Source organism: Xanthomonas hortorum, from assembly GCF_040279205.1.
GTDB classification, from domain to species: domain Bacteria; phylum Pseudomonadota; class Gammaproteobacteria; order Xanthomonadales; family Xanthomonadaceae; genus Xanthomonas; species Xanthomonas hortorum_F.
In genome coordinates, this window is record NZ_JBEOLS010000013.1 from 1 (window position 1) to 57,671 (window position 57,671).

The 57,671-nt window shown below is 64.4% G+C and carries 42 protein-coding genes, 1 other RNA gene and 1 pseudogene (1 of these 44 running past the window's edge); 24 read left to right on the forward strand and 20 right to left on the reverse strand.

Translation table 11 applies throughout. The features are described 5' to 3' along the window. Positions 1-118, forward strand: a pseudogene (locus ABS769_RS07675) (IS5-like element ISCARN85 family transposase); the annotation flags it as partial. Positions 119-124: 6 nt separating this feature from the next. Here ABS769_RS07675 and ABS769_RS07680 read toward each other — a convergent pair. From ABS769_RS07680 to ABS769_RS07690, 3 genes are read right to left on the reverse strand one after another with little or no spacing between them, the layout of a single operon-like run. Then, positions 125-1,120, reverse strand: a complete 996-nt coding sequence (locus ABS769_RS07680; protein ID WP_350498129.1) for a lysylphosphatidylglycerol synthase transmembrane domain-containing protein — start codon at positions 1,118-1,120, stop codon at positions 125-127. A gap of 15 nt (positions 1,121-1,135) precedes the next feature. Continuing rightward, positions 1,136-2,080, reverse strand: a complete 945-nt coding sequence (locus ABS769_RS07685) for an electron transfer flavoprotein subunit alpha/FixB family protein (protein WP_350498130.1) — start codon at positions 2,078-2,080, stop codon at positions 1,136-1,138. Beyond that, positions 2,080-2,826, reverse strand: a complete 747-nt coding sequence (locus ABS769_RS07690) for an electron transfer flavoprotein subunit beta/FixA family protein (RefSeq protein ID WP_350498131.1) — start codon at positions 2,824-2,826, stop codon at positions 2,080-2,082. The genes ABS769_RS07685 and ABS769_RS07690 overlap by 1 nt, the downstream gene beginning before the upstream one ends. Before the next feature lie 229 nt (positions 2,827-3,055). On the opposite strand from ABS769_RS07690, the gene rfbB reads away from it, so the two are divergent. The 4 genes from rfbB to rfbD are packed head-to-tail and all read left to right on the forward strand — an operon-like array spanning position 3,056 to position 6,513. After that, positions 3,056-4,111, forward strand: a complete 1,056-nt coding sequence (rfbB, locus tag ABS769_RS07695) for a dTDP-glucose 4,6-dehydratase (protein WP_350498132.1) — start codon at positions 3,056-3,058, stop codon at positions 4,109-4,111. A gap of 55 nt (positions 4,112-4,166) precedes the next feature. Continuing rightward, the gene (rfbA, locus tag ABS769_RS07700; protein ID WP_350498133.1) at positions 4,167-5,054 is read left to right on the forward strand and encodes a glucose-1-phosphate thymidylyltransferase RfbA; all 888 of its coding nucleotides are present in this window, start codon (positions 4,167-4,169) and stop codon (positions 5,052-5,054) included. Next, the gene (rfbC, locus tag ABS769_RS07705; RefSeq protein ID WP_205392493.1) at positions 5,051-5,608 is read left to right on the forward strand and encodes a dTDP-4-dehydrorhamnose 3,5-epimerase; all 558 of its coding nucleotides are present in this window, start codon (positions 5,051-5,053) and stop codon (positions 5,606-5,608) included. Before rfbA ends, rfbC begins: the two co-directional genes overlap by 4 nt. Beyond that, a complete protein-coding gene (rfbD, locus tag ABS769_RS07710; protein ID WP_350498134.1) occupies positions 5,605-6,513 on the forward strand; it encodes a dTDP-4-dehydrorhamnose reductase in 909 nt (302 codons plus the stop codon). The genes rfbC and rfbD overlap by 4 nt, the downstream gene beginning before the upstream one ends. A 116-nt stretch (positions 6,514-6,629) precedes the next feature. Here rfbD and ABS769_RS07715 read toward each other — a convergent pair whose 3' ends face one another. Beyond that, the gene (locus ABS769_RS07715; RefSeq protein ID WP_350498135.1) at positions 6,630-8,033 is read right to left on the reverse strand and encodes a mannose-1-phosphate guanylyltransferase/mannose-6-phosphate isomerase; all 1,404 of its coding nucleotides are present in this window, start codon (positions 8,031-8,033) and stop codon (positions 6,630-6,632) included. Positions 8,034-8,075: 42 nt separating this feature from the next. After that, complete coding sequence (locus ABS769_RS07720) at positions 8,076-9,422, reverse strand: phosphomannomutase (protein WP_350498136.1); 1,347 nt, start codon at positions 9,420-9,422, stop codon at positions 8,076-8,078. A 134-nt stretch (positions 9,423-9,556) separates the two neighbouring features. Between ABS769_RS07720 and ABS769_RS07725 the strand changes: the two genes are divergently transcribed. Both ABS769_RS07725 and ABS769_RS07730 read left to right on the forward strand, forming a co-directional pair. Further along, positions 9,557-10,288: a CoA transferase subunit A gene (locus ABS769_RS07725; RefSeq protein WP_317060015.1), complete on the forward strand. Its 732-nt coding sequence runs from the start codon at positions 9,557-9,559 to the stop codon at positions 10,286-10,288. After that, complete coding sequence (locus ABS769_RS07730) at positions 10,288-10,929, forward strand: CoA transferase subunit B (RefSeq protein ID WP_317060014.1); 642 nt, start codon at positions 10,288-10,290, stop codon at positions 10,927-10,929. Before ABS769_RS07725 ends, ABS769_RS07730 begins: the two co-directional genes overlap by 1 nt. A 25-nt stretch (positions 10,930-10,954) precedes the next feature. Here the strand turns inward: ABS769_RS07730 and ABS769_RS07735 are convergent, their stop codons facing one another. Together ABS769_RS07735 and ABS769_RS07740 are read right to left on the reverse strand one after the other, a co-directional pair. After that, entirely contained in the window at positions 10,955-13,042 is a 2,088-nt protein-coding gene (locus ABS769_RS07735) for a glycoside hydrolase family 99-like domain-containing protein (protein WP_317060012.1), read from the reverse strand. Beyond that, complete coding sequence (locus tag ABS769_RS07740) at positions 13,039-14,688, reverse strand: electron transfer flavoprotein-ubiquinone oxidoreductase (RefSeq protein WP_317060011.1); 1,650 nt, start codon at positions 14,686-14,688, stop codon at positions 13,039-13,041. The genes ABS769_RS07735 and ABS769_RS07740 overlap by 4 nt, the downstream gene beginning before the upstream one ends. A 126-nt stretch (positions 14,689-14,814) precedes the next feature. Here ABS769_RS07740 and ABS769_RS07745 point away from each other — a divergent pair, with 126 nt between their 5' ends. Further along, positions 14,815-15,414 (forward strand): alpha-ketoglutarate-dependent dioxygenase AlkB family protein, encoded by a 600-nt coding sequence (locus ABS769_RS07745; RefSeq protein WP_317060010.1) that lies wholly within the window; start codon positions 14,815-14,817, stop codon positions 15,412-15,414. A 752-nt stretch (positions 15,415-16,166) separates the two neighbouring features. On the opposite strand, the gene ABS769_RS07750 is transcribed toward ABS769_RS07745, so the two are convergent. The 4 genes from ABS769_RS07750 to ABS769_RS07765 form a co-directional block, all read right to left on the reverse strand. Beyond that, complete coding sequence (locus ABS769_RS07750) at positions 16,167-16,811, reverse strand: ABC-type transport auxiliary lipoprotein family protein (RefSeq protein WP_317060009.1); 645 nt, start codon at positions 16,809-16,811, stop codon at positions 16,167-16,169. Then, entirely contained in the window at positions 16,808-17,734 is a 927-nt protein-coding gene (locus ABS769_RS07755) for an MlaD family protein (protein WP_023902524.1), read from the reverse strand. Before ABS769_RS07755 ends, ABS769_RS07750 begins: the two co-directional genes overlap by 4 nt. A 2-nt stretch (positions 17,735-17,736) precedes the next feature. After that, positions 17,737-18,579: an ABC transporter ATP-binding protein gene (locus tag ABS769_RS07760; protein WP_317060006.1), complete on the reverse strand. Its 843-nt coding sequence runs from the start codon at positions 18,577-18,579 to the stop codon at positions 17,737-17,739. A gap of 85 nt (positions 18,580-18,664) precedes the next feature. Next, on the reverse strand, positions 18,665-19,777 hold the full coding sequence (locus ABS769_RS07765) for an MlaE family ABC transporter permease (protein ID WP_006452291.1): 1,113 nt from the start codon (positions 19,775-19,777) through the stop codon (positions 18,665-18,667). A 167-nt stretch (positions 19,778-19,944) separates the two neighbouring features. Between ABS769_RS07765 and ABS769_RS07770 the strand changes: the two genes are divergently transcribed. Next, positions 19,945-21,204: a threonine/serine ThrE exporter family protein gene (locus ABS769_RS07770; protein WP_043888908.1), complete on the forward strand. Its 1,260-nt coding sequence runs from the start codon at positions 19,945-19,947 to the stop codon at positions 21,202-21,204. A 59-nt stretch (positions 21,205-21,263) separates the two neighbouring features. On the opposite strand, the gene ABS769_RS07775 is transcribed toward ABS769_RS07770, so the two are convergent. From ABS769_RS07775 to ABS769_RS07785, 3 genes are all read right to left on the reverse strand, one after another. Continuing rightward, positions 21,264-21,728: an H-NS histone family protein gene (locus tag ABS769_RS07775; RefSeq protein ID WP_317060004.1), complete on the reverse strand. Its 465-nt coding sequence runs from the start codon at positions 21,726-21,728 to the stop codon at positions 21,264-21,266. 144 nt (positions 21,729-21,872) lie between these two features. Continuing rightward, entirely contained in the window at positions 21,873-23,567 is a 1,695-nt protein-coding gene (locus ABS769_RS07780) for a proline--tRNA ligase (RefSeq protein ID WP_317060003.1), read from the reverse strand. A 247-nt stretch (positions 23,568-23,814) separates the two neighbouring features. Next, positions 23,815-24,219 (reverse strand): DUF4124 domain-containing protein, encoded by a 405-nt coding sequence (locus ABS769_RS07785; protein WP_317060002.1) that lies wholly within the window; start codon positions 24,217-24,219, stop codon positions 23,815-23,817. A 133-nt stretch (positions 24,220-24,352) separates the two neighbouring features. Between ABS769_RS07785 and pssA the strand changes: the two genes are divergently transcribed. From pssA to ABS769_RS07810, 5 genes are all read left to right on the forward strand, one after another. Then, on the forward strand, positions 24,353-25,126 hold the full coding sequence (gene pssA / locus ABS769_RS07790) for a CDP-diacylglycerol--serine O-phosphatidyltransferase (protein ID WP_023902531.1): 774 nt from the start codon (positions 24,353-24,355) through the stop codon (positions 25,124-25,126). A 39-nt stretch (positions 25,127-25,165) separates the two neighbouring features. Further along, a complete protein-coding gene (locus tag ABS769_RS07795) occupies positions 25,166-25,642 on the forward strand; it encodes an alanine acetyltransferase (RefSeq protein ID WP_317060001.1) in 477 nt (158 codons plus the stop codon). Further along, a complete protein-coding gene (gene rimI / locus ABS769_RS07800; protein ID WP_023902533.1) occupies positions 25,639-26,121 on the forward strand; it encodes a ribosomal protein S18-alanine N-acetyltransferase in 483 nt (160 codons plus the stop codon). The genes ABS769_RS07795 and rimI overlap by 4 nt, the downstream gene beginning before the upstream one ends. Before the next feature lie 784 nt (positions 26,122-26,905). Next, complete coding sequence (locus tag ABS769_RS07805; protein WP_317059999.1) at positions 26,906-28,039, forward strand: pectate lyase family protein; 1,134 nt, start codon at positions 26,906-26,908, stop codon at positions 28,037-28,039. A 417-nt stretch (positions 28,040-28,456) separates the two neighbouring features. Continuing rightward, positions 28,457-29,569, forward strand: a complete 1,113-nt coding sequence (locus ABS769_RS07810) for a pectate lyase family protein (RefSeq protein ID WP_317060110.1) — start codon at positions 28,457-28,459, stop codon at positions 29,567-29,569. 500 nt (positions 29,570-30,069) lie between these two features. Here ABS769_RS07810 and ABS769_RS07815 read toward each other — a convergent pair whose 3' ends face one another. The 4 genes from ABS769_RS07815 to ABS769_RS07830 form a co-directional block, all read right to left on the reverse strand. Next, on the reverse strand, positions 30,070-32,955 hold the full coding sequence (locus tag ABS769_RS07815; protein WP_317059998.1) for a valine--tRNA ligase: 2,886 nt from the start codon (positions 32,953-32,955) through the stop codon (positions 30,070-30,072). Between the two features lie 208 nt (positions 32,956-33,163). Beyond that, positions 33,164-33,589: a DNA polymerase III subunit chi gene (locus ABS769_RS07820; protein ID WP_317059997.1), complete on the reverse strand. Its 426-nt coding sequence runs from the start codon at positions 33,587-33,589 to the stop codon at positions 33,164-33,166. A 7-nt stretch (positions 33,590-33,596) separates the two neighbouring features. Beyond that, complete coding sequence (locus ABS769_RS07825; RefSeq protein ID WP_316693610.1) at positions 33,597-33,962, reverse strand: hypothetical protein; 366 nt, start codon at positions 33,960-33,962, stop codon at positions 33,597-33,599. Continuing rightward, entirely contained in the window at positions 33,962-35,434 is a 1,473-nt protein-coding gene (locus ABS769_RS07830) for a leucyl aminopeptidase (protein ID WP_176341589.1), read from the reverse strand. Before ABS769_RS07830 ends, ABS769_RS07825 begins: the two co-directional genes overlap by 1 nt. A gap of 107 nt (positions 35,435-35,541) precedes the next feature. Between ABS769_RS07830 and lptF the strand changes: the two genes are divergently transcribed. The 3 genes from lptF (at position 35,542) to ABS769_RS07845 (ending at position 37,860) form a co-directional block, all read left to right on the forward strand. Next, the gene (gene lptF, locus ABS769_RS07835; protein WP_006448521.1) at positions 35,542-36,624 is read left to right on the forward strand and encodes an LPS export ABC transporter permease LptF; all 1,083 of its coding nucleotides are present in this window, start codon (positions 35,542-35,544) and stop codon (positions 36,622-36,624) included. Beyond that, positions 36,621-37,727 carry an LPS export ABC transporter permease LptG gene (gene lptG, locus ABS769_RS07840; RefSeq protein WP_168957132.1) on the forward strand — a complete coding sequence of 369 codons (1,107 nt, stop codon included), beginning with the start codon at positions 36,621-36,623 and terminating at the stop codon, positions 37,725-37,727. Before lptF ends, lptG begins: the two co-directional genes overlap by 4 nt. A gap of 57 nt (positions 37,728-37,784) precedes the next feature. Continuing rightward, a non-coding RNA gene (locus tag ABS769_RS07845) (sX9 sRNA) lies at positions 37,785-37,860 on the forward strand. 66 nt (positions 37,861-37,926) lie between these two features. Here the strand turns inward: ABS769_RS07845 and ABS769_RS07850 are convergent. Further along, the gene (locus tag ABS769_RS07850) at positions 37,927-38,394 is read right to left on the reverse strand and encodes an RDD family protein (protein WP_317059996.1); all 468 of its coding nucleotides are present in this window, start codon (positions 38,392-38,394) and stop codon (positions 37,927-37,929) included. A 98-nt stretch (positions 38,395-38,492) separates the two neighbouring features. Here ABS769_RS07850 and xerD point away from each other — a divergent pair, with 98 nt between their 5' ends. From xerD to ABS769_RS07880, 6 genes are all read left to right on the forward strand, one after another. Beyond that, complete coding sequence (gene xerD, locus ABS769_RS07855; protein ID WP_317059995.1) at positions 38,493-39,464, forward strand: site-specific tyrosine recombinase XerD; 972 nt, start codon at positions 38,493-38,495, stop codon at positions 39,462-39,464. A gap of 204 nt (positions 39,465-39,668) precedes the next feature. Next, on the forward strand, positions 39,669-40,466 hold the full coding sequence (locus ABS769_RS07860) for a DsbC family protein (RefSeq protein ID WP_317059993.1): 798 nt from the start codon (positions 39,669-39,671) through the stop codon (positions 40,464-40,466). 218 nt (positions 40,467-40,684) lie between these two features. Further along, positions 40,685-44,737, forward strand: a complete 4,053-nt coding sequence (purL, locus tag ABS769_RS07865) for a phosphoribosylformylglycinamidine synthase (RefSeq protein ID WP_317059991.1) — start codon at positions 40,685-40,687, stop codon at positions 44,735-44,737. An 862-nt stretch (positions 44,738-45,599) separates the two neighbouring features. Continuing rightward, entirely contained in the window at positions 45,600-49,067 is a 3,468-nt protein-coding gene (locus ABS769_RS07870) for a hypothetical protein (protein ID WP_434801682.1), read from the forward strand. Further along, the gene (locus ABS769_RS07875) at positions 49,042-49,476 is read left to right on the forward strand and encodes a YadA-like family protein (RefSeq protein ID WP_317059989.1); all 435 of its coding nucleotides are present in this window, start codon (positions 49,042-49,044) and stop codon (positions 49,474-49,476) included. The genes ABS769_RS07870 and ABS769_RS07875 overlap by 26 nt, the downstream gene beginning before the upstream one ends. Before the next feature lie 192 nt (positions 49,477-49,668). Next, positions 49,669-51,453, forward strand: coding sequence for a S8 family peptidase (locus tag ABS769_RS07880; protein WP_430544115.1), 1,785 nt, complete (start codon positions 49,669-49,671; stop codon positions 51,451-51,453). Between the two features lie 33 nt (positions 51,454-51,486). Here the strand turns inward: ABS769_RS07880 and ABS769_RS07885 are convergent, their stop codons facing one another. Next, a complete protein-coding gene (locus ABS769_RS07885) occupies positions 51,487-51,816 on the reverse strand; it encodes a hypothetical protein (RefSeq protein WP_317059985.1) in 330 nt (109 codons plus the stop codon). A 178-nt stretch (positions 51,817-51,994) separates the two neighbouring features. Here ABS769_RS07885 and ABS769_RS07890 point away from each other — a divergent pair, with 178 nt between their 5' ends. Then, positions 51,995-57,671, forward strand: the 5' portion of a protein-coding gene (locus ABS769_RS07890) for an ESPR-type extended signal peptide-containing protein (protein WP_317059982.1). Its footprint extends 884 nt past the window's final position; only the first 5,677 of its 6,561 coding nucleotides appear in the window; it begins with the start codon at positions 51,995-51,997; the stop codon falls past the right edge of the window.

Below are 57,671 nucleotides of genomic sequence, written 5' to 3' on the forward strand. Positions count from 1 at the left end.
ACTGTTCCGTCGCTTGAAAGGCTACCGCCGGATTTTCTCGCGCTTCGACAAGCTGGATGTCATGTTCCTTGGATTCCTCAGCTTCGTCCTAGTCGTTGATGGGCTTCGGATGTGTTAACAGGCCCTAGTAGATCACCTTAGCTTTCTTGTAAAACGCTGATTCCGCAGCCAGCATAGCTAGTGCGCCGACGATAATGGCGTACCAGAGTGTGACCAGGCGCGCTGCCACCGCTACCGCGATTGCCTCGGCGGTGGAGATCCCGAGCCGATTGAGCATCAACACGATGGCCAGTTCGGTCGTGCCAACACCACCGGGGACGAACGACAGTGCGCCAATCAGCATCGCGAGCGGGTAAATACCGAGCGCGACAACAGAGTTCAGCTGCAAGCCCATTCCAATGCAAAGGCTTACGAAGACCGCAGATGTCAGTCCCCAGGCGATGGATCCGGCAAGCATGCTTTGTCCGAACGCGCGCAGATCCAGGCAGCTACGTAGCTCCAACGCTGCCGCAAGGCCAAAGTGTGTCAGGCCGCGCAGCCAGCGGCCGGGAAGGCGCTCGGCCAAACGAGCAAACTGATTGAGTAGCGCAGGCCATGCCGCCGCTCCGAACAGCACACAGACAAATCCCAGCACCACTGCCACCAAGGCGCCCAAGGTCGGGAACACCGATGCAGCCAGCAATGACAAAGACAGGATGACCAGCAGGTCGGACGCGCGCTCGAAGACAAAGACACCAAGCGTGCGCTCGGGCGGAATGCCCATACGCGCAAAATAGCGGATTCTCATCAGTTCCCCGGCCTTGCCGGGCGTTGCGGTCAGCGCGAAGCCTGCCAGATAACCGGCCAAGCCGAGCAATACTGGTACTCGATGCCCTTTGCGGCGGAGTAGCCACTGCCAGCGCCAGTATCGAAACAGGTACGTAATGGAGACGGGCACGATTGCGAGCGACATCAACGGCCAGACCTCGCTCAGCCGCGAAAAGGTCCCGTTTCCGTGATCGACCCAGACCAATGCGGCGACGTACCCGGCGCATAGCACGAGAACGAAGGCTGCCAGATAATCCAGGCGGTGCCACAATCTTGCGGCACCGTTGATGCTGGGAGGCGAAGGTGAATCCATTGCAGCAGAAGGGCCTCAGCCCAGTGCGGCCTCCAGCTCAGGGAGCAATGCGAACAGATCCCCAACCAAGCCAATATCCGCAATCTCGAAGATCGGCGACTCCGGGTCCTTGTTGATCGCCACGATCGTCCCTGCGTCCTTGATCCCGGTCAGATGCTGGATCGCGCCGCTGATGCCGATCGCCACGTACAGCTCGGGGGCGATGATCTTGCCGGTCTGGCCGACCTGTAGCTCGTTGGGCACGTAGCCGGCGTCCACGGCAGCGCGCGAGGCACCCACGGCGGCGCCGAGTTTGTCGGCCAAACTGTAGATGTGCTGGAAATTCTCGGCCGAGCCGACGCCGCGGCCGCCGGAGACCACGCGCTTGGCGCTCTGCAGGTCGGGGCGGTCGGAGCTGCCTGCGGCCAGGCCGACGAAGCGGGTGTGGGTCGGCAGCGCGGCATCAACGGTGACTGCTTCGACCGTCGCGCTGCCGCCGGCTGCCGCTTCCGGCCAGGAGGCGCTGCGCACGGTGGCGACCACGACCTGTTCGGCCGGCGCTTTCACCGTGATGATCGCGTTGCCGGCGTAGATCGGGCGCTTGAAGGTATAGGCATCCTCGACCGACATCAGGTCGGAGATCTGGTTCACGCCCAGCAGCGCGGCCACGACCGGCATCAGATCCTTACCGAAGGTCGTGGAGGAGCCGAACACATGGCTGTAGCCCTGGCCGGCGAGCTCTGCGATCTGCGGCCCAAGCACCTGGGCGACGGCGTGTTCGTTGGCGGCGTTTGTCACAGTTAGTACGCGTGCGACGCCTGCCAACTGCGCGGCCTGGATGGCAACCGCAGCCGGGTCGGCCGCCAGCACAACAATGTCGATGGACTCGGCCGACACCGCCAGCGCGGCGCTGAGGGTCTTGGCGGTGGCCGCATTGAGCTGACCGTTGAGATGTTCTGCGACGACGAGGATCTTGGCCATTACAACAACCCCTTTTGCTTGAGTGCGGCCACCAGTTCGGCGGCGTCCTTGACCATCACGCCACGGTTGCGCTTGGACGGCGCGGCGTAGTGGGTGGTGCTGAGGCTATCGTGCACATCGACGCCGAGATCGGCAAAGGCCAGCGTTTCCAGCGGCTTGCTCTTGGCCTTCATGATGTCCGGCAGCTTGATGAAGCGCGGCTCGTTCAGGCGCAGGTCGGTGGTGATCACCGCCGGCAGATCCACTTCCAGCGTTTCCAGGCCGGCATCTACCTCACGGGTCACGGTGGCCTTGCCATCGGCGACCACCAGCTTGCCGGCGAAGGTCGCCTGCGGACGTCCCCACAGCGTGGCGAGCATCTGACCGGTCTGGTTGGCATCGTCGTCGATCGCCTGCTTGCCCAGGATGACCAGGTCCGGCTGTTCCTTCTCGACCAGCTTGAACAAGGTGCGCGCTGCGGTCAGCGGCTGGATCGCCGCGTCGGTGACCACGTGGATGGCCCGGTTGGCGCCCATGGCCAGACCGTTGCGCAGATGCGCGGCCGCATCGGCCGGCGCCAGGGTGGCGACTACCACCTCGGTGGCGATGCCGGCATCGCGCAGGCGCAACGCCTCTTCCAGGGCGATTTCGTCGAACGGATTCGGCGAGAGCTTGACGCCGTCGGTGACCACGCCGGAACCATCCGGCTTGACCTGAATGCGGACGTTGTAGTCCACCACGCGCTTGTAGGCGACGAGGATTTTCATCGTGTACGAGATCCTTCAGCTGTTGCGGGAAGGCCCGGCCGCGGCGGCAGGCTCGGGAGTGCCGCCATTCTAACCGGGGAGGGCGCACCATGCGATGGCGTATGGATGCTGCGCTGCGGCAGTCGGACGCAGCGATGTGGGCGATGCTTAAGCTCGGTCTTGCCCGGACCATATATCCTGTGTGGTTTGAAAATGCAGCGCGGGTGCGCGCGACCAGGAGGGGTAGACAGTGGCGACTTGGCTAGTAACCGGCGGGGCCGGCTTTATCGGCGGAAATTTTGTTCTGGAGGCGGTCTCTCGTGGAATCCGCGTGGTCAATCTGGACGCGCTCACTTATGCGGGCAATCTGAACACGCTGGCGTCGCTGGAAGGCAACGCCGACCATGTTTTCGTCAAGGGCGACATCGGTGACGGCGCGCTTGTGACTCGCTTGCTGCAGGAACATCAGCCGGACGCGGTGCTGAACTTCGCGGCCGAAAGCCATGTCGATCGTTCGATCGAAGGCCCTGGCGCCTTCATCCAGACCAACGTGGTCGGCACTTTGGCCCTGCTCGAGGCAGTGCGCGACTATTGGAAAGCGTTGCCGGACACGCGCCGTGATGCGTTCCGCTTCCTGCATGTGTCCACCGACGAGGTCTATGGCACGCTGGGTGAGACCGGCAAGTTCACCGAAACCACGCCCTACGCCCCGAACTCGCCGTACTCGGCCTCCAAGGCAGCGTCGGATCACTTGGTGCGCGCGTTCCACCACACCTACGGGCTGCCGGTGCTGACCACCAACTGCTCGAACAACTACGGTCCGTACCACTTCCCCGAAAAACTCATTCCATTGGTCATCGCCAAGGCGCTGGCCGGCGAGCCGCTACCGGTGTACGGAGACGGCAAGCAGGTGCGCGACTGGCTGTTCGTCAGCGATCATTGCGAAGCGATCCGCACCGTGCTGACCAAGGGCCGGGTCGGCGAGACCTACAACGTGGGCGGCAATTCCGAGCGCCAGAACATCGAAGTCGTGCAGGCGATCTGCGCACTGTTGGATCAGCATCGTCCGCGCGAAGACGGCAAGTCGCGTGCAAGCCAGATCACCTATGTCACCGACCGCCCCGGGCACGACCGGCGGTATGCAATCGATGCGTCCAAGTTGAAGGACGAGCTGGGCTGGGAGCCGGCGTACACCTTCGAGCAGGGCATCGCGCAGACGGTGGAGTGGTACCTGACCAACCAGGCGTGGGTGCAGGGCGTGCTGGATGGCAGTTATCGTCTGGAACGGATCGGCGCCGCGGCATAACGCGCGTCCCTTGCAAGAGCCTGCGCATGCGCGCGGGCCTCAACAGGAGTACCTCATGACACAACGTAAAGGCATCATTTTGGCGGGCGGGTCAGGCACGCGCCTGTATCCGATCACCAAAGGCGTCAGCAAGCAGCTGTTGCCGGTGTACGACAAGCCGATGATTTACTACCCGCTGAGCGTGCTGATGCTTGCGGGCATCCGGGACATTCTGATCATCAACACGCCGCATGAGCAGGCGCTGTTTCAGTCGCTGTTGGGCGATGGCTCGCAGTGGGGCGTCAATATCCGGTACGCCGTGCAACCCAGCCCGGACGGTTTGGCACAGGCCTATCTGATCGGACGCGACTTCGTAGACGGCAAGCCGAGTTGCCTGGTATTAGGCGACAATATTTTCCACGGTCACGGTTTGACTGATACCTTGCGCCGCGCCGACGCGCGTGAGCAAGGTGCAACGGTGTTTGGCTACTGGGTCAACGATCCGGAGCGCTACGGTGTTGCCGAATTCGATCAGCAGGGCAAGGTCATCGACATTGCCGAAAAGCCGGAAAAGCCGCGTTCCAACTATGCGGTCACCGGCTTGTATTTCTATGATGGCAAGGCCAGCGACTATGCGGCTGCTTTGAAGCCGTCGCCGCGCGGCGAGCTGGAAATCACCGATCTCAATCGTTGCTATCTCGATGCCGGCGACTTGCATCTTGAACCGTTGGGGCGCGGGTACGCATGGCTGGATACCGGCACGCACCAGTCATTGCACGAAGCGGCCAATTTCATCGAGACCATCCAGATGCGCCAGGGTCTGCAGGTGTGCTGCCCGGAAGAAATCGCATTCGGTCAGGGCTGGATCGATGCCGAGCAGTTGGAGCGCCTGGCTGCACCGCTGCTGAAAAATGACTATGGCAAGTATCTACATGAGTTGGCTGTAAGAGGAGTAGTGCCTTGAAAGTAATCGAAACGCGTCTACCGGGTTGCGTTGTCATCGAGCCGGCAGTGTTCGGCGATGAGCGCGGGTATTTCTTTGAAACATGGAATGCAGAGCGCTTTGGCCAACACGGCCTGCCGACGCAGTTCGTGCAGAGCAACGTGTCCACCTCTGCCAAGGGCGTGCTGCGTGGTCTGCACTATCAGTGGCCGCGCCCGCAAGGTAAGTTGGTCAGCGTGCTCGAAGGCGAGGTGTATGACGTCGCTGTCGATGTGCGTCATGGTTCGCCGAATTTCGGTCAATGGGCTGCGGTGGTATTGAGCGCAGAGAACAAGAAGCAGTTCTGGATTCCGGAAGGATTCGCGCATGGTTTTGCGGTGTTGTCCGAGCGCGCAGTGTTCAGTTATTTGTGCACCGATGTGTACGTCAAAGAGGCCGACGCCGGCGTGCGTTGGGATGACGCGGCGATCGGTGTCGATTGGCCGATCAGCGACCCTTTGCTATCCGCCAAGGATGCCAATGCGCCGTTCCTGAGCGACGTGCCAGTTGATCGATTGCCGGTGTATACGCCGTGATCACTCTGGTGTTTGGGGCGAACGGGCAGGTAGGCACTGAACTGCTGCGCGCACTGGCGGCCGATGGCGCGGTGCAGGCGACGACACGCAGTGGCCAGTTGCCTGATGGCAGCGCGTGTGAGACGGCGGACTTCGACGCACCGGAAGCTTTGCCAGCCTTGCTGGACCGGATTGCCCCGTCGCGGGTGGTCAACGCTGCAGCCTACACGGCAGTAGATCGCGCTGAGCAGGATCGCGATAGCGCCATGCGGGCGAATGCGCTATCGCCTGGCGTCATTGCGGCATGGTGTGCTGCCCGTAACGTGCCACTGGTGCACTACTCGACTGATTACGTCTTCGACGGTCAGGGCACCGAGCCGTATCTGGAGGATGCGCAGACCTCGCCGCTAGGCGTGTATGGCGAAACTAAGCTTGCTGGCGAGGACGCCATCCGCGCCTCCGGTGCGCAGCATCTGATTCTGCGCACGGCATGGGTTTATGCATCGCATGGTGCAAATTTCCTGCGCACGATGTTGCGTGTCGGTGCCGAGCGCGATGAGCTGCGCGTGGTGGCCGATCAGATCGGAACCCCGACGCCCGCCGCTCTGATTGCCGATGTCACCGCGCAGTTGCTGCGCCAACGCATACCCGACACCTCGGGCACCTGGCACCTCACGGCTGCAGGACAGACCAGCTGGCATGGCTTTGCCGAGGCGATCTTCGAAGAAGCCGTGAGCGCAGGTTTGCTGCCGCGTGCGCCGCGCGTGGTGCCGATTACCACCGCAGACTACCCGACGCCTGCTAAGCGGCCGGCGTATTCGCGGTTGTCGATCGAAAAACTGCAGCACGATTTCGACGTCGTATTGCCGGAATGGCAGCTTGGCTTGCAGCGCGTGATTGCCGAAATCGCCGCTGCCGAACAGTAAATCGGCGACTCTGGTCGGTGGCGATATTTCCATCGACCAGTGCAAGCCGCAAAAACAAACAGCCGGGAATCCCCCGGCTGTTTGTTTATGTGTTGCAGAGTCCTGCAAGCGACCGATCAGGTGCGCCCGTAGGTGTCTTCGAAACGCACGATGTCGTCTTCGCCCAAATAGCTGCCGGACTGCACTTCGATCAGTTCCAGCGGCAATTTGCCCGGGTTTTTCAGGCGATGGGTGACGCCCAGCGGGATGTAGGTACTCTGGTTTTCAGTCAGCAGCAGCACTTCTTCGCCACGGGTAACTTCGGCGGTTCCGCTCACCACGATCCAATGTTCGGCGCGATGGTGGTGCATCTGCAGGCTGAGCGTGGCGCCCGGCTTGACGGTGATGCGCTTGACCTGGAAGCGCTGGCCCATGTCGATCGAATCGTAGGCGCCCCACGGACGATAGACCTTGCGGTGCCAGGTCGCCTCGGAACGTCCGGCCGATTTGATCTGGCTGACCACTTCCTTGACCTCCTGGATGCGGTCGCGGTGGCCGACCAACACTGCGTCGTCGGTCTCCACCACAACCACGTCCTCCAGACCGACCATGGCAATCAGGCGCGAGCCATACGCATAGGTGTTCTTGCAATCGAGCTGGATCACATCACCATGATGCGCGTTGCCCTGACCATCCTGCTCGGAGACGTCCAGCAGCGAGGACCATGAGCCAACGTCATTCCAGCCGGCATCCAGCGGCACCACGACCGCATCGGCAGTCTTTTCCATCACCGCATAGTCGATCGAATCCGACGGGCTGGATGCGAACGCGTCCTTGTCCAGGCGGGTGAAGTCGGCGTCGCGCTTGCCGCCTTCCCAGGCCTTCTGGCAGGCATCGGCGATCGCGGGCTGGAACTTGCGCAGCTCTTCCAGGTAGCGCGATGCGCGGAACAGGAACATGCCGCTGTTCCAGTAGTACTCGCCGCTGTCCAGGTAGCCTTGCGCGGTTGCCAGATCAGGCTTCTCGACGAAGCGCTCCACAGCGCTGACACCGGTGCCTGCGCCTGCCTTGATGTAGCCGTAGCCGATTTCAGGCGCGGTGGGCTTGATGCCGAAAGTGACCAGCTTGCCTTGCTCGGCCGCAGTGGCCGCCAAGGTGACCGCTGCCTGGAAAGCAACTTCATTCTGAATCACATGATCGGACGGCAGAACCAGCAGCAGCGGATCGCCGCCGTTACGGGTGGCTTCCAGTGCAGCCACCGCAATCGCCGGAGCAGTGTTGCGGCCCTTGGGCTCGAGCAGGATGGCCGACGGCTTCACGCCAAGCTGCTGCAATTGTTCGGCCGCCATGAAGCGGTGCTCTTCATTGGCCACCACGATGGGCGCATGCGCGGCCACCGGAGCCGAACGCAGCCAGGTGGCCTGCAGCATGCTGTGCTCGCCGACCAGCGGCAGGAACTGCTTCGGGTACGATTCGCGCGACAACGGCCACAGGCGCGTGCCGGAACCGCCGGACAGGATAATCGGAAGGACGTCGCTCATGAGCGGGGGAAACTCCAGTGCGTCAAGGTGGGGGAGGGTGAATCAACCACGTAGCAGGTTGGAAATCTCTTGCGTACGCGTTTCCAGCAGGGCGGCGTCGCCGCGCGTTTCCACGTTCAGACGCAGCAGTGGTTCGGTGTTGGAACTACGCAGGTTGAAACGCCACTGGCCGAAGTCCGCGCTGATGCCATCGGTGTAATCCAGCGCGGGTGACAGCGACGCGTAATGCTCCATCACGCGCGCAACTGCGGCCTTGGCATCGTCCACCTTGAAGTTGATCTCGCCGCTGCAAGGGAACTTCTGCATGCGTGCTTCGACCAGATCTGCCAGCGAACGACCGGATTGCGACACCAACTCGGCAATCAACAGCCACGGAATCATGCCGGAGTCGGCGTAGGCGAACTCGAGGAAATAATGGTGTGCGCTCATTTCGCCGCCGTAGACGGCGTTTTCGCTGCGCATCTTTTCCTTGATGAAGGCATGCCCGCTCTTGCACAGCACCGGAATGCCGCCGCTGTCTTCGACCATCTCGACCGTGTTCCAGGTCAGGCGCGGGTCGTGCACGACCTTGCCGCCCGGCTGCTTGGCCAGGATTGCCTGCGCCAGCAGGCCGACCAGGTAATAGCCTTCGATGAAGCGGCCGCTGTGGTCGAAGAAGAAGCAACGATCGAAGTCGCCATCCCATGCAATACCGAAATCGGCGCCGTGTTCCTGCACCGCCTTGGCGGTGGCAGCGCGGTTTTCCGGCAGCAACGGGTTGGGAATGCCGTTGGGGAAGTTGCCATCGGGTTCGTGGAAGACGCGCACGAATTCGAAAGGCAGATGCGGTGCGAGCAGATCGACGATCAGACCGGCGCCACCGTTGCCGGCATTGACCACCAGCTTGAGCGGCTTGAGCGTGCTGCGGTCCACGTAGCTGAGCAGGTGCTCCAGATAGGCGGTCTTGTCGGTACGGCTCTGTTCGCTTGTGGTGGGCTCGCCGGGTGCAGCGGTATCGGCTGCAACGGTGTCGCGGATCGCGAACAGGCCGGTGTCGGAGCTGATCGGTCGCGCCTGCTCGCGCACCAGCTTCATGCCGTTGTAGTCCATCGGGTTATGGCTGGCGGTGACCATCACGCCACCGGCGGCCTTGAGGTAGTCGGTCTGAAAATAGACTTCCTCGGTGCCGCACAAGCCGATATCGATCACCTCGCGGCCGCTGGCGCGCAGGCCGGCCGAGAGCGCTTCCTGCAAGCCGGGGCTGGCCAGGCGCACGTCATGGCCCAGGACCACGGGCCCTTGATCCAGCTGCGCCGCCAGCGCCACGCCGATGCGGCGAGCCAAGTCCTCGTTGAGTTCATCCGGCACGCGGCCGCGAATATCGTAGGCCTTGAAGGCGGGTAGCGTCATGGGCAATTCCTGGGGTGGGGGACGCCCGAGTTTAGCGGCTGCGCCGTGTCTTGGGTGTGGCGGAATTGCGAACGGGGACAGGGAACAGTCAGCGGCTAGAATGGCTGCTTCACATCAGCGAGGCGAGGGCGGTGATGCGCAATAGTGGACGTGGTAAGGCAAGCGGCAAACGCTACGCCGATGCCAAGGCGGCGCTGGACGGGGTGCTGGCCGACGGCCAGACCCTGGCGGTGGGGGGCTTTGGCTTGTGTGGAATCCCGGAAGCGCTGATCGCGGCAGTGCGCGAAAGCGGAGTCGGCGGGCTGACCGTGATTTCCAACAATGCCGGGGTCGATGGATTCGGGCTTGGCCAATTATTAGCCACCCGGCAAATCCGCAAGATGATTTCGTCGTACGTGGGCGAGAACAAGGAATTCGAACGCCAGTATCTGGCCGGTGAACTGGAGCTGGAGTTCAACCCGCAAGGCACGCTGGCCGAGCGCTTGCGTGCGGGCGGTGCAGGAATTCCTGCGTTTTACACCGCAACCGGCTACGGCACCATCGTCGCCGAGGGCAAGGAAACCCGCGAATTCAACGGCAAGCACTATGTGCTGGAGACCGCGCTGCAGGCCGATGTGGCGTTGGTCAAGGCATGGCGTGCGGATACGGCCGGCAATCTGGTGTTTCGCAAGACCGCGCGCAATTTCAATCCCGCCTGCGCCATGGCCGGTCGCGTCTGCATCGCCGAGGTCGAGGAGATCGTGGAGATGGGCGCGATCGATTCGGATCACGTGCATCTGCCCGGCATCTATGTCGACCGCCTGGTACTCAACGCCACGCCGGAAAAACGCATCGAACAGCGCACCGTGCGCGAAGGACAGCAGTGATGGCCTGGACCAGAGATCAGATGGCCGCACGCGCGGCGCGCGAATTGACCGACGGCGCCTACGTCAACCTGGGGATCGGACTGCCGACACTGGTGGCCAATCACATTCCCGATGGCGTGGATGTGTGGCTGCAATCGGAAAACGGCCTGCTCGGTATCGGCCCGTTTCCCACCGAAGACGACGTGGATGCGGACCTGATCAATGCCGGCAAGCAGACCGTCACCGCGCGGGCGGGCGCCAGTTATTTCGGTAGCCACGATTCTTTCGCGATGATCCGCGGCGGCCATATCGATCTGGCGATCCTTGGCGCGATGCAGGTCACCGAGCGCGGCGATCTGGCCAACTGGATGGTGCCCGGCAAGATGGTCAAGGGTATGGGCGGCGCAATGGACCTGGTGGCCGGGGTCAAGCGCGTGGTGGTGCTGATGGAACACGTCGCCAAAGACGGCAGCCACAAGATCCTGCCCGAGTGCGACTTGCCGTTGACCGGCGTGGGCGTGGTCGATCGCATCATCACCGACCTGGCAGTGTTCGATGTCACCGATGGTGGGTTGGTGTTGGTGGAGGCTGCAGAAGGTGTGGAGTTGGATGAGCTGCGCGCCAAGACCGGTGTTGCATTCGTTGTGCAAACCGCAGAATAGTTGCGTTGCAATTCGCAGGGCGCCGTCAAGGCGCCTTGCGTGCATACCGGTAAGGCTGGGCTGATGGTGTTGTGATGATTCCCAGCGTTTGTTCGATCGTCGCGACGCGATGCCCGGACTGGGTCACGGCAACACCGAAGAAGCGTTCGACGGCATGCGCCAAGGTGCCATCGATCTGGCCTTGCTCGCTTTCGAATTCACTTGGGTGCAGATGCGCATCCAATAGCGGGCGCAGTGCTTCCAGTCTTACCCAGAACATGCTGCCCGAGGCGAACATGCTGTGCGCGTTCGGTGCATCAGTGCCTGTGCGAGCAGCAAGATAATCCAGTGCGTCAGCGTTGCCTCCGATAAAATCGATTACCGGTAATAGATGACCGTCAGGTGCCGCGAGACCGACAAGCGGATCGGTGGAGAATGCGTTCACGATCGCATCGACCCTCTGTGGCGCCAGCAATGCGTTGAGCATCTCGTCCCGCCATGCATTTCCGTCATCGCGATGGGTCGATTTCTTGGTATGCAGCTTCAAAACCAGCTGCACGTCCTCATCGAGTAGCCGGTTGGCCACGTGTAGGAAAGGCAGGATGTCGCGGCCACGATTTTCAAAGCCTTCCACCTCGGCCTGGATACCGCGCCGCTGTATGCACTTATTGACTTCGATGACCTTCATGAGGTCGGTCGTGATGATGATGCGCAGCCGAGTTCCGCACGCCACGATTGCATCGAGCATCTCGTCCAGTACATCGAGATACCAGGCGTGCAACACCACGCATGCGCTCAGCGAACGTGCCTTCGTTGCAATTTCAGGTGCGCGCGTCAGCGCCTGTCGTGTTGCATCCAGCCACGCATGTCCCAGGCGTGCATCTGGTTCGAGTACCGCGCCTTCGGCCCACTCATTCCATGCATTGATGAACACCATGCGGTGTGCAGGCGCCACATTGACGAGGCGATGCTGCACAGTGCGCGATAGCCAATCACGATATCGGCGCGGGGATGCATGCAGGTAGATGCGTCCCTTTCCGGAGCGGCGCGGTTCGTTGTCCCAGCCTGGGTTTACACCCGGATATAGCGTGTAATCGCGCATCGGTCGTTGTTCCATGTCGCGCGCAAGTTCTCGCCAATCGAGCAAGTCGCCATTGAAGTCCGGATTCACCAATCGCTGTCTGGCAGTGACCGAAGGTGGCGTACTCATATTGGGAGGGAATTCGACTGCCGCATCGAATCCAATGTCGCGCGGATCGGGACGTTCGAAGCCTTGCACATAGGCAAGATGAATTTCACCGATGCCATTGTCACGGCACCAACTGCGCCAGCGTGCTGCGGTCTGGGCAGGCTCGGGCAGCAAATGTGGCCGATAGACCAGCAACAACGGGCGGCCATCCACGCGCAGATATTTCGGGTTGCGCATGTATGCTGCGACGTGTGCGATAAAGGCCAGATCGTCGTCCGCGCTGTGTGCTTGATCGATCAGGATGTCGTCGCCACGCCCGTCCCAACGACGCGCCCATTTCTCATTTGCCCAGCAAAGGCAGAATGGCAAGGTGATCGTGGTGTCTTCGTGCCATTGGGTGATCGGCATTTCCAGCAAAGTCTTGCCGGCGAACCAGTAGAAATAGAAACAGAAAGCACCAAGGCCGTACTCCTGTGCAAGGCGAGCTTGCTCGCGCATAACGAGAGGAGTACGAAGATCATAGAAGCCAAGATCAGCGGGAAGCCGGGGCTGTTGATGGCCTTCAAATTGTGGAAGCGCGCGGCTGACGTTGCGCCATTCGGTAAAGCCATTGCCCCACCACGCGTCGTTCTCTGGAATGGGATGAAATTGCGGCAGATAGAACGCAACCAGGGTTGCCGGAAGTATTTCTGGCAATGCACCCGTGCGATAAGGCACATGACCGATCGCCGGTTCGTCACTACGTGCTGCGGGGCGTCGCGAGAGGCCATGGTTTGCACGCCCGCGTACAGGCTCGGGTACCCAGTCGGCATGTCGGTCCAGGAACCAACTGCGCCAGCGGTCGCGTGTTGCTTCACTCAGGGGAATTGCGCGAAATCCCGTGCGCAGCAGTGCGAATAACTGCGTGCGTACGCGTGACTGCATGGAGCGACCTGGTGTACTCATAGATTCTGGTAGTTCGGCCCGGAACCACCCTCCGGTGTGACCCAGGTGATGATCTCGTAGGGGTCCTTGATGTCGCAGGTCTTGCAGTGCACGCAGTTGGCGGCGTTGATCTGCAGGCGCTTGCCGGAGGGGCTATTGGTATCTGCGACCATCTCGTAGACGTTGGCCGGGCAGAAGCGCGTGCAGGGGTTGTCGTACTCGGCGACGCAGCGGGTGGCGCAGATGTCGGTGTCGAGCACTTTCAGATGCACGGGCTGGTCTTCGTCGTGTTCGGTGGCTGCAAAGTAGACCGCCTGCAGACGATCGCGTGGTGCGAGTTCGCGCATGCCGTAGTCGCGCTTGGGCTGCTCGTACTCGCCAATCTTGTGCAGTGCCGACCAGTCGGGCTTGTTCTTCAGCGTCCAGGGCGAGGCGCCCTTGAGCGCGGTTTCCCACGCCGCATTGAGCAGGCCGAACCATAGGCCTTTCTTGAAACCGGGCTTGATATTGCGCACTTCTTTCAACTCCGCCATCGCATCGGAGGCGCGCAGTTTTGCGTCGAAGCCTTGCGGGGCCAGTTGCGATTGCACCAGATGTTCGGCAGCCAGCATGCCGCTGCGGATCGCCTGATGGGTGCCCTTGATCTTGGGTACGTTGAGCAGGCCGGCGGTGTCGCCGATCAACAAGGCCCCAGGCATGTCCACTTTCGGCAGCGACTGCCAGCCGCCGGTGACGATCGCGCGTGCGCCGGCCGAAAGAATGCTGCCGCCTTCCAGCACCGACTTGATCAGCGCGTGGTTCTTCCATTGCTGGAAGGCTTCCCACGGCTGGTACTTGGGGTCGCTGTAGTCCAGACCGCTGACATAGCCGAGCGCGATCTGGTTGTTGTCCAGGTGATACAGGAAGCTGCCGCCGTAGGTGCGGTTGTCGGCCGGCCAGCCGAGCGTGTGCACGATCTTGCCGGGGCTGACGCGGCCCTCTGGCACCTGCCAAAGCTCCTTGATGCCGATCGAATAGCCCTGCGGGTCGGCGTCGGCAGTGAGGTCGAAGCGTTTGAGCAGGCGCTTGGTCAGATGGCCACGGGCGCCCTCGGCCAGCACGGTCACCTTGGCGCGGATGTCGATGCCTGCGGTGTAGCCGGGCTTGTGCGATCCATCCTTGGCCACGCCCATGTCGCCAATGCGCACGCCGATGACCTGGTCGTTGGCGTCATGCAGGGTTTCGGCGGCGGCAAAGCCTGGGTAGATTTCCACGCCCAGCGCCTCGGCCTGCGGCGCCAGCCAGGCGCACATCGCCCCTAAGCTGACGATGAAGTTGCCGTGGTTGCGCATGCCCGGCGGCACCACCGGGAACTTGCGTGCACTGTCCTTGCCGAGAAACCAGAATTCGTCGTCGGTGGCGGCCACGCAGACCGGCGGCGGGTTGTCGCGCCAGCCCGGCAGCAAGGCATCCAGCGGGCCCGGCTCGATCACCGCACCGGAGAGGATATGCGCGCCGATGGTGCTGGACTTTTCGATCACGCACACGCTGATGTTCGGATCGAGCTGCTTGAGCCGGATCGCAAATGCCAGCCCGGCCGGACCGGCGCCGACGGTGACGACGTCGTACTCCATCACGTCGCGCTCGACCGTCTCTGACGCATGTGCGCCGACTCCCGCTTCCGACATTGCTCCGCTCCCGTTGGCTCGATGGCTAACGCGCATTTTCCGGGATTCGATGTGACGGCGGCAAATCGGATCGATTCATCCGCACCGCGCAGCCCCGCTCAGCGGGCGCGTGCTAGCGTTTGCCGCATGAAGATTCGGGTGGCATTGCCGCAAGCGGAGATCGCCTGGTGTCGCGGTTGGTTGCAGCGCGCGCAGGCCGATGCGCTGCTGCAGGCGCTGCTGGCGCAGGTGCAGTGGGAAGTGCACCGCATCCGGATGTTCGGGCGGACGGTGGATTCGCCGCGCTTGTGTAGCTGGATCGGCGATGCGGAGGCGAGTTATCGCTACTCGGGCACGCAGTTCGCGCCGCAACCGTGGCTGGACGCGTTGCAGCCATTGCGCGCGCGCTTGCAGGAGGAGACCGGGCAACCGTTCAACAGCGTGCTGGTCAACCGCTATCGCAGCGGTAACGATGCGATGGGCTGGCATAGCGATGACGAACCGGAGTTGGGCGCGCAGCCGCTGATCGCGTCATTGAGCCTGGGTGCGACGCGGCGGTTTGCGTTCAAGCATCGCGACGATGCGGCCTTGAAGCAGACGCTGGAGCTGGGGCACGGCGATCTGTTGCTGATGGGCGGCGATACCCAGCGCCATTACAAACACGCCTTGCCGCGAACTGCGCGCCCGGTGGGGGAGCGGATCAACCTTACCTTTCGTCAGATCGCGATGCGCGTACCCAGTGATTAAGAGCGGCTAACAAAACGTAGCGAGCGGTCGGCTGGCGGTGAGTGCAGTGGTTTTGTCGTCCGCAACTTTGTGGATGCATTCAGAAGTGCAGGTCAAATGCTTAGTGAGTCGAGGGCGCGGTGCCCTCACCGCTCGCGGGACACGCCGTGAACCCGTCCATGGGGGCTCGGTGGCGGCATCCATGCCGCCACACGGTCCCGCAATCGGTGAGGACACCGCACCAGAAAGTGGGTCGGTAGCTTTGTGAAAGGCGGACCATCTCGCTGGTTGCATTAGCTTGCTGATGCGGGCCACAACTAAATGAGATCGAGCGCATCAGAAGCACGTTATGCATTGCTTGCACCCTTGCACACCGACCATCTCGACTGGTCCTTGCCCGCCCACCGTCGCGGGACCTTACGCGGCATGGATGCCGCGTAAGAGCTTACAAGGACGTACTTGCAGCGTGTCCTGCGATGGTGGGCGGGCAAGGGCCCTGCAGCCAGCGAGCAGATCAACCGCTTTGCAATTGATTTATCAGCACTGCCCAATCAATTCGAGACGCTGAGATTTCGCGTGTTGCGGTTGCTTAGCGATCTTCAAGCCTAGTCAATCGAGGGCGCGGTGCCCTCATCGCTCGCGGGACACGCCGTGAACCCGTCCCTGGGGGCTCGGTGGCGGCATCCATGCCGCCACACTGTCCCGCAAGCGGTGAGGACACCGCACCAGACAGTTGGTCGGTGGTCGCGTGAAAAGCTTCTGTCGCTTTGCGCTTACAACGAACGCGGCAGGTTCTGGCTGTCCTGTTGACCGGTGATCAAGGTCCAACCCACCAGCTCGGTGGTGACCTGCGTCATCGCCTGCTCGAAGGCTGCGGCGACCGTCGCGGTGTCGGTATCCGTGGACGGGCGTGCAACCAGGAAGGTACGCGAGGCCACCACGCGCTGATCGGCAGCGTGCAGCAGTTTGGCGTTGAGTTCGATGGTGGCCGAGGGCAGCGACTGGCCGGCGTAGTCGGACTCGAAGCGGCGCAGGTCGATCGCCAGCTTGTAGTCGGAGCGGATGCCGGTGCCGATGCGGGCGACCGCCGCGATCTTGCCGGAGTCCTCGAACGCGCGCACCACGCTGTCTTCCAGCATGTCGGTGGCCGGCTGTGCCCAGCCGGCGCCGTGATAGACCTGCAACTCACCCGGGGTGGGGCGCACGTTGATGCGCGGGCTGTCGATCACACGCGCGGCGCTGGGCTTGGCAACCGACAGTTGCCAGCTCACCTGCGGCCAGGACGGGTTCGGCGTGATCCGCACGGTGGGTGCGTAGATCGTGGCCGGTTTCTGGTCGCCGCCGGTCAGCAGCGAGCAGCCGCCCAGCGCCAGCAACGAGACGCACAACAAGGGACGCAACAGGCGCATGGCAGTCATTTCGGTTCGAACTCCTTGGGTGCGTCGCGGCCGAGCAGGTAGCGCGCAGGGTTGTTGTCCAGTTTGTCGCTGACCCGGCGCAGGTCGCGGATCAGACCGCGCAATTCGGTCAGCGTGGGCCCAAGTTGGCCGAGGCCATCGTTGGCGAAACTATTGATGGCCGCGCGGTTCTCGCCAAGGATGTTGTCGGCGTTGCCGGCGGCCGAATCCAGCTTGACCAGCGTGGCGTCGAGCTTGGCCAGGATGCCCGGCAGCTGCTGCACCAGGTTCTGATCCAGCCGCTTGATGGTGCCGTTGGTGGTGGTCAGGGTGGTGTCCAGATTGCGGGCGGCATCGCGCGCGCTGACGATCAGCGCCTGCATGCCTTCGTCGCGGTCGGCGATGCCGCCGCTGATCTTTTCCAGGTTCTGCAAGGTGGCGGTGATGCTGGCCACGTTCTTGTCAGAGAGCATCTGGTCCATGCGCTCGACGATGCGGTTGGCGGTGTCGGTGATGTTCTGCAGCGCCGACGGCGTGGTCTGGATGATCGGCGCATCGCTTTTGTCGATGGTGGTCAGCGACGGTGCTTCGGGCGTGCCGCCGGAGAGCTGGATGATCGACGGGCCGGTCAGGCTGGTGATGGCCAGCTTGGCGCGCGTGTCGCTCTTGATCGGCGTGGTGGAGTTCACCCGCACGTGCGCCACGACCTGGCGCGGGTCGTTCGGCGCCAGCGTCAGCTCGGTGATCGAGCCCACCGCGATGCCGTTGTATTGCACCGGGCTGCCAACCGTCAGGCCGGTGACCGCTTCGCGAAACACCACCCGGTATTGCTGCCAGGTGCGGTCAGAGGAATATTTTGCGGCCCATAGCCCGAACAGCAGCAGGGCCAGGCCCGCCACGATGGTGAAGGCGCCGATCAGGACGTAATTGGCTTTGGTTTCCATGCTCAGGCGGTCTCGGTGGAGTCGGTCTTGGCCGCGCGCGCGGCGCGGGCGCGCGGACCGTGGAAGTATTCCTGGATCCAGGGGTGGTCAAGCTGTTCGACTTCGGCCAGTGGTGCGTTGGCGATGACCTTGCGATCGGCCAGCACTGCGATGCGGTCGCAGATGGCGTACAGCGTATCCAGGTCGTGGGTGATCAGGAACACGGTCAGGCCCAGCGCCTGCTGCAAGGTCCGGATCAAACGGTCGAAGGCGGCCGCGCCGATCGGGTCCAGGCCAGCAGTGGGCTCGTCCAGAAACAGCAGCGGCGGGTCCAGCGCCAGTGCACGCGCCAGGCCGGCGCGCTTGCGCATGCCGCCGGACAATTGCGAAGGCAGCTTGTCCAACGCATCGGCCGGCAGGCCAGCCAGCTTGATCTTCAACAGTGCCAGTTCGAAATACCAGCGCTCGGGGAACTCGCCGTGATGTTCCTTCAGCGGGACCTGCACGTTTTCGCCGACGGTCATCGACGAGAACAGCGCGCCGTCCTGAAACAGCACGCCGGTGTTGCGGGTGATGTGCTGGCGGTCGGCGAAGCGACCCGAGCGCGCATCCGCCCCCAGCACCTGGATGCTGCCGGCGTCCGGCTCGCGCAGGCCCAGGATGCTGCGCATCAGCACCGACTTGCCGGTGCCCGAGCCGCCGACCACGCCCAGGATCTCGCCGCGACGCACGTCCAGGTCCAGCTCCTCGTGCACGACCTGGCTACCGAAGCGGTTGGTCAGCCCGCGCACCGAGATCGCCAGCTGGTCATCGTCGGTCTCGGGTTCGGTGCCGGGATTGGGGATTGGGGATTGGGGATTGGTCAAAGCACAGCTCTCCCTAATGTCAGGGCGTCAGCTGCGCTTCTGCCTTGCACGAATCCCAAATCCCGAATGTCGAATCCCAGCCTCATCACCACCCCATCTTCATGAACCACAGCGCAGCAATCGCGTCGAGGATGATGACCAAGGAAATCGTCTGCACCACCGAGGAGGTGGTGCGCTCGCCAACCGACTGCGCGGTGCCGCTGACCTTCAAGCCTTCCAGACAGCCGATCAGGCCGATCACCAGCGCAAACAGCGGCGCTTTGGACAGCCCGACCAGAAAATGCCGCAACTGGATGGTGTCGTGCATGCGCGCCAGATACATCTGCGGCGGAATATCCAGATCGAACGCACCCACCGTCACACCACCGGCCAGGCCGGCGATCATCGCGATGAAGGTCAGCAGCGGCAGGGTGAAGATCAGCGCCAGCAGGCGCGGAATCACCAGCAGATCGATCGGGTCCAGGCCCAGGGTGCGGATGGCATCCACTTCCTCGCGCGATTTCATCGCACCGATCTGCGCGGTGAAGGCGCTGGCGGTGCGCCCGGCCAGGACAATCGCGGTGAGAAGCACGGCGAACTCGCGCAGGAAGGCGATCGAGACCAGCTCCACTACATAAATTTCCGCGCCGAAGTCGCGCAGGATGGTCGAGCCCAGGAACGCGATCACCGCGCCCACCAGATACGACAGCAGCACCACCAGCGGCACCGCATCCAGGCCGACCTGTTCCATGTGGTGCACGGTGGAGGTGAGGCGGAAGCGGCGCGGCTCGTGGATCAGCCGCGCGATCTTGACCAGGTTCTCGCCCAGAAAGCTGTTCAGCTCCAGGATGCCCTGGCCCACGCCATGCGTGGTGCGGCCCAGACGGTCCAGCGCGGCGACAAAACCATAGTCGCGTTTGGGTTTGGGGCGCTCGTCATTGAGTTCTTCGATGGTGCACACCAGGGCCTGGTGCTCATCGCGGAAATCGATCGCGTCTTCCTTCAAGCCCATGCGGCTGGCGAAGCGCAGCAACTGCAGCACGCCGGCCGAATCCAGTTGCGCGATGCCGCGCGCGTCGATGCGACGAATGCCATCGGGCACGGCCTGCAGCAGTTCTGCCTGCGGCAATGCTGTCGCCAGGACCCAACTGCCGGCAAGGCGGACCTGTGCGTGATCCTGCGAGTCTTGTTCGATGCGTGGAGGTTGCGGTTTGATCATGGGTGGCCTGTCCGTGGCGCCAGCATACCGCGCCCGGCGTGAGCGAATGTTGGGGACGCTTCGCCCCCGCGGCTCCGGCATGGGCGATCGGGGGCGCCGGCCACGCGCACTGCGGCATACACTGGCGGCCTCGCCAGACGGCGTTTCTCCGATCCGACCCGCTACGCATGTCCGCCGCCACCCTCGTCCAACCGTCCGCCAGCGCCACCTACGCGCAGCGCGTCGCCTTCGTTTCGGAAATCGCCGGGCGCCTGCATACCTACGGCACCACCGCGCAGCGGCTGGAGGCCGCGGTGGTCGGGCTGTCGCAAAAGCTGGGGCTGGACTGCGAGCCCTGGTCCAATCCCACCGGGATTATTTTGAGCTTCAGCGACCCGACCAAGTCGATCGGCTCCAGCGACATCACCCGGGTGATCCGGCTGGCCCCGGGCGAGAACGATCTGTACAAACTCAGCGTGGCCGATTACATCGCCGACAGCGTGGCCAATGGACGCATGAGCATCGCGCAGGGGCACACGGCGCTGCGCCGGCTGGACCGCGAGGTCGACCGGCGTGGCAAGACCATGCAGGTGCTGGCCTTCGGGCTGGCTGCAGCCGGCGTGGCCGGGCTGTGGAAATTGCCCTGGCTGGATATCGCCACCGCTGGCGCGATCGGTATGTCGATCGGGCTGCTGACCCAATACACCGATAAACGCCCGGCCACCAAAGAGGCCGGAGAAGCATTGGCCGGCTTGCTGGCCGGGGTGGTGGCGACGGTGGTCGGCTCGCTGCTTGGCCCGTTGAATCTCAATACGGTGATCATCGCCTCGCTGGTGGTGCTGCTGCCCGGCATGTCGCTGACCAATGCCTTCAACGAGCTGGCCAGCCAGCACTGGGTCTCGGGAACCGCGCGCCTGGCCGGCGCGGTGACCACGGTGCTCAAGCTCACCGTCGGTGCGGTGATCGCCGTGACGCTGACGCAGCTGGTCGGCTTGCAGCCACAGCTCGCCGCGGTGCGTCCGCAGGCCAGTTGGGTGGAATGGGCTTCGCTGCTGGTGGCTGCTTATGCGTTTGCAGTGTTGTTCAAAGCCAGTCGACGCGATTATCCCTGGATCATGGCTGCAGCCATGTCCGGTTATGTCATTGCGCGTTATGCGGGGCATGCCTGGGGCGGCCCGGCCGGCGTATTCGCCTCGGCCATGGCATTGACTGCCGCCGGTAATCTATTCGGGCGGGTGGTGCAAAGACCCGGTGCATTGATTCGTTTGCCGGGCATCATCATGCTGGTTCCAGGTAGTACCAGCCTGCGCGGATTTCTCACCCTGGTGCAGCAACAGGATGTCAGTGTCGGGCAAGCGGCACTATTGGCAGTGACCAATATCGTGATGGCATTGATGGCCGGATTGCTGTTCGGCAATCTGTTGATTCCGGCCCGCAAGAATTTATGAGGTGCAGGAAACGCGCGCAATAAAAACGCCGGCAATGCCGGCGTTTTTATTGGTTTGAATCAAGCGGCCTTGGACTTCTTGGTGGCGCGCTTGGTGACAACTTTACGTGCCGAGGTCTTCTTGGCCGGGGTCTTCTTGCCGCCGACCTTGCTGATCAGGAAGTCTTCGACTTTCTTGCCGGCGGCGGTCAATTCGGCCAGCCAGCGCGGCTGCTTGCCACGGCCGGTCCAGGCTTCCTGGGGATTTGCCGGGTTGCGATACTTCGGCGGCACCTTGCCCAACTTGCGGCCGGCGCGCGGGCCCGGCTTGGCAGCGGCAGCCGGACGACCCGGACCAGCGCTGGCAGTGGCAGAAGCGCCAAACAATTCTTCAATGGAATAACCATGCGCTTTCGCGGCGCGGGTCAGCTGGGTGCGGACCTTTGCGATCGGGGTGCGCTTGGCAACCACCGTCTGCTGCTTCTTCGCATTCTTGATCAGTGCACCCAACTGCTTGGCCGACAGGCCGCTAAGATCGATCGACATCACTACTCCGGAAAATGAGAGAGAAAAGAATGCCGGTCCGTGGCAGCGCTGGCCATCATAATGTCAGAAAACCCGCGTGACAAATGCGCCGAAATAATTCGGCGCCTTGTGTTCATCTGTTTGAAGCGGGTTCGGGGTGTTTGATCAACGTTTCAGGCGGGAGAATAACCCGGACTTATCCAGGTTTTCTGCTGCCTCGGCGGTGCGCGCGCGATATTCAAATGTGCCGGCCGCCAATCCGCGTTCTGAGACCAGCACCCGATGCGGAATGCCCAATAGTTCCATATCGGCAAACATGGCGCCCGGACGCAAACCGCGATCGTCCAGTGCGGCTTCGATCCCTGCGGCAATCAATTCGTCCAACAGCGCACCGGCTGCGGCAATCACCTGTGGGTCCTGTTTCGGGTTGATCACGCACACCACCACCTGCCATGGCGCCATCGGTGCGGGCCAGATGATGCCGGCCTCGTCGTGGTTCTGTTCGATCGCTGCAGCCACGATGCGCGAAATACCGATGCCGTAGCAGCCCATCTTCATCACCGCGACCTTGCCGTTCTCGTCGATCACGGTGGCCTGCAATGCCTGTGCGTACTGGCTGCCAAGCTGGAACACATGGCCCACTTCGATGCCACGGGCCAGCCGCAGCTCGCCGCCATCGGCCGCACGTTCGCCTTCGATGACGTTGCGCACATCGGCCACGGTGTCCGGCTCGGGCAGGTCGCGGCCCCAGTTGACGCCTGCCAGATGCGCGCCGGACACATTGGCGCCGACCACGAAATCGGCCAGGGCTGCGACATCGCGGTCGGCCACCACGCGCACCGGGCGCGCGGTGTTCACCGGGCCCAGGAAGCCGGGCTCGCAGCCGAGGTGGTCGCGGATTTCGGCCTCATTGGCCATCCGGTAACCGGCCAGCCCGGCGACCTTGCCCAGCTTGATCTCGTTGACCGCGTGGTCGCCACGGACCAATACCAGCACAAAGCCGGCCTCGGTCATCACCGCCACCGACTTGACCGTGCGCTGCAGCGCGATGCCCAGCAACTGGGCGACGTCTTCGCAGGTCTTCTGGGTGGGCGTTGCGACCTGGCGCATCGCCTCGCCAGCCTCGGCGCGCGGGGCGGGCAGGGCGGCACTGGCAGTTTCCACGTTGGCGGCGTAATCGGAAGCCGTGGAGAACGCCAGCGAGTCTTCGCCGGAGGCGGCGATGACGTGGAATTCCTGCGAGGCGTCACCGCCGATGGCGCCGGAATCGGCCTGCACGGCGCGGAATTCCAGCCCCAGGCGGGTAAAGATGCGGGTGTAGGTCGCGCGCATGTTGTCGTACTCGCGCGCCATGTCCTCGTCGGTGAGATGAAACGAGTAAGCGTCCTTCATCAGGAATTCGCGCGCACGCATCACCCCGAAGCGCGGGCGGATTTCATCGCGGAACTTGGTCTGGATCTGATAGAAATTCAGCGGCAGCTGCTTGTAGCTGTTGATCTCCTGGCGCGCGAACTCGGCCGCAGCTTCCTCGGCGGTGGGGCTGTAGCAGAACTCCTGTTCCTTACGGTCCTTGATCTTGAGCAACTGCCCGCCGAACTTTTCCCAACGGCCGGTGGCGTCCCACAACTCGCGCGGCTGGATGGTGGGGAACAACACTTCCACCGCCCCGGCGCGGTTCATCTCTTCGCGCACGATGGCCTCGACCTTGCGCAACACGCGCAGGCCCAGCGGCGACCAGGTGTACAGCCCGGAGGCCAGCTTGCGGATCATGCCCGCGCGCAGCATCAGACGGTGGCTGACCAGCTCGGCGTCGGCCGGGGTTTCCTTGGTGGTGTGCAGGTGAAACTGGGAAAGACGCATCGGGCTTCGCTTGGGCGGAAAGCCCATAGTTTGCCAGTGTCGCGCCCTGGCGGTCATCGGCGAGGGCGCTGCCCCGTCTCGGCAGGGCGGGAAAGACCGGTGAGTGACCGGTCTGGCCAAGTGTTCTTGGCCCAAAGACGTGTGGCCGGCGTTCTGGCGCGGCCGGTGCTGAAATCGGCCGCGCCTTGCGTAGACGGCAGTTGGTGCGCAGCGTCCACCCAATAGAGGGCGGCTACGTGTTTTGGACTCAGGTGGCCGGGCCGCTGCTGGTCGGGGCCGGCTTGCAATAGGCCTTGGCGGCCGCTTCGGCGAGGTTGCGCTGCGCGGTGCGGGCGTCCGGGTCCAGCGGGGTGCCGGGCTTGCCGTCGGCGCCGGCGCCCATGGTCACCTCGCCCTTGCCGCTGAGCAGCTCCAGGTTGCGACGTGCGGTGAGGCAATCGGCCGATTCGGGCGTGGCGGTCTCCGGCGCGGCGATGGCGGCGGTGCCGCTGCGCGCGTCGATCCGGCGCGCTTCGTAGCGCTGGCCGGACGGCGGCGGGGTTTCGGTGTAGTGGGTCACGCCCTTGGCGTCCTTCCACTTATAGAGATCGGTCGCGCCGGCGCCGGCGCTGACCAGCATCAACAGGGCGCAAAGCCCGGACGACAGCTGCATGTGGCTTCCCCTGGATGATTCCCGCGGCGATTGCAGCATCCGCGGCCTGCGCTGGCAAGTGATGCCGCCCGGCGTACGCGTCAAGGGCAGGGCGCGCTACCGCCGAACGGACCTCAGGCCCTACACTTGCCGGATGGATGAAATGAGACCGCCCCCGCGCTCGCGCACGATTTACCTACTGCCGAACCTGTTCACCACCGCCGGGCTGTTTTCCGGTTTCTACGCCATCATCGCCGCCGCCAATGGGCAATTCGTCCAGGCGGCCATGGCGGTGTTCGTGGCTGCGGTGATGGACGGGTTGGACGGCCGGGTCGCGCGCCTGACCAATACCAGCAGCGAATTCGGCGTGCAGTACGACTCGCTGGCCGATCTGGTCAGCTTCGGCATGGCCCCGGCATTGGTGATGTACCACTGGTCGCTGTCGGCACTGAAGTACGACAGCAACGTGATGGGCCGGGTCGGCTGGTCGGCCGCCTTTCTGTATGCGGCCTGCGCGGCATTGCGGCTGGCTCGCTTCAACACGCAAGTAGGCGTGGTCGACAAACGCTGGTTCATCGGCCTGGCCAGTCCGGCGGCGGCCGGCTTGATGATGGCGTTCGTGTGGGCGTTTGCCGACGACAGCCTGGGCTTCGATGGCGAGCAGCTGCGCTATCTGGCATTGGCGATCACGGTGGTCTCTGCCTTGTTGATGGTCAGCCGGATCCGCTTCTGGAGCTTCAAGGGCGGTGCGCGTGGGCCGCGTGCCGACCGCGTGCCGTTCCTGGCGCTGGCGATCGCCACGGTGGTGATTGCGTTGCTGGTGATCGATCTGGCCCGTTCGCTGCTGGTGATCGGCGTGCTGTATGCGCTGTCCGGCCCGGTGATGTGGCTGTGGCGGCGCTGGCGGCGCGTCCCCGAGCTGCCATGAGCCCGGCTGTGATGAGCAATTTGTCATGAGCGTGCTGTCATGAGTGAGATGGCATCCGAGCCGATGTGGTCCGATCTGCAGGTCTCGTATCTGCAGGCGTTGGGGCACACCGTGTATCTGGACCGCGACACGGTGGATGCATTGCCTGCGCCTGCCGAGGTGGTCGAGAGCGCGCCGGCAGCCGCGCCGATGCGTGTCGAGCGTGCGGTGCAGGCGCCATCGGTGGCGCACTCTGCGGCGCCTGTCGCACGTCGCACCGCACCGGCTGCACCCGCTGAGGCGCCACGTGCGCCCAACACCGCGCCGTCGGCCGCGCCGCCGCGGCGCAGTCGTGTCGGCCTGCCGGATCGTTTGCAGATCGCGTTGCTGCGCGCTTCCGGCTGCAACCCCGGCGACCCGAATACCCAGGCCTTGATGGCCACCTGGCCGCTGGCCGAGTTGCGTGGCAACCCGGCAGCCAAGCGCGCGCTATGGCCGCAGTTGCGTGCGCTACGGCGGCGTCAGGACCCGGCGTGAGCGCATTGAACGCGCCCCTGCCCACAGCGCTGCGCGCGATGCGCGAGAGCGATCTGGACGTGGTGATGGAGATCGAGCATCGCGCCTATCCGTTTCCGTGGACGCGCAACATCTTTCGCGACTGCCTGCAGGCCGGCTACCCCGGCTGGGTGATGGAGCAGGGTGGCCAGGTCATCGGCTACGGCGTGATCAGCATTGCCGCCGACGAGGCGCACGTGCTCAACGTCTGCATCGCACCAGAAGCCCAATCGCAAGGCCATGGCCGCGTATTGCTGCGCGCGCTGATCAAGGGTGCCTGCGATCGCGGCGCGCGGCGTGCGTTTCTGGAAGTGCGCCCGTCCAACCCCTCGGCGATCGCGCTGTATCACTCCGAAGGCTTCAACGAAATCGGACGGCGCCCACGCTACTACCCCTCCAACACCGGGCGCGAGGATGCGTTGGTGATGGCGATCGAGTTGTTCTTCGAAGGGTTCTCCTGAGCGCCATTGGTAGTTGCTGACCGCGTTCGTCGATGGAGTGCGTTGGCGACAGTTGATGTGATGCGTGCTGATGGCCGCGTGCATCCATTGCTGTTGCGCTGCAGCTCGCGTGCGCAATGTCCATCGCAGCAACAGGCTGCGCCTGCGATCGGATGCCGTTAACCGCATGCCGCCACCGACGATGTCACCGTCCGCAATCAATCGCTCGCCGTCGTTTTGACTCAGGCTGTCGCGTGGTTGCAATCGATGGCATTGCGATGTGCGCAATTGTTGCGTCCGATTGATTGCCCGTCGCGCGTATAGTCCAACGTACAGCGTGCAGCGCCGCGCGCCGCGCTGATCGATGGTGATGTTTTCCATTTTCTGTTTTTCGGTTGCGCTGATCGCATAAGCCCGATCGCAGTGCACGCGTTGCGTTGTCGCTACGTCGCATCGCAACACGCATGGACGTTCAAGAAAACACGCAGCACGTGATCGCAGCGGCACACCGTACTGAACCTGCGTCCATCTGCATTGCGACTCGAATCATGCTGCGCTGCAGTGTCCTTGTCGCTGTCTCCGCGTGTCTTGAACGTAGCGTTTTGTCTTCTCTTGGATGTCTCGCAACCGTTTGCGTGACTGCGCATCCACATCGATACATCGGCTAGATACAAGCGATTGCGATGCTCCTAGTATCGGTTTCGCGGAACTGAACATTACATAGATAAAAAGTATGTTCCGCGCCTGTTAGACGAGGGGTGTGCCGCCGCGCGGCGCATCGAACCTATCCGAGGGAGACATCAAGATGAAGCCGAAATTTTCAACGGCGGCCGCCGCGTCGCTGTTTGTCGGGTCGTTGCTGGTCGTTGGCGTTGCCTGCGCCGATCCTGCACTGGAAGTTGCAACCACTGGTTGGGCAACACAGAACGGTGGGACCAAAGGCGGCTCCAAAGCGGCCGCTGCCAACATATACACGGTCAAGAATGCCGCCGAGCTGAAGAACGCGCTGAAGGCCAGCGTGGGCAGCAACGGACGCATCATCAAGATCAGCGGCATCATCGATGTCAGTGAAGGCAAACCCTACACCAAGACCTCGGATATGAAGGCGCGCGCGCGTCTGGACGTGCCGACCAAGACCACGCTGATCGGCATCACCAGCAACGCGGAAATTCGCGAGGGCTATTTCTACGTCAAGGCCAACGACGTCATCATTCGCAATCTCACCATCGAAAATCCGTGGGATCCGGAACCGGTCTGGGATCCGGATGACGGCAGCGCCGGCAACTGGAATGCCGAGTACGACGGCCTGACTGTGGAAGGCGCCACCAACGTGTGGGTAGACCATGTCACCTTCACCGACGGCCGCCGCACCGACGATCAGAACGGCACCGCCAATGGCCGCCCCAAGCAGCATCACGATGGCGCGATGGACGTCAAGAAAGGCGCCAACTTCGTGACGATTTCCTACTCGGCCTTCAAGTCGCACGAGAAGAACGATCTGATCGGTTCCAGCGACAGCGCCTCCAGCACCGACAGCGGCAAGCTCAAGGTGACCATCCACAACACCTTGTTCGAAAACATCTCCGCACGTGCGCCGCGGGTGCGCTTCGGCCAGGTGCATCTGTACAACAACTACCACGTCGGCAGCACCACCCATCCGGTCTACAAGTTCTCGCACGCGCATGGCGTGGGCAAGGAATCGAAGATCTTCTCCGAGCGCAATGCGTTCGATATCAGCGGTGTGAGCGGCTGCGACAAGATCGCGGCCGATTACGGCGGTAGCGTGTATCGCGATCAGGGCTCGCTGCTCAACGGCAAGGCGCTGACCTGCTCGTGGAATACCAACATCGGTTGGACGCCGCCGTACACCTACAACCTGCTGTCGGCCGACAAGGTCGCTGCAGACGTCAAGGCAAAGGCTGGTGCCGGAAAACTGTGAAGTAGTGCCTCAGTTGCTTTGCTGCAGTGAATGCAGCGATGCGAATGCATCAAGCAAGGCCCGCAGAAAGTGCGGGCGTTGTGCGTTTTGCGCAATGTCCTCATTGATGTCTCGATGGCTCGCGCGACAAGTGAAAATCACGACGTAACGAGTGTGCGGACCATCACTCGGCTTCGGTTCGCTGCGCAGCAGAACGCAAGATCCATGCAATCAATTTCTGAATAGTCGGTTGTGGTTGAGTTTGGTTTGGTAGATTGCGCCCGCCATCGCGATGACGCACAACAAGCGCGGTTATCTCGATGGTCAGCGTGTCTGCCGTAGCCGCACTGCAACGGTGCTGTCGTCAGGCATCTTTTCTGCATGATTGATGGGGACAACATGAAAATCGAATCGAGCAAGTTTCTTGCGCGAGGTGGGATGCTGCGCGCTGCGGTGTGCGTTTGCATGGGATTGGCGAGCATGGCCGCGCACGCCGACCCTGCACGTGAGGCAGCAAAGACGGGATGGGCAACGCAGAATGGTGGAACGCGTGGCGGCAGCGCTGCGGCGATGGCCGACACGTTCTTAGTCAACGATGCGCGCTCGCTCAAGGCGGCCTTGAAGGCCAACGTCGGTGCAGGCGGACGGCTGATCTACGTGCAGGGCGTGATCGATCCGAGCGAAGGCGTGGCGTACACCACCAAGGCCGATATGAAGCTGCGTGCGCGGTTGGATATTCCAGCCAAGACCAGCATCATCGGTGTGGGTGCGGATGCGTGGATCATCGAGGGCTATCTGCTGGTGAAGGGCAACGACGTCATCATTCGCAATCTCAACATCGAAAATCCGTGGGATCCGGAACCGCTGTGGGATCCGACCGATGGCAAGCTGGGTAACTGGAATTCGGAGTTCGATGGTCTGACTGTCGACGGTGCCAGCAACGTGTGGATCGACCACATGGTCTTCACCGACGGACGCCGTCTGGATGACCACAACGAGATCGCCAACGGCCGCCATGTGCAGCATCACGACGGCGCGTTGGACGTCAAGAACGGTGCGAACTACGTGACCATCTCGCATACGTTCTTCGATCACCACGAGAAAAACACCCTGATCGGTTCCACCGACAAGACTGATCGCGGCGATGTGGGCAAGTTGAAGGTCACCATCCACGATTCGTTGTTCAACGCGGTGGCCGCACGCGGGCCGCGGGTACGCTATGGGCAGGTGCATCTGTTCAACAATCTGCATCTGGGCGACAAGTTCGATACGGATTATCCGTTCAACTACGCGCACGGGGTGGCGATTCAGTCGGCGGTATTGTCGGAGAACAACGACTTCCAGATCGGTGGGGCGTCGGGTTGCAAGGACGTAGTGCAGGACATCGGTGGCGGCAAGTACCGCGACCGTGGTTCGCTGCTCAATGGCGCAGCACTGGTGTGTACGCTCGACAGCACGATCGGTTGGACACCGCCGTATAGCTACGGCTTGCTGCCGATCCAGAGTGTGGCAGCGACGGTGTTGGCCGATGTGGGCACGGGTCACCTGTAAGGCGAGTGCTGCGCATTCGACTGCCTAGTTTTGACCGTCTCTGGCATCGGCAAGCTCTAGCAGCGGCAAGACTCGATATCTCTGTCGCTGTGAGCCGATTGAGTGATTTGGGTTCGTCGACTGCAGAACGTCAGGGCTGTGACTCGCTGCAGGGTCCTTGCCCGCCCACCCTCGCGGGACACGCTGCAAGTACGTCCTTCTAAGCCCTTACGCGGCATCCATGCCGCGTAAGGCCCCGCGACGGTGGGCGGGCAAGGGCCAGTCGAGTTGATCGGTGCGCATAGCTTTCAATAAAACAGCCAGCAACCTGTCTGGTGCGGTGTCCTCGCCGATTGCGGGACCGTGTGGCGGCATGGATGCTGCCACCGAGCCTACATGGACGTACTTGCGGCGTGTCCTGCGAGCGGCGAGGGCACCGCGCGCTCGACCATCCGATCGGTCGTTTCTTCGAATACCGACTGCGGTCGCCTGGTGGCGGCGCAGTCAGGTGATCTATTGCGCTAGATCTTGGCGCGTTGCTCGCGCAGACCGGTCAACTGCGTTGTCCAGTCGTTCAAGCGCGCGCGTTCCTGTTCGACCACCACGGCCGGTGCATTTTCCACGAACGTGGCGTTGCCGAGTTTGCCGTTGCACTTGCCGATTTCGCCTTCCACACGCTTGATTTCCTTGTCCAGGCGCGTGCGTTCGGCATCCATGTCGACCAGGCCTTCCAGCGGCACCAGCAGCGTGAGCTCGCCGACGATGGCGGCGGCTGATGGCGGTGCCTCCTGGCCGGCGTCCAGCCAGTCGATCGTTTCTAGCTTGAGCAGGAACGACAGCTGCGAGGCGAAGCGGGCCACGCGGGTGCGATCGTCCTGCGTGCCGGCCTGCAACAGCAGGCGCACCTGCTTGGAGGGCGGCACGTTCAACTCGCTGCGTACGCGGCGCAGCGCCGACACCATCGACTTCAGCCACTCGACATCGGCCTCCGCGCTGGCATAGCCGTGCGTGTCGACATCGCCTGCCTGCGGGAACGTCTGCAACGAGATCGTCGCGGCAGTGATGCCCAGGCGCGGTGCGACCTGCTGCCACAGCTCTTCGGTGACGAACGGTGTGAGCGGGTGCAGCAGACGCAGCAAGGCTTCGAGCACATAGAGCAGCGTGTGGCGCGTGCTGGCAGCATCTTCTGCATGCTCAATCGCTTCCGGCGTGCTGCCTGCAGCGGCCAGCGTGCTGTCCTGCACCGCGCCGTTGAGTGCGGGCTTGGCCAGTTCCACGAACCAATCGCAGAACGCATTCCAGGCGAATTCGTACAGCGATTGGGTGAGCAGATCGAAACGGTAGTTGGCGTAGTGCGCGTGGGTTTCTGCGGTGACCTTGTCCAGACGCGCCAGGATCCACTGCTCCGCTTCGGTGCGCGGCTGCGGCACGCCGGCAAAGCGCGCGCCTTCGGTGTTCATCAGCACAAAGCGCGTGGCATTCCACAGCTTGTTGCAGAAGTTCTTGTAACCTTCGGCGCGGCCAAGATCGAACTTGATATCGCGACCATGCGTGGCGAGTGCGGCGATGGTGAAGCGCAGTGCGTCGGCACCGTGCGCGATGATGCCGTCCGGGAATTCCTTGCGCGTGGCTTTTTCGATCTTGGGCGCATCCTTGGGCTTCATCAGGCCGGTGGTGCGCTTGGCGACCAGCGCCTCGATGCTGATGCCGTCGATGATGTCGAGCGGATCGAGCACGTTGCCCTTGGACTTGGACATCTTCTGGCCTTGCGCATCGCGAATCAGGCCGGTGATATAGACATCGCGGAACGGCACCTGGCCGGTGAAGCTGTCGGTGGCCATGATCATGCGCGCCACCCAGAAGAAGATGATGTCGAAGCCGGTGACCAGCACCGACGACGGCAGATAGCGCTCGAAACCGCGCTCGGCCATCGCGTTCGCATCCGGCCAGCCCAGCGTGGAAAACGGCCACAGTTGCGAGGAGAACCAGGTTTCCAGCACGTCGCTGTCCTGATGCAGCGCGACGTCGGCACCCAGGCCGTGTTTCGCGCGCACCTCGGCTTCGTCATGCCCGACGTAGCAACGGCCCGCATCGTCGAACCACGCCGGAATGCGGTGGCCCCACCACAGCTGACGGCTGATGCACCAATCCTGGATATTCTCCATCCAGTGGCGATAGGTGTTGATCCAGTTCGGCGGCACGAATTTGATCTGGCCGCTTTCGACCAGCTCCAGGCCACGTTTGGCCAGTGCGTCCATCTTCACGAACCACTGGTCGGTGAGATAGGGCTCGATCACCTGGCCGGTACGGTCGCCGCGCGGTACCTGCAGTTTGTGCGGTTTGGTTTCGACCAATACGCCCAGGTCTTCCAGTTCGGACAGCACCAGCTTGCGTGCGTCGTAGCGATCCAGGCCGCGGTAACGCTCCGGTGCGTTGTCGTTGATCGTTGCAGTGACGGTGAACAGATTGATCAACGGCAAGTCATGCCGCACGCCCACCGCGTAATCGTTGAAATCATGCGCCGGCGTGACCTTGACAACGCCGGTGCCGAAGGCACGGTCGACGTAATCGTCTGTGATCACCGGCACTTGCCGGCCGGTCAGCGGCAGCACGATGCGGGCGTTGTGCAGCGTGGCGTAGCGTGTGTCTTCCGGGTGCACCATCACGGCGGTGTCGCCCAGCATGGTTTCCGGGCGCGTGGTGGCCACCACCAGATAATCGCGGGTTTCGCGCAGCGTCTCGTTGCCGTCGGCATCGTGCTCGACGTGCTCATAGGTCACGCCGTCCGCTAGCGGATAGCGGATCGACCACAGGAAGCCGTCTTCTTCGACGTTTTCCACTTCCAGATCGGAGATGGCGGTTTTCAGTACCGGGTCCCAGTTGACCAGGCGCTGGCCGCGATAGATCAGGCCCTGCTCGTACCAGCGCACGAACGCTTCGTTGACCGCGGCCGAGGGCTGCGGGTCCATGGTGAAGGTGCTGCGCGACCAATCGCTGGAGGTGCCCAGGCGGCGCATCTGGCGCTCGATGGTGTCGCCGGATTCGGCCTTCCACTCCCACACCTTTGCGATGAAGCCCTCGCGCCCGAGCGAGTCGCGCGTTTCGCCGTTGCCTTCCAGCGCCAGATTGCGCGACACCACCATTTCGGTCGCGATGCCGGCGTGGTCGGTGCCCACCTGCCACAGCGTGTCGAAGCCGCGCATGCGGTGATAGCGCACTAGCGCATCCATCAGCGTCTGCTGAAACGCATGGCCCATGTGTAGCGTGCCGGTCACGTTCGGCGGCGGCAGCAACACCGTATACGGCTCCCCCTTGCCGGACGGCACGAAATAACCGGCGGCCTCCCACTGCGCGTACAGGCGCGATTCGAAGGAAGAGGGGTCGTAGCTGGAGGCTAGGGTGGTCATAGAGGGGCTGGGATTCGTTGATTCGGGATTCGGGATTTGTTGATTCATGGTGCCGGCAGAGATCACTGGCAGTCCATTGCATCAACCTCAGCGGTGGCGCTGTGGAACGGAGATTGGCTGTTGGGATGCGTCGTTGGAAAGGACTTGTGGATGCGCGCAAAACCGCTCCTGCGAATCCCCAATCCCAACTCCCCAATCCCCGCCCCTCTCACATGTCGTACTTGGTCAGTTCCAGGCCCAGGGCCTTGTACTGTTTCCAGCGTTCGCGCAGCGGTTCGCGGGCGGCGGGGTCGGCGGGCACCACTTCCAGCACCCGGTCGCAGGCGCCCAGATAGGGATCGTCGCGCAGGTTGATCACCAACGGGCGCGAGGGCGCGGCAAACTCCGGGGCGGCGATCAGCACCGGGGCGAGTTCGTCCTCTTCGTCGGTGCCGGCGATCTGGTGCGGAATATAGGCCTCGTCGTCGAACGCCCACAGCAGGTCGTCCAGCGCTTCGGCCTGTTCGGCATCGCGCGCCAGGATCAGCGTGGAGAGATTGGCGTCGTAGGCCTTGCGCGCCAGCTCGCAGACCAGCCGCAGCGGTTCGTTGAGGAAGCGCGGTTTGGCGATCAGATAAAAGTCGGCACGGGGCATGGTCAGATCACGAAACGGAAGGGAAAACAGATTCGGCAACGACGCTGCCGAGCGTGAACAGCAGGCCGGACGCCAGTACCGCCAACAGAAACCCGCCTGTGGCGCGCAGGCGTCGGCCGGCAGGCCGCGAGCGATACAGATAGATGGGGATGAACACCAGCCAGGCCAGCACCATGCCGATGTTGAGCCACATCGGGCGGCGATAGCCGTGCTGGCGGCTGTCGGCCGCCAGCCAGACGAAGATCAGCACCAGCAGCAGCGCAAACCGCACCAGGTCGGCGGCATCGCCGTTCCACCAGCCGGGTAACGCGCTGGCGGCCCCGTCCACCAGCACGAAGCCAGCGATCAGGGCCAGTGCAGCGCGTGGCGACATCAGGCTGCGCGGTCGAGCAACCACTGCGTCAACAGCCCGACCGGGCGACCGGTGGCCATGCCGCGCTTGCCTTCGTCGCTGGCCACGCCGGCGATGTCCAGATGCGCCCAGCGCTGGTTCTCGGTGAAGCGCGACAGGAAGCAGCCGGCCGTGATCGCGCCGCCCCAGCGGCCGCCGATGTTGTAGACGTCGGCGAAGCTGGAATCCAGCAGGCCCTGGTATTCGTCCCACAGCGGCAGGCGCCAGGCGCGGTCGAACACGTGCTCGCCGGCGGCCAGCAGTTCGTTGGCCAGGTCGTCGTGCTTGCTCATCAGGCCGGCGGTCTGGTGGCCGAGTGCCACCATGCAGGCGCCGGTCAGCGTGGCCACGTCCACCAGTGCTTCGGGGTTGAAGCGCTCGGCGTAGGTCAGCGCATCGCACAGGATCAGGCGGCCTTCGGCGTCGGTATTGCCGACCTCGATGGTCTTGCCGGACATGCTGGTGATCACATCCGAGGGACGGTACGCATTGCCGTCGATGGCGTTTTCCACCGCCGGCACCACCACCACCAGATTGATCGGCAGCTCGGCCTTGACCGTGGCCACGAACGTGCCGATGACGTTGGCGCCGCCGCACATGTCGTACTTCATTTCCTCGATGCCGCCCTGCGTCTTGAGGTTGACGCCGCCGGTATCGAAGGTGATGCCCTTGCCGACCAAGACATAGGGGCGCGCGTCGCCGCCGCCGTTCCACTTCAGCACGATCAAGTGCGGGCGGTTGGCCGAGCCGCGCGCCACCGACAGCAGCGAGCCCATGCCGAGCGCTTCCATCTGCGTCTCGTCCAGAATCTCGGCTTCGGCGCCGGGGAACTTGCCGGCGAATGCGGCCGCGGTCTCGGCCAGGTAGGCCGGGGTGCAGTAGTTCGGCGGCAGGTTGCCCAGCTCGCGGGCGAACTCCACGCCCTCGGCGGTGGCCACGCCAACCGCCAGTGCGCGGGCGTCGTCGCCGGCAATCGCCAGGGTGGTCAAGCCGGTCTCGTCGACCTTCTTCTTGCCCAGCGTTGCGGTGTAGCGGTAAGCGGCGTGGTCGCTGACGACGATCGCCTGGCGGATGTTCCAGGCGCTATCGCGCGCCTTGATCGGCAATTCGGTCAGGGTGAGCAGGGCGGTGCCGACCGGGCCGGTCTTCAGCGCGCGGGTCGCATCGCCGATCGCCTTGAGGTAGGGCGCCACGCCGAACTTGCCGGCATCGCCCAGCCCGACCACCAGTACGCGCGGGGCGGCAACGCCGGGCAGGTCGTGCAGTAGGCTGGTGCTGCCGGTCTTGGAGGCCACATCGCCGCGTGCGACCAGTGCCGTCAAACGGCCCTGGCTGGCGCTGTCCAGCGCCTGGGCGGCGGGCGAAAGGGTCTTGTCGGCGAACACGCCAACCACGATGCAGTCGACGTGGGCGCTTGCCGGCGCGTCTTGGTTCAGGGTGAATTGCAGGGCCATTGATCAGATTCCGTAGGCAAATCCGTACAATCGCGGACTGTTTACGCCAACCTGACTAGGCTGGCGATGCCGCGAACGAATCCGAGAGTTTAAAACAAGCCCACCCCATGCCGAAGCTCGATCGATACCTGCTTAGCGATTTCACCCAGAGCTTCCTGGCCACCTTGATCGTGCTGCTGGTCGTCAGCGTGGGCGGTGTGCTGGTGGATATCCTCGGCAATATCGCCGATGGCCGCATCCCCGCTCGCTTGTTGCTGTCTCAGGTGGGCCTGCAATTTGTGGCCTACCTGCCGATCATCCTGCCGTTGGCGCTCATGCTCGGCCTGCTGCTGGCACTGGCGAGGCTGTACCGCGATTCAGAAATGGCCGTGATCACCGCCATTGGTGTCGGCCCGCGGCGCATGTTGCGCCCGATCCTGATGCTGGTGGTGCCGGTGGTGGTGCTGATCGGGCTGTGCTCGCTGTGGCTGGGCCCGTGGGCCAGCCGTACCGCCGAGACCATGCTGGAAGACGCCAACCGCAGCGTGCTGATGGCCGGCCTGGAGTCGGGCAAGTTCACCCCGCTGTCCGGCGGTGGGGTGGTCTATCTCACCACGATCTCGGCCGACGGCAAGGGCCTGGGCAAGGTGTTCATGCAGCGCCAGAAGGACGACCGCATCGATGTGGTCACCGCCGAGCGTGGCGCGATGTTCTTCGAAGGCAAGGCCAACCGCTACCTGCGCCTGGAGGACGGTTACCGCATCGAAGGCCCGGCCGCCGGCAACACCCTGGACTACCGCTTGATGAAGTTCGCCAGCAACGACGTGGCTCTGCCCGACCGCAGCCAGGTGCACGACGCCAACGACCCGGAAGTGATGTGGACCACGCAGCTGCTGTCGGACGAACGCCCGGCCGCGCGCGCGCAGCTGCATGAGCGTCTGGCGCCGCCGCTGCTGGCGCTGGCGTTTGCGCTGCTGACCCTGCCGCTATCGCGCAGTGCGCCGCGGCAGCAACGTTACGGCCGGATCATGCTGGCGTTCCTGGCGTACATGGTGGGTACCAACCTGATGATCGTCGGCACCCAGTGGATCGCCAACGGCAAGACACCGGCCGCGCTCGGTCTGTGGTGGCTGACGCTGCCGCTGCTGGCAGTGGCGATCTGGGCGTATGCACGCGATGGCCGCGTGCGTCGGCCGAGGGTGCGCGCATGAGGCTGATGCCACGGGTACACGATTGGTACGTCGGGCGCGCGGTGCTGTTCACCGTGCTGCTGACCTGGGCCGTGCTGCTGGGGCTGGATCTGGTCAACGCGTTTGCCAGCGAGGCCAAGAACATTGGCCAGGGGAGCTATACCTTTGGTCATGCGTTCGCTTATGTGGCGTACACGGTGCCGCGGCGGGCCTACACCTTGTTCCCCACTGCGGCGGTGATCGGTGCCTTGATGGGCCTGGGTCAATTGGCGGCCACCTCCGAGCTGACCGCCTTGCGTGCGCTGGGCGTGTCGCGCAAGCGGATGTCGGCCTCGGTGGTTGCGGCGATGGCGTTGCTGACCGCCGGCATGGTGATCAGCGGCGAGACCGTGGGGCCTTGGGCGCAGAACCAGGCCGATACGCTCAAGACCAGCGCCCGCTACAACAGCGATATGGCAATGGCGCGTTATTCGGGCCTATGGGCGCGCGAAGGCGATACCTTCCTCAATGCGCTGAGCGGCGAAGAGAAGTTGCTCGACGGCGGCGGTACCGCGCTGGATCTGCACGATGTGCGGCTGTATCACCTCGATGCCGGCGGCCGCCTGCAGCAGCTGACCTATGCGGCATTGGCAGAAAATCGCAATGGCGCCTGGACGCTGCGCCAGGTGCGCCGCGACACCTTCCAGGAGCGCTCGGTGCAGCGCGAAACTTTCCCGGAGCTGCCGTGGCAATCGCAGCTCAGCCCGGCGGCGCTGGCGGCGGGGCTGGCCAAGCCGCGCAACCTGTCCGCGCGCGATTTGGAACAGAGCATCGAGTACCGCCGCCGCAATGGCCTGGACGCGCGCGACTACGAAGATCAGTACTGGAGCCGCTGGTTCTATCCGCTCAATGTATTGGCGCTGTGCCTGGCGGCGATTCCGTTCTCGTTCGGTTCGCTGCGTAGCGGCGGTCTGGGCAAGCGGCTGTTCCTGGGCATCCTGTTCGCGCTGGGCTTCTGGCTGCTGCAGCTGTTCTTCGGCCGCATGGCCGGTGCGCTCAAGCTGGATTACCGCATCGCCTACGCGCTGCCGCCGATGGTGATGCTGGGGGTGTCGGCGTGGTTGTTCCGGCGGCGCAGTAGCTAGAGCGACTAACAAAATTGCGCTCACCGCCAGGTGGCGCTGCCGGTGCTCGGGATCGGCATGTACTACGCATGCACTGCGCTTGCTCTACGGCTTAAACATCCACCTGACGACCGCTCGCTATGTTGTGTCAGCGATTCTTGGTCGCGCCGCGCTGCATCAGTGGCTCGTGGCGGCAGCCATGCGCTTCGCGTGATCGAGCTTATTTCTTGGGTTTGGGAATCCTCTGCAGCCGCGTGCCACTTGCACGGTCGTGCCACGTCAAATGATCGCGATCTACCCACGCCCACCAGAATCCCAGTCCGCCCAGGGCCAGCGACAACGTGCCCACGGCATAGCGGATCCATAGCGCGCGCCACGAGGCTTGCGGGCCGATCAGCGACAACCGCCATGGGCGCATGCCCAGAGTCTGGCCGCCGCGCCGCCAGCTCACCGTGGCGTAGATGCCGGCGGCGATCCAGCAGCACAGCCACAACAGCCATTGCCAACCGCTGAAAGGGGCGATGTTTTCGCGTGCGGGATGCCCGGCAAGCGTGAAGCCCAGGGTGAAAGCGGCGGAAATCAGCATCCATAGCGCCAGCACCGGCCAGGCGTCGTAACACATGGCCAGCAGCCGCCAGCCGACCAAGGCAGGGACGCGTGCAGTGCGAGGCGAGGGAATCGAGGTCATGCCGCGAGCATAGCCGGCACGGGCGATCGAGCAACGCCGCGTTGCGGCAGTGCCGTGCTGAAGATCGGATCCTGCGCGACAGGCTCTATGCTGTTGCGATGTCTGCCAGCAGTCCTGCCGAACGTCGCCAACTCGCCCAACAGCTGCCGCCCCTGCAGGCAGCCGATGCTGCCGCCATCGAACGCTTCCTGGATCGTTTCTGGGCCGAGAACGGGGTGGCACGGCAGACCCTGGACAGCTATCGGCGCGATCTGGAAGGGCTGGCGCGTTGGCGCGACGGGGCCGGCGGTGGGCTGCTGGGCGTCGATCGGGCTGCGGTGTTCGACTATTTACGCTGGCGCTCCGAGGCGCGCTATTCGCCACGCAGCACGGCGCGGTTGTTGTCGACGCTACGGGCGTTCTACGGCCTGTGTCTGCGCGAGGGCCTGCGCAGCGACGACCCGACCGCGCTGATCGATCCGCCCCACTTGCCGCGCAGCCTGCCCAAGGCGCTGACCGAAAGTCAGATCGAAGCACTGCTGGCCGCTCCCGACATCGACAGCCCGCTGGGCCTGCGCGATCGCGCCATGCTGGAGCTGATGTATGCCGCCGGCCTGCGCGTCAGCGAGCTGGTCAACCTGCCGGCGGTGGGGGTCAATCTGCGGCAGGGCGTGCTGCGGGTGACCGGCAAGGGCAGCAAGGATCGGCTGGTGCCGTTGGGCGAGGAATCCCAGCATTGGCTGGAGCGCTATCTGCACGAGGCGCGCCCGCTGCTGGCCAGCCACAAGCCGGTGGCGCCGGTCGATGGGCAGGTGCCGCTGTTCATCGACGCCGCGCGTCATCCGCCCAGCCGCCAGCAGTTCTGGGCGCTGGTCAAACGCTATGCGGCGGTGGCCGGGATCGACCCGGACACGGTCAGCCCGCACGGGTTGCGCCACAGCTTCGCCACCCATCTGCTCAACCACGGCGCAGACCTGCGCGCGCTGCAGATGCTGCTCGGCCATAGCTCGTTGTCGACCACCCAGATCTACACGCTGGTGGCGCGCCAGCACCTGCAAAAGCTGCATGCCAAGCATCATCCACGCGGATAAACGGGTACTGCGGCAGGCCGGTGGTGATGCATCTCGCCGTTTAAGGGGCTGCCAGCGAGTCGGTCAATGCGTAATCGCCAAGACGCGCGCGCCGATCCCTGCAACGAACCGGCGCTCCGTGTCGCCAATAAACTGATCCGGGCGTTGCCTTGCTTCATCTGCGCTGTGCGAGAATCCAGGTACCCCATTCCACTGGATGCGTGAATGTATCGTCTTGCCATCGCCGCGCTGCTGGGCGCGATCAGTCTTACCGCCTGCGCACAATCGTCGCAGCCTGCGGCAAGCAATGCCGGCGCCAAGCCAGCCGCCGCGCCTGCCGCCACCGGCAATGTGGATCAGCGTGTGAGCATGGCGCTCAAGGCGCTGGACCCGGACTTCAAGCCCGACTACATCGGCGCCGCGCCGTTCCCCGGTTTCCGCGAAGTGGTGGTGGGCGGGCAGGTGCTGTACGTCAGCGACGACGGCCGCTACCTGATGCAGGCGCAGCCGTTCGACATCCAGAACAAGCAGTTTGCCGCCAGCGCCGGTCTGCTGGCCTATCGCCGCAAGCAGCTGGAAACCATCCCCAAGGCCGACCGCATTGTGTTTGCGCCGGCGAATCCGAAGTACGCGGTCACCGTGTTCACCGACGTGGAGTGCGGCTACTGCCGCAAGCTGCACAGCGAGATCGCCGAGCTGAACAAGCAGGGCATCGCGGTGGAATACGTCGCTTTCCCGCGCATGGGCCTGGGCAGCCAAGACTACAAGGACATGGTGGCGGTGTGGTGCTCGGCCGACCGCAAGCAGGCGCTGACCAACGCCAAGTCCGGTCAGTCGGTGAGTTCCAAGGACTGCAAGAACCCGGTGTCGATGGAGTACACGCTGGGCCAGCGCCTGGGCGTCAACGGCACTCCGGCGATCTTTGCGCCGGACGGCACCCAGCTCGGTGGCTACCTGCCGCCGGCGCAGCTGCGCGAGGCGCTGGAAAAGCGCGCCGTCACCACGGCGGGCGGAAGCCGCTGATGTCTCTGCAAGCGGCGTTGTGATGCCGCTTCGGCGCTGGTGGCTTCGACCGCCAGCGTGATTGCCAGAAAGGCCGGGATGCGCACGCATTCCGGCCTTTTGCGTTGCAGGGCGGGTGTTACCCAGCCGATCACCGACCGGCCCACGCTCCGCCGGGCGCTGAGCCCCTCAACCTCCGTTACAATCTGCAGCCCCGTTTCTGACACGGTTCCCCGGACATGATGGTCCTCGAGGGCGCTTCCGCCCTTTCGCCGTTCCGCCGCGCTCGGCTCGAAACCCGCCTGCAAACCCTCGTCCCCGCGCTGCGCATCACTGGCGCCTGGCACGTGTACTTCATCCGCGTCGAGGCCGGGCAAGCGCCCGACCAGGCCACCTTGCAGCGGATTCTGCAGGCCGAAGCGGCGCCCGCGCCGCGCGCCGAAGACGCCTCCTCGCGCTATGTGGTGCCGCGTCTGGGCACGCTGTCGCCGTGGTCGAGCAAGGCCACCGAACTGGTGCGCGGGGCCGGGCAACCGATCCAGCGCGTGGAGCGCGGGACCCGCATCGATCTGGCCGGCTGGCCGGACAACGACGCCGACCAGGCCGCCGTGGCCAAGCTGCTGCACGACCCGATGACCCAATCGCTGCTCGGTTCGGCCGCCGCCGCCGAGGCGCTGTTCAACGAGCCCGATCGTGGCCAGTTGCAGCACGTGGCGCTGGATGCGCTGGAGCAGGCCAACCGCGCGCTGGGCCTGGCCCTGGCGCAGGACGAGATCGACTACCTGCGCGAACGCTTCGGCGCGCTGGGCCGCGACCCGACCGACGTCGAGCTGATGATGTTCGCCCAGGCCAACTCCGAGCATTGCCGGCACAAGATCTTCAACGCCAGCTGGAGCATCGACGGCAAGCCGCAGGAACGCTCGCTGTTCCGCATGATCAAGCACACCCACCAGCAGACCCCGCAGCACACCTTGTCGGCCTATAGCGACAACGCGGCGGTGGTGGAAGGCGTGCCGGCCGCGCGCTATCGCCCGGATCCGGCCAGCGGCGAATACCGCAGCGAAGCGGTAGTGCCGTCGGCATTTGCGATCAAGGTGGAAACGCATAACCACCCGACCGCGATCGCGCCGTTTCCTGGCGCGGCGACCGGTGCGGGCGGCGAGATCCGCGACGAAGGCGCCACCGGCCGCGGCGGCAAGCCCAAGGCCGGTCTGACCGGCTTTACGGTGTCGCATCTGCGCATCCCGACCCTGCCGCAGCCGTGGGAGGCGCCGCGCGCGCTGAACCCGCGCATGGCCCCGGCGCTGGACATCATGCTCGAGGGCCCGCTCGGCGGCGCCGCGTTCAACAACGAATTCGGCCGGCCTAACCTGCTCGGCTATTTCCGCAGTTTCGAGCTCGCCGAAGGTGAGGGTCTGACCCGCGCCTACGACAAGCCGATCATGCTGGCCGGCGGCCTCGGTGCGATCGATCGCACTCAGGTCGAGAAGCTGCGCCTGCAGCCGGGCGATGCGGTGATCGTGCTGGGTGGCCCGGCGATGCTGATCGGCCTGGGCGGCGGCGCCGCCAGTTCGGTCGCTGCCGGAGATAGCGCCGAGGCGCTGGATTTCGCCAGCGTGCAGCGCGAAAACCCGGAGATGGAGCGCCGCTGCCAGGAGGTCATCGATCGCTGCGTGGCGCTGGGCACGAACAACCCGATCCGCTGGTTCCACGACGTGGGCGCGGGCGGCCTGTCCAACGCCATCCCCGAGTTGCTGCACGACTCCGGCGTGGGGGGCGTCATCGACCTGGGCCGCGTACTCACCGACGACCCCTCGCTGTCGCCGCTGGAACTGTGGTGCAACGAATCGCAGGAACGCTATGTACTGGGTGTGCCGCAGGCGCGCCTGGACGAATTCGCCGCCATCTGCGCCCGCGAACGCTGCCCGTTTGCGGCAGTGGGCGTGGCAACGGCCGAGGAGAGGCTGGTGGTGGGGTATGGCGTGTTTGGGGACGGGATTGGGGATTCGGGATTGGAGATTCGCAAAAGCGATTCGTCAGTTGCCGGGTCCGCCGTTGCTTTCAACCAATCCCCAATCCCGAATCCCCAATCCCAGCTCCCGATCGACCTGCCGATGGACGTGCTGTTCGGCAAAGCGCCGAAGATGCATCGCGATGCGGTACATCCGCCGGCGCCGCAGTGGCCGGTACTGCAGACCGCCACGCTGGACCTGCAGCAGGCCGGTTTGCGCGTCTTGGCGCATCCCACGGTGGCGTCCAAGAGCTTTCTGGTCACCATCGGCGATCGCAGCGTGGGCGGCTTGACCGCGCGCGAGCAGATGATCGGGCCGTGGCAGCTGCCGCTGGCCGATTGCGCGATCACGATGGCTGGATTCGAGACGTTTGCTGGCGAAGCGATGTCGATCGGCGAGCGCACTCCGCTGGCGTTGTTGAACGCTGCGGCGTCGGCGCGCATGGCGGTGGGCGAGGCGATCACCAACCTGTGCGCCGCACCGGTGCAGACGCTGGACAGCATCAAGCTCTCGGCCAACTGGATGGCCGCCGCCGGTCACGCCGGCGAAGACGCCTTGTTGTACGACGCGGTGCGCGCGATCGGCATGGAACTGTGCCCGGCACTCGAATTGAGCGTACCGGTGGGCAAGGACTCGCTGTCGATGCAGGCGCAGTGGCAAGGAGCCGGGATTGGTGATTCGGCATTTGGGATTGGCGAAACCCTAGAGCCTTCTGCTGTTACGAATCCCCAATCCCCAATCCCCAATCCCATCGCCCACAAGAGCGTTTCACCTGTCTCGCTGATCATCAGTGCGTTCGCACCGGTGGGCGATGTGCGCACGCAACTGACGCCGTTGTTGCGCAGCGACGAAGAGAGCGAGCTGTGGTTGATCGGGCTGGGTGGCGGCAAGCAGCGCCTGGGCGGGTCGGTGTTGGCGCAGGTGTATGCCGACGATGCGGCGCTGCCGGCCTTCGGTGGCGAAGTGCCGGATCTGGACGATGCGCAGCGGCTGCGGAGTTTCTTCGAACTGATCCGTGCGGCGCGCGAGAGCGGCTTGTTGCTGGCATATCACGACCGCAGCGATGGCGGTGCGTTTGCGGCGCTGTGCGAAATGGCGTTCGCCTCGCGGCAGGGTCTGGATATCACGCTCGATGCGTGGGGCGACGATGCGTTCCGCAGTCTGTTCAACGAAGAACTGGGTGCGGTGGTGCAGATCGCCAGCGAGGATCGCGCCGCGTTCGCCGATCTGGTCGAGCGGCATGCCTTGACCGAATGCGCGCAGCGCATTGCACGCCCCACCGGTGCGCCGCGTATCCGCGTGAGCGGGCAGGGCAGGGTGCTGGCCGAGTGGCGTTGGGAAGCATTGTTCGATGCCTGGTGGTCGGTGACGCACGCCATGCAGAAACTGCGCGACAACCCGGACAGTGCCGATGAAGAGCGCGCGCTGGCACGCGACTTCAAGGCACCGGGATTGCGTCCGAAGCTGGTGTTCGATCCCTCCGAGGACGTGGCCGCGCCATTCGTGGCGACCGGTGCGCGGCCCAAGGTGGCGATCCTGCGCGAGCAGGGCGTCAACGGGCAGATCGAGATGGCCTACAACTTCGAGCGCGCCGGTTTCCGTGCGTTCGACGTGCATATGAGCGACCTGATCGAAGGCCGTGTGGATCTGGCGCAGTTCTCCGGTTTCGCGGCCTGCGGCGGTTTCAGCTACGGCGACGTGCTGGGTGCCGGACGTGGCTGGGCCACCTCGATCCTGGAGCGGTCGGCCTTGCGCGATGCGTTTGCCGACTTCTTCGCGCGCAGCGATACCTTCGCGCTGGGCGTGTGCAATGGCTGCCAGATGCTCAGCCAGCTCAAGGACATCATTCCCGGTGCCGAGCATTGGCCGCGTTTCCTGCGCAATCGCAGCGAGCAGTTCGAAGCGCGCACGGCGTTGCTGGAAGTGGTGGAGTCGCCGTCGCTGTTCCTGCGCGGCATGGCCGGCTCGCGGATTCCGGTGGCGGTGGCGCATGGCGAAGGGCGCGCCGAGTTCGACACCGTGGTGGATCAGGCGGCCGTGCGTGTGGCCCTGCGTTTCATCGATGGCGACGGCGCGGTGGCTTCGCAGTACCCGCTCAATCCGAACGGTTCGCCGGACGGCATCACCGGCCTGACTAGCACCGACGGTCGCGCCACCATCCTGATGCCGCACCCCGAGCGCACCCCGCGCACGGCAAACCTGAGCTGGCACCCGGCCGACTGGGGCGAGGACTCGCCGTGGCTGCGGATGTTCCGCAATGCGCGCGTGTGGTGTGGTTGATGCTGTGCAGCTCTGCGGTGTGAGTTAGAGCGCCCGAAGCAACCGCTTCATTCGACGGCCGTGTGCAGCGATGCACACGGCCGTCGTCGTTTCTGCTGCTGCGTGCATGCATCTGCACGCGGTTTTCGCGGGTTGCTTGATCCTGCCCGCGATGCGCGTCGTCCGGAAGAGCGCATCGAACGCCGATCGAGCCGCGCATGGTCAGACCCGCTTTCAAGCGATGCAAGCCGGCTTGTCTGCGGCAGGCGCATGCAAGGTTTCCTCATTCCATCGAGCGCCCGTGCATCGGGACTGCGCATGTCCGGCGTGCGTTGCAGCTGAGGCATGGCCTTCGCTATTGATAACTCCCGATCAGTGCAGCTGCAGCTGCGCGTGATCGCGTCGCAGTCGGGTGCGTCGCTACTACATTTTTTGAATATCGATACGTGGTTTACTTTAAGTAACTATAAAAAATACTAGGTATTTAGTCGGTGCGTTCGATGATGTCGCTTGTGTGACGTTAATCTCATCTGAATTTTTGGTTTTTCAATAAATTCATCCAACGTTGTGAATCTCTGATTCGCACGGTTTCCGCTGCAAATTCACGTCTCTATCGCTGATTATTTTGCGCGGGATTTTCCCGATGCAGGAGGTAAGCGAGTGCGTTTTCGATAAACCTCAGGGGGACCGTGCGACGCAGTCGTGCGGTGGTCGGTTTCTACATAACAGGCCAATGGGGAGTAAGGCGTTAATGAAGCGAATTCAATTGAATGCCGGTGGTGAGCAGTGTGCTCATCACCGAACGGCGCGACTTGTCTGCGATTTGATAAACCCACCCTTCAGTCGAGTGCATCTACAAGCGAGCGGTGGGCTGGCGGCGGCGATGATGCTGGTACTCGTCGGCATGGCCGGAGTTGCCGAGGCCGCATCCCCGCAAGCGACTGCGATCACGCGCTGCGCGGTGGCCAACGGTCAGCAACATTGCGACACCGGGACTGCAACAGCGGCCGGTAATGCAGATCCCGCAGCCGCGACCACGCAGACCTCGGCCACACCAAACGCCGAGACGGATGTGCCGGCGTTCGCAGAGGGTCAGGACGCCCTGGCGCTGGGCAACGCAAGCAATGCCCTGGGCGATGGAACCAGCGCATTCGGCGGCGGAAGCCTGGCACTGGAGCGCGATGCGACGGCGATCGGGCATAACGCCTCGGCTGCAGGAGAATCGGCTACCGCCATTGGCGGCGTTGCAACGGTCTACGATTACGACGCGTCCGGTTTTGTCATCGGGCAACGCGAACAAGCCGCGCAGGCATCCGGTGTGGGTTCTACCGCCATCGGTGGTGGTGCGCTGGCCAGCGATCCGTTTTCCACGGCGTTGGGCAGTGGTGCTGGTGCTGACGGCGTGCAGAGCACGGCACTGGGGTACCGCGCGCAGACGTTCGACGATGGGGCCACTGCGATCGGCGGTTTGTCCACTGCCAGTGGATTCCTCTCCAGCGCAGGCGGCTATTTGTCGCGTGCCAGTGGAGATGCATCCACCGCTTTCGGTTATAGAGCGCGCAGCGAAGGTAGCAGCAGTATCGCGGTCGGCGATACCGCATTGGCCAGCGGCGTGCAGAGCGTGGTGGTCGGTGGCATCAGTAACTTCGGTTCGATCACCGCCGCCACCGGAACAGGCGGCATCGCGCTGGGCGCAGGGGCGCAGAGCCAGTCCGATTATGCGATTGCCATTGGCTACGATTCCAACATCTTTCCCAATCAGCCAGGCAACACCGATTCGGTGGCCATCGGGCACAGCGCCGGTTCGTTTGCGCCTGGCACGGTGTCGCTGGGTGGGTTTTCGTTGGCGAGCGGCGATGGTTCGGTGGCGGTGGGGCACGATAGCGTGGCCTATGCCGAGAACAGCATCGCGCTGGGTGCGCGTGCCAGCACCTCGTGGTTCAACGGCAACAACACCGCGATCGGTGCGGATGCACAGACCAATGGCACCGATGCGGTGGCGATTGGTTATGGCGCACGTGTGGGTGACTGGGTTGACGATGCGTGGAATCGTTCGGCCGCCAGCGCCGTGGCGTTGGGTGCGCGTTCCTACGCGTACCGCAGCAACACGGTCTCGGTTGGCGATGTGCAGGCGGGGCTGACGCGTCAGATCACCAGCGTTGCGGCAGGCACCGAGGCCAACGATGCGGTCAATGTCGCCCAGCTCGACAGCGTGCGTGCCGTGGCCGACCGTCTCGACAGCACGCTGGCGATTGGCAAAACCGATGAGGATGAAACCGCTGCCTATGTGGACGGCCTCAATTCGCTCGCGTTGGGGAGCGCAAGCAACGCGATCGGCGATGGCGCCAATGCGCTGGGCTCGGGCAGTCTGGCGCTGGGCCGCGATACGGTCGCTGTCGGGCACAACGCCAGCGCGGCCGATGCATCGGCGGTGGCGGTGGGCGGTGTTGCCTCTGTGCCGGTGTTCGACGCCTCTGGCTCGATCGTGGGCGCGCAGGAACAGGCCACCCTGGCACAGGCGCGCGGTGCCGTGGCGCTGGGGAGCGGGGCGGTTGCCGCGCGCACTTTCGCCACTGCGGTCGGCACGGGGGCAGTGGCCAGTGGCGAACAGTCAATGGCGGCGGGGTTCAGCGCGCGGGCGCAGGACGATGTTGCCACCGCTGTGGGCGCGTTCTCGACAGCGCGCGGTTCGGCGTCTTCGGCCTTCGGCTTCGGTGCGCTGGCCAACGCGAGTCTGACCACCGCGGTGGGCTTCAATGCCTCCAGCATCGGCGAGAGCAGCGTGGCCGTGGGCAGCCTGGCGGTTGCCGCCGGCGAGCGCAGTGTGACTGTCGGCGGCATGTCGCTGATCAGCTCCAACTTGCGGCCTGCAGGCGCCCTCGGCGTCGGTGGCGTTGCCATCGGCGCAGGTGCGCGCAGCGACGGCGATTACGCCATCGCGCTGGGCTACAACGCCAACGTCTTCTCCAACGACACCAATACCGACGCGGTGGCGATCGGCCATAGCGCTGCCTCGTTTGCGCCGCGCACCGTGTCGTTGGGAACGCTGTCGTCTTCCGAGGGCGCCGAGGCGATTGCGGTCGGCTACGACGCGCGTGCCGTCTCCAGCAGAAGTATCGCGATCGGCAGTGGTGCCACCACGTCGATCTTCTCTGGCGACAATATCGCGTTGGGAACCAATGCCAGGGCCGAGGCGCCCGATGCAATCGCGATCGGGCGCGATGCCAGCGTGGGCGTGTTCATCGGTGATACGGGCAGTGCCGCAATGGCCTTGGGCGTGCAATCGACGGCACTGGGAAACAACAGTGTGGCGATGGGCTACAACGCTTTTACCCGGCAAAGCGGCAGCAACGCGGTCGCACTCGGTGCCAATGCAGGTGCCAGTGGTGCCGATTCGGTGGCCCTGGGTGCGGGCTCGCGCACCTACGAGGCCAACGTGGTCTCGGTGGGAAATGGCAATGGCCGTGGTGGTCCGGCCACGCGTCGCATCGTCAATGTGGGTGCTGGTGCAATCGCCAACGGCAGCAGCGATGCGATCAACGGTGGGCAGTTGTTCGGTGCCTTGAGCAACGCGGCCAGCTTCCTCGGCGGTGGTGCAGCGATCGGCGCGCAAGGCGTGTTCGTTGCGCCGACCTATGTGATCCAGGGCAGCAGTTACAGCAACGTCGGTGCGGCATTGACGGCGTTGGATAGCAAGGTCAGCGAGCTGGATGCGCGTAACGCGACGGCGACAACGGGCGTTGCCGCACGTTCCTCCGCTGCGCGCGTCGCACGGGCGACAGCAACGGCGACGACGGTTGCACCAGTTGCGCAAACCCCGACAGCCGCCAGCAGTCTTGAAGATGCGGCGATAGACGATGGCGTGCAGTCGACGCTGATGGCTGCCGACCTGACAACCGACAGCGCGCTGTCTTCAGCGACTGCAACGGCAAGCGGGCCTGCCGCAAGCGATGGCGTACGAGGCACGCCGACCGCAGCAGTGGTCGGCAGCATCACGCCGGCCGCCACGTCCACTGCAGTGGGCACGGCGGCCGTGGCCAACCATGTGACCGGTACTGCCATCGGCGGCAGCGCGTATGCGCATGGCCCCAACGACACCGCGATCGGCAGCAATGCACGCGTCAATGCCGATGGCAGCACGGCGGTGGGCGCCAACACGCAGATTGCGGCGGTGGCCACCAATGCGGTGGCGATGGGCGAAGGTGCGCAGGTCAGTGCGGCGTCGGGCACGGCGATTGGCCAGGGCGCACGTGCCAGTGCACAGGGTGCAGTTGCACTCGGCCAGGGTTCGGTCGCCGATCGTGCCAACACGGTGTCGGTGGGCAGTGTCGGTGGGCAGCGTCGGCGGTGAGCGCCAGGTGGCCAATGTGGCGGCCGGTACGCGTGCCACCGATGCGGTCAACAAGGGCCAGCTGGACAACGGTGTTGCCGCTGCCAACAGCTACACCGACAGCCGCTACAGCGCGATGGCCGACAGCTTCGAAAGCTACCAGGGCGATATCGAAGACCGCCTGCGTCGACAGAACCGCCGTCTGGATCGTCAGGGCGCGATGAGTTCGGCGATGTTGAACATGTCTGCCAGCGTGGCCGGTATCGCCTCGCAAAACCGCGTCGGTGCCGGCGTCGGTTTCCAGAACGGCGAATCGGCGTTGTCGGTGGGGTATCAGCGTGCTATCAGCCCGCGCGCCACGGTGACGGTTGGCGGCGCACTCAGCGGCGACGACAGCTCGATCGGCGTGGGTGCTGGTTTCGGCTGGTAACGCGCATTGCATTGCATCTCGCAGCGGCTGCGTGTGCGGCAACTGCGTGCTCACTCATTCGTTGTTGCATTTCATCTTGAAGAGGACTTCATCGTGATTCATAACCATCGCTCCCGGACTCTTGCCATCGCCTGCAGCGCGGTCTTTTCGCTCGGTAGCGGCATTGCCACTGCCGCCACGTTGGATTCCAGTGTGAGCACTGCGCAACGCCAGCAAGCCAGGCGCGATGCGCCGGTCGACGGCATCATCGTCAAATACCGCAGCGGCAAAGTGACTGCACGCAGCGTTGGCAATGCATCGGTGGCCACGATCACTGCAGCGGCATCGCGCGCAGCAGTGCAGTTGGCACCGGCGGCACGCAGCGGCAAGGCGGCCGTGCCCACGTATGTGCGCACATTGGCAGTGGGCAGTGAGTTGATCAAGCTGCCCGCACAACTCAGCCGCAGCGACGCCGACCGCCTGGTGCGCGAACTGCAGGCCGATCCTGCGGTGGAATACGCGCAGATCGACGTACGCATGTATCCGTTGCAGAGCAGCGGCGGCAGCTTGCCCAACGACCCGCTGCTGGCGACCAATCAATGGCATCTCACCGATCCGGTGGGCGGCATCGACGCGCCGGCAGCCTGGGCCACTGCCCAAGGCGAAGGCGTGGTGGTGGCGGTGATCGACACCGGCATCTTGCCGGGGCACCCGGATCTGGCCGGCAATTTGCTGCAGGGCTACGACTTCATCAGCGACAGCGGTGTCTCGCGCCGCCCCACCAATGCACGTGTGCCGGGTGCGCTGGATTACGGCGATTGGGAAGCAACCGACGGCGAATGCGGAATTTTTTCAGCCGCTCGTGACAGTTCCTGGCACGGCACGCATGTGGCCGGCACGATTGCCGAAGCCACCGGCAACGCCATTGGCGGTGCCGGTGTGGCCTACAAAGCCAAGGTGCTGCCGGTGCGCGTGCTCGGCCATTGCGGCGGTTCGTCTTCGGACATCACCGACGCCATCGTGTGGGCCTCCGGCGGCCATGTGGAGGGCGTGCCGGACAATCGCGACCCGGCCGAAATCATCAACATGAGCCTGGGTGGCTTCGGGCCTTGCGATTCGGTCACCCAGGCGGCGATCAATGCTGCGGTGTCGCGCGGCACCACGGTGGTGGTGGCGGCCGGCAACGATGGCTCCGACGTCTCCAGCGCAGTACCTGCCAACTGCGCCAACGTGGTGTCGGTGGCGGCCACCCGCCTGACCGGTGGCCTGGCGTACTACAGCAACTTCGGCAGCTTGATCGATCTGGCCGCACCCGGCGGCGGCGCGCGCGATCTGGCAACCGACACCTTGTACGACGGCCCGATCGGCAGCTGGATCTGGCAGACCGGTTACACCGGGAAAACCACGCCCACCTCCGGTCAATTCGCCTATATCGGCCCAGGATTTGCCGGAACCTCGATGGCGTCGCCACATGTGGCCGGCACTACGGCGCTGGTGCAAAGCGCGTTGATCGCCGACGGCAAAGCGCCGCTGACACCGGCCGCACTGGAGCGCCTGCTCAAGCGCAGTGCGCGTGCGTTCCCGGTGCAGTTGCCGCTTGCTACGCCGGCCGGTACCGGCATCGTGGATGCGGGGGCTGCCATCGATCGCGCGCTGCGCCGTTGCGACGCAGGAGACGTGGGTTGCCAGGTGGATGCGCAACCCCTGCGCAACAGCGTGCCCGAGCGCGGGCTGTCCAACCTGGCCGGCGACAGTGGGGTATTCACCTTCGAAGCGAGCGCGGGTGCGGTGCTGAGTTTCATCAGCTTCGGTGGCAGCGGGCAGGCAGGGTTGTACGTGGCGTTCGGGCGTGAGCCCAGCGCCACCGACAACGACGGTGCGTCCACGCGCAGTGGCACCAGCCAGACCGTGCGCTTCACCGCGCCGCGCGCCGGCACCTACATCCTCAAGCTCGACGGTACCGAATTCGACGGGGTGAGCCTGCTGGCGCGTCAGTGATCTGACGCATCAGGGCGTACCGGCTGCATTCCGTCATTTCCCTGGCGCAATCCAGCTGAGAAGTGGCCGGTACCGCGCCTGCGTGGCACCGGTTTGCCAGCGTGGGGAGCGCTGGTCTGCCCGCTGACGCATTCGCATCTGATTTTTGCGCAACCAAGCCTGCTGGCGACCCGCCAGCGGGCTTTTTTGTCTGCTTTGGACATGCGTATTCAGCTTAGAAATGTCTTGCGAGACACGATCTAGGTCGCTGTTTTCCAAAGATTTATCAAAAAAATAATAAAAGCAAACAGAAGTGTGATGAAAAACACACTTAACTTCGCTTTTCGTCAAAAACTTGACGCCCGATTTGAGCGCTGTTAACACTTCGCTCAGTTCTATGGTTGGGTAGCGTTCACTTTTTGACTATCCAGGGTGCAGGCGAAAGCCGCCCACCGCCGTTAGGCACATGGCGCCAATCACCAGGGGAATCGCATGGCTGGAAGGCCGTTCGATGGTGGGTGTTCGCCAACAAACCAGTCCCAACTTCAGGAGTCGTGCGTCGATGAATCGGATTTATCGCAAGGTTTGGAACAAAGCGTTGGGCGTGTGGGCCGTGGCATCGGAACTGGCCAGCGGTGATAGCCCGGGAGCAGTGACCACTGCCGCATTCATCGACCGCCGCCAGAGCCGTTGCCTGGTCGCCGCGATCGCTCTGGCGCTGGGTAGCGCCGGGATCGCAATTCCTCTTTCCGCGATGGCGCAGTCGGTCGAAGTCGGCGACGGCGCAGCGGCATCCGCCACCAGGACCACCGCCATCGGCAGCAACAGCCATGCAAGCGCCACCGGCGCAGTGGCAGCCGGCGCCGATAGCAGCGCCAGCGGTGTGAACAGCAGCGCGATCGGGCGCCAGACTAATGCCATCGGCGAGAACGCGGTGGCCATCGGCTACAACAGTTTCGTGCGCCAGAGCGGCGAAAACGGCGTGGCGCTCGGCGCCAATGCCGGCGTGACCGGTGCCAACTCGGTGGCGCTGGGCGCAGGCTCGCGTACCCACGAAGACGATGTGGTGTCGGTGGGCAGCGGCAATGGCCGCGGCGGCCCGGCCACGCGCCGCATCACCAATGTCAGCGCCGGCGTCAACGCCACCGACGCGGTCAACCTGGCGCAATTGCAGGACGTGGCCGATGTGGCCGACGACACCGCAACGTTCTTCAAGGCAACCCCGGGCGAAGACAGCGTCGGCGCGTATGTCGAAGGCGACAGCGCACTGGCTGCCGGCGATGCGGCCAATGCGGTGGGCACGGCGACAACCGCGCTGGGAACCGGTGCCAATGCCGTGGCCGACAACGCCACCGCTGTTGGCGCCAATGCGCTCGCCTCCGGGCAGAACAGCGCAGCATTCGGCCATAACGCACAGGCCAATGGCCCGGGCAGCGTGGCCGTTGGCGGCGCTGCGGTGGACGAAGATGGCCAGCCGCTGATCACCAACGGCGGGGTGCCGGTGGAAACCGGCGCCACCAGCGCCGGCGTCGGCGGAACCGCGGTCGGCGCCAGCGCCAATGCCGATGGATTTGCTGCATCGTCGTTCGGCGTCGGTGCGTATGCCGCCGGTGCGCAATCCTCCGCGTTCGGTGCGGTTGCCAATGCGGCCGGCGATTACGCCACCGCGGTGGGCACGCAGACCAGCGCCAGCGGTACCAGCAGCACTGCGGTCGGTGGTCCGGTCGATCTGATTCCGGGCCTGGGTTTCTTCGTACAGACCCAGGCCAGTGGCGAAGCATCCACCGCGCTCGGCGCCGGTGCGATCGCGTCGGGCACCTACACCACGGCGGTGGGCACGCTCAGCGAAGCCTCCGGCACCGAAGCCACGGCGGTGGGTTACTTCGCCTACGCACCTGGTGAAGGCGCCACTGCGGTTGGCCCGGAATCCTGGGCCAGCGGTGAATTGAGCACGGCGCTGGGCTATTACAGCACCGCACGCGGCGCCAACTCGGTTGCGTTGGGCGCCAACTCGGTCGCCACGCGCGCCAATACCGTGTCGGTCGGCGCGGCCGGCGATGAGCGGCAGATCACCAGCGTCGCTGCCGGCACCGAAGGCACCGATGCGGTGAATCTCGATCAGCTCACTGCCGTGTCCGAGGTTGCCGATACCACTGCGCGCACGTTCGTCGCCACGGGTGACGGCACCGCGATTGCCGAAGGCATCGACAGCGTTGCGGCCGGTTCCAATGCATCGGCAACCGGCGACTACAGCGCTGCATTCGGTTCGACCAGCTCCGCAACGGCGCAGGGCACCACTGCGATCGGTAGCGGCGCGATCGCTGCTGTCGACAATGCAACCGCGCTCGGTTTCAACAGCACTGCAGTGGCCGATTACGCCACTGCGCTCGGTGCTGACAGCAGCGCATCGGGCGAGTTCGGCACGGCGATTGGCGGCGCCAGTCTGGCAACCGGCAGCGGCGCCACCGCGCTCGGTTACGAGAGCATCGCCAATGGTGCCGATTCCACCGCGCTGGGTGCGGGGAGCGTGGCGTTTGGCGACACCAGCACCGCGGTCGGCGGAGCGAGCGTGGCGTTCGGCGAGGACAGCGCTGCGTTCGGTTCCAATGCCGCTGCCGGCGGTACCGCATCCACCGCCATTGGTGCTGGCAGCAGTGCTTTCGGTGAGCGCACTGTCGCGCTGGGCGGATCCAGCAATGCGTCGGGCGATGACAGCGTTGCGCTTGGTTCGAGCAGTCAGGCGTCTGCGTTGGGCACCACTGCGATCGGCAACAACGCCAACGCCAGCATCGCCAATGCCACCGCAGTCGGTTTCAACAGCAGCGCCGGCGACGATTACGCCACCGCGCTTGGCGCCGACAGCAATGCCTCGGGTTATTTCGGGACTGCTGTCGGCGGTACCAGCACCGCCAATGGGCGTGGCGCGACCGCGATCGGTTACGAAAGCATCGGCAACGGCACTGCATCGACCGCGCTGGGCTTTGCCAGTGTGGCGTGGGGGAATGGCGCAACGGCAATCGGTACCGAAAGTCTGGCCTACGGCGACGACAGCACTGCCTTGGGCCCGAATGCATTTGCAGCCGATACTGGATCGCTCGCAGCCGGTACCTATGCCAACGCTTACGGCCGCCATGCGATCTCCATTGGCGGTGAATCCGACGCCTTTGCCGATAACAGCATTGCATTGGGGTGGGAAGCCATCGCTGAGGGCACGCAGAGCGTGAGCATCGGCAACGGCGCCCTCGCGTCTGCCGACAACAGTGTGGCGCTGGGTGCAGGTGCGGTCGCCGATCGCGCCAACACGGTGTCGGTAGGCAACGCCGGTGGCGAACGCCAGATCACCAATGTCGCCGCCGGTACCGAGGGCACCGATGCGGTGAACCTGGACCAGCTCAACGCGGTCGGTGAAACCGCGGAAACCACCGCGCGTCTGTACACCGGCACCGGCGCCGGCACGGCCGATGCGCAGGGCGAAGACGCCACCGCTGCCGGTTCCAACGCCACTGCCGAGGGCGATTACAGCAGCGCGTTCGGCTCCAGCAGCCAGGCGATCGGTACCGGTGCATTGGCAGTGGGCAGCGGCGCCAGCGCCACTGCGCAGTTTGCCAGTGCATCGGGCTATAACGCGGCGGCCAGCGGGTTTGGCAGCGTGTCCAGCGGTGCCTACAGCCAGGCCAGCGGCGACTATGCGGTAGCGGTGGGCGGCGAGAGTGCAGCAGCGGGTGCGCAGAGCACCGCGTTGGGTGCAGCGGCAGATGCGTCTGGCGATGGATCGCTGGCGGCCGGTGCGTTGAGCGTTGCCGATGGCAGTGAAACCACGGCGCTGGGTTATTTCGCCAGCGCCAGTGGCGACTCGGCCACGGCAGTCGGCGCGGAAAGCATTGCCGATGGCACCAGCGCGGCCGCCTTCGGCTTCGGCGCCGAGGCCAGCGCCAATTACTCCACCGCACTGGGCGGCTATTCCAGCGCGACCGGTTTCAACAGCACCGCGCTGGGTAATTTCAGCACCGCCAGCGGCTCCAGCAGTGTGGCGGTGGGTGGCGATGCAACCGCATCGGGCACCTACAGTCTGGCGGCCGGCCAGGGCAGTGTGGCCAGCGGCTACAACAGCGTGTCGGTCGGTGGCGCATTGCTCGGCTTGTTGCCGACCGAAGCGTCCGGCGACTTCTCCACCGCACTCGGCGGCGCCGCATGGGCGCCGGGCCTCAACAGCACTGCGCTGGGCAATTTTGCCGAATCCACCGGCGAAAGCAGCGTGGCACTGGGTGCCGATTCGGTGGCCGATCGCGATTTTGCGGTCTCGGTGGGCAGCGCCGGCAACGAGCGTCAGATCACCAACGTGGCCGCCGGTACGCAGGGCACCGACGCGGTGAATCTGGATCAGCTCAACGCCGTTGCCGAAACCGCACAATCCACCAGCAAGTACTTCCAGGCCAGCGGCAGCGATGACAGCGATGCCGGTGCCTACGTCGAGGGCGACAACGCCCTGGCCGCAGGCGAGGGCGCCAATGCCACCGGTACCGGCGCCACGGCGTTGGGGGCCGGTGCGCAGGCGGTGGTCGATAACGCAACGGCGGTTGGCGTGAGTGCGCTGGCCAGCGGAACCGGCGCAGCGGCGGTGGGCAACAACGCCCAGGCCACCGGCGAAAACAGCAGCGCCGTCGGCAGCAATGCCCTGGCCAGCGATGTCGGCGCCAGCGCAAACGGTGCCGGCGCGCAGGCGATTTCGACCTATGCGACCGCGCTCGGCAGCGAAGCGGTGGCATCGGACAACCAGGCCACCGCGGCCGGTTTCCGCAGCACTGCCTCCAATGTCGGCAGCGCCGCCTTCGGTGGCTACAGCGAATCCAGCGGCAGGCTGTCGTCGGCGCTGGGCTATGGTGCGGTGGCGTCCAGCGACTACAGCACCGCCGTGGGTGCCGCCGCACTGGCCTCCGGCGCAAGTGCAGTGGCCGTGGGCGAATTCAGCGAAGCCACCGGCGAAGAAAGCGTGGCCGTCGGCGGCAGCACGTTCTTCGGCTTCATCCCGGCGCGTGCCTCCGGCACCGGCGCTGCTGCATTCGGTGCGGGCGCGTGGGCCACGGCCGACTACACCACCGCCATCGGCTGGAATTCGTATGCCGACGGCGTCAATGCCACCGCGCTCGGTCAGAGCGCGGCGGCCCTTGCCGACAATACGCTGGCCCTGGGTGGCGGCAGCCGCGCCGATGCGGTCGGCGCCAGCGTGGTCGGTGTGGATGCATCGGCAACCGGCATCAACAGCACCGGTGTCGGTCGTCAGGTCAACGTGATCGGCGAGAACGCGGTGTCGGTCGGCTACAACTCGTTCGTGCGCCAGAGCGCGGTCAATGGTGTGGCCCTCGGTGCCAACGCCGGTGCGACCGGTGCCGATTCGGTGGCGCTGGGTTCGGGCTCGCGCACCTACGAAGCCGACACGGTGTCGATCGGCAGCGGCAATGGCCGCGGCGGTCCGGCCACGCGTCGCATCGTCAATGTCAGCGACGGCCAGGCGGCGACCGATGCGGTCAACAAGGGCCAGCTGGATGCCCTGGCGGCCGATGTGCAGACCACCAACGGCATGGTGCAAACCACCGGTGAAGGGGTGGCCAGCGCAACCGGTGATCGCGCCACTGCAGCGGGCGCCGGTGCAACCGCCAGCGGCGCACGCAGCGTGGCGATCGCCTCCGGCAGCCGCGCCTCGGCCACCGGCGCCAGCGCCATGGGCGTGGACAGCAGCGCCAGCGGCTTGAACAGCACCGCGATGGGCCGGCAGACCAATTCCATCGGCGAAAACGGTGTGGCGTTGGGCTACAACTCCTTCGTGCGCCAGAGCGGTGCCAATGCGGTGGCGCTGGGTGCCAATGCCGGTGCCAGTGGTGCCGACTCGGTGGCGTTGGGCTCAGGCTCGCGTACCTACGATGCCAACGTGGTCTCGGTGGGTAGCGGCGATGGCCGCGGCGGCCCGGCCACGCGCCGCATCGTCAACGTCGGCAATGGTGCGATTGCCGGTGCCAGTACCGATGCGATCAACGGCGGCCAGCTGTTCCAGTCGTTGAGCAATGCCGCCAGCTTCCTCGGCGGTGGTGCAGCGATCGGTGCGCAGGGCGTGTTCGTCGCGCCGACCTACGTGATCCAGGGTGCCAGCTACAACAATGTCGGTGCGGCATTGACCGCGTTGGACAGCAAGGTCACCGAGCTGGATGCACGCGGTGGTACCGCAACAGCCAGCACCGCGGCAC

Excerpts from the sequence above, each read along its gene's own strand:
- ABS769_RS07860 (WP_317059993.1), top strand. The coding sequence starts at position 39,669 with ATGTATCGTCTTGCCATCGCCGCGCTGCTGGGCGCGATCAGTCTTACC.
- ABS769_RS07765 (WP_006452291.1), bottom strand. The coding sequence starts at position 19,777 with ATGATCAAACCGCAACCTCCACGCATCGAACAAGACTCGCAGGATCAC.
- ABS769_RS07720 (WP_350498136.1), bottom strand. The coding sequence starts at position 9,422 with ATGACGCTACCCGCCTTCAAGGCCTACGATATTCGCGGCCGCGTGCCG.
- xerD (WP_317059995.1), top strand. The coding sequence starts at position 38,493 with ATGTCTGCCAGCAGTCCTGCCGAACGTCGCCAACTCGCCCAACAGCTG.
- ABS769_RS07810 (WP_317060110.1), top strand. The coding sequence starts at position 28,457 with ATGCTGCGCGCTGCGGTGTGCGTTTGCATGGGATTGGCGAGCATGGCC.
- pssA (WP_023902531.1), top strand. The coding sequence starts at position 24,353 with ATGGATGAAATGAGACCGCCCCCGCGCTCGCGCACGATTTACCTACTG.
- ABS769_RS07830 (WP_176341589.1), bottom strand. The coding sequence starts at position 35,434 with ATGGCCCTGCAATTCACCCTGAACCAAGACGCGCCGGCAAGCGCCCAC.
- ABS769_RS07755 (WP_023902524.1), bottom strand. The coding sequence starts at position 17,734 with ATGGAAACCAAAGCCAATTACGTCCTGATCGGCGCCTTCACCATCGTG.
- ABS769_RS07730 (WP_317060014.1), top strand. The coding sequence starts at position 10,288 with ATGGCCTGGACCAGAGATCAGATGGCCGCACGCGCGGCGCGCGAATTG.
- ABS769_RS07870 (WP_434801682.1), top strand. The coding sequence starts at position 45,600 with ATGATGCTGGTACTCGTCGGCATGGCCGGAGTTGCCGAGGCCGCATCC.
- ABS769_RS07850 (WP_317059996.1), bottom strand. The coding sequence starts at position 38,394 with ATGACCTCGATTCCCTCGCCTCGCACTGCACGCGTCCCTGCCTTGGTC.
- ABS769_RS07825 (WP_316693610.1), bottom strand. The coding sequence starts at position 33,962 with ATGTCGCCACGCGCTGCACTGGCCCTGATCGCTGGCTTCGTGCTGGTG.
- ABS769_RS07780 (WP_317060003.1), bottom strand. The coding sequence starts at position 23,567 with ATGCGTCTTTCCCAGTTTCACCTGCACACCACCAAGGAAACCCCGGCC.
- ABS769_RS07815 (WP_317059998.1), bottom strand. The coding sequence starts at position 32,955 with ATGACCACCCTAGCCTCCAGCTACGACCCCTCTTCCTTCGAATCGCGC.
- ABS769_RS07785 (WP_317060002.1), bottom strand. The coding sequence starts at position 24,219 with ATGCAGCTGTCGTCCGGGCTTTGCGCCCTGTTGATGCTGGTCAGCGCC.
- ABS769_RS07770 (WP_043888908.1), top strand. The coding sequence starts at position 19,945 with ATGTCCGCCGCCACCCTCGTCCAACCGTCCGCCAGCGCCACCTACGCG.
- ABS769_RS07750 (WP_317060009.1), bottom strand. The coding sequence starts at position 16,811 with ATGACTGCCATGCGCCTGTTGCGTCCCTTGTTGTGCGTCTCGTTGCTG.
- ABS769_RS07725 (WP_317060015.1), top strand. The coding sequence starts at position 9,557 with ATGCGCAATAGTGGACGTGGTAAGGCAAGCGGCAAACGCTACGCCGAT.
- lptG (WP_168957132.1), top strand. The coding sequence starts at position 36,621 with ATGAGGCTGATGCCACGGGTACACGATTGGTACGTCGGGCGCGCGGTG.
- rfbA (WP_350498133.1), top strand. The coding sequence starts at position 4,167 with ATGACACAACGTAAAGGCATCATTTTGGCGGGCGGGTCAGGCACGCGC.
- ABS769_RS07715 (WP_350498135.1), bottom strand. The coding sequence starts at position 8,033 with ATGAGCGACGTCCTTCCGATTATCCTGTCCGGCGGTTCCGGCACGCGC.
- ABS769_RS07680 (WP_350498129.1), bottom strand. The coding sequence starts at position 1,120 with ATGGATTCACCTTCGCCTCCCAGCATCAACGGTGCCGCAAGATTGTGG.
- ABS769_RS07735 (WP_317060012.1), bottom strand. The coding sequence starts at position 13,042 with ATGAGTACACCAGGTCGCTCCATGCAGTCACGCGTACGCACGCAGTTA.
- ABS769_RS07775 (WP_317060004.1), bottom strand. The coding sequence starts at position 21,728 with ATGTCGATCGATCTTAGCGGCCTGTCGGCCAAGCAGTTGGGTGCACTG.
- purL (WP_317059991.1), top strand. The coding sequence starts at position 40,685 with ATGATGGTCCTCGAGGGCGCTTCCGCCCTTTCGCCGTTCCGCCGCGCT.
- ABS769_RS07795 (WP_317060001.1), top strand. The coding sequence starts at position 25,166 with ATGAGTGAGATGGCATCCGAGCCGATGTGGTCCGATCTGCAGGTCTCG.
- lptF (WP_006448521.1), top strand. The coding sequence starts at position 35,542 with ATGCCGAAGCTCGATCGATACCTGCTTAGCGATTTCACCCAGAGCTTC.
- ABS769_RS07820 (WP_317059997.1), bottom strand. The coding sequence starts at position 33,589 with ATGCCCCGTGCCGACTTTTATCTGATCGCCAAACCGCGCTTCCTCAAC.
- ABS769_RS07805 (WP_317059999.1), top strand. The coding sequence starts at position 26,906 with ATGAAGCCGAAATTTTCAACGGCGGCCGCCGCGTCGCTGTTTGTCGGG.
- ABS769_RS07685 (WP_350498130.1), bottom strand. The coding sequence starts at position 2,080 with ATGGCCAAGATCCTCGTCGTCGCAGAACATCTCAACGGTCAGCTCAAT.
- ABS769_RS07740 (WP_317060011.1), bottom strand. The coding sequence starts at position 14,688 with ATGTCGGAAGCGGGAGTCGGCGCACATGCGTCAGAGACGGTCGAGCGC.
- ABS769_RS07690 (WP_350498131.1), bottom strand. The coding sequence starts at position 2,826 with ATGAAAATCCTCGTCGCCTACAAGCGCGTGGTGGACTACAACGTCCGC.
- ABS769_RS07745 (WP_317060010.1), top strand. The coding sequence starts at position 14,815 with ATGAAGATTCGGGTGGCATTGCCGCAAGCGGAGATCGCCTGGTGTCGC.